This is a genomic window from Pseudomonas sp. NFX224 (genome assembly GCF_048565165.1).
In the GTDB taxonomy this organism is placed as follows: Bacteria; Pseudomonadota; Gammaproteobacteria; order Pseudomonadales; family Pseudomonadaceae; genus Aquipseudomonas.
The window spans coordinates 5,594,465-5,650,898 of sequence record NZ_CP183416.1; the positions used below are offsets into that span (position 1 = coordinate 5,594,465).

The 56,434-nt window shown below is 58.6% G+C and carries 52 protein-coding genes and 4 pseudogenes (2 of these 56 cut by a window edge); 30 read left to right on the forward strand and 26 right to left on the reverse strand.

Annotated features, from left to right (window positions below):
- The 3 genes from ACNYC6_RS25525 to ACNYC6_RS25535 form a co-directional block, all read left to right on the forward strand.
- Positions 1–1,092, forward strand: partial view of an APC family permease gene (locus tag ACNYC6_RS25525; protein WP_419709703.1) — the 3' portion only. 546 nt of this gene lie to the left of the window's left edge; 1,092 of the gene's 1,638 nt are visible here — the last part of the coding sequence; the start codon falls outside the window, past its left edge; the stop codon is at positions 1,090–1,092.
- Between the two features lie 15 nt (positions 1,093–1,107).
- Positions 1,108–2,280, forward strand: a complete 1,173-nt coding sequence (locus tag ACNYC6_RS25530; RefSeq protein WP_419709704.1) for a M20 aminoacylase family protein — start codon at positions 1,108–1,110, stop codon at positions 2,278–2,280.
- A 235-nt stretch (positions 2,281–2,515) separates the two neighbouring features.
- A complete protein-coding gene (locus ACNYC6_RS25535; protein WP_419709705.1) occupies positions 2,516–2,881 on the forward strand; it encodes a histone-like nucleoid-structuring protein, MvaT/MvaU family in 366 nt (121 codons plus the stop codon).
- An 81-nt stretch (positions 2,882–2,962) separates the two neighbouring features.
- On the opposite strand, the gene ACNYC6_RS25540 is transcribed toward ACNYC6_RS25535, so the two are convergent.
- The 4 genes from ACNYC6_RS25540 to ACNYC6_RS25555 all read right to left on the reverse strand — a co-directional run bounded on the left by ACNYC6_RS25540 (position 2,963) and on the right by ACNYC6_RS25555 (position 6,584).
- On the reverse strand, positions 2,963–3,889 hold the full coding sequence (locus ACNYC6_RS25540) for an AEC family transporter (RefSeq protein WP_419709706.1): 927 nt from the start codon (positions 3,887–3,889) through the stop codon (positions 2,963–2,965).
- Positions 3,890–4,073: 184 nt separating this feature from the next.
- Positions 4,074–4,949 (reverse strand): LysR substrate-binding domain-containing protein, encoded by an 876-nt coding sequence (locus tag ACNYC6_RS25545; protein ID WP_419709707.1) that lies wholly within the window; start codon positions 4,947–4,949, stop codon positions 4,074–4,076.
- A 333-nt stretch (positions 4,950–5,282) separates the two neighbouring features.
- Entirely contained in the window at positions 5,283–5,744 is a 462-nt protein-coding gene (locus ACNYC6_RS25550) for a PaaI family thioesterase (RefSeq protein ID WP_419709708.1), read from the reverse strand.
- A gap of 30 nt (positions 5,745–5,774) precedes the next feature.
- Positions 5,775–6,584, reverse strand: coding sequence for an AraC family transcriptional regulator (locus tag ACNYC6_RS25555; protein WP_419709709.1), 810 nt, complete (start codon positions 6,582–6,584; stop codon positions 5,775–5,777).
- 84 nt (positions 6,585–6,668) lie between these two features.
- Between ACNYC6_RS25555 and ACNYC6_RS25560 the strand changes: the two genes are divergently transcribed.
- From ACNYC6_RS25560 to ACNYC6_RS25575, 4 genes are all read left to right on the forward strand, one after another.
- Positions 6,669–7,343 (forward strand): YbfB/YjiJ family MFS transporter, encoded by a 675-nt coding sequence (locus ACNYC6_RS25560; protein ID WP_419709710.1) that lies wholly within the window; start codon positions 6,669–6,671, stop codon positions 7,341–7,343.
- A gap of 56 nt (positions 7,344–7,399) precedes the next feature.
- Positions 7,400–8,497, forward strand: a complete 1,098-nt coding sequence (locus ACNYC6_RS25565) for an IS630 family transposase (protein ID WP_419709546.1) — start codon at positions 7,400–7,402, stop codon at positions 8,495–8,497.
- 16 nt (positions 8,498–8,513) lie between these two features.
- On the forward strand, positions 8,514–9,125 hold the full coding sequence (locus tag ACNYC6_RS25570; protein WP_419709711.1) for a YbfB/YjiJ family MFS transporter: 612 nt from the start codon (positions 8,514–8,516) through the stop codon (positions 9,123–9,125).
- A gap of 815 nt (positions 9,126–9,940) precedes the next feature.
- On the forward strand, positions 9,941–10,981 hold the full coding sequence (locus ACNYC6_RS25575) for an alcohol dehydrogenase (protein WP_419709712.1): 1,041 nt from the start codon (positions 9,941–9,943) through the stop codon (positions 10,979–10,981).
- A 75-nt stretch (positions 10,982–11,056) separates the two neighbouring features.
- Here ACNYC6_RS25575 and ACNYC6_RS25580 read toward each other — a convergent pair whose 3' ends face one another.
- The gene (locus ACNYC6_RS25580) at positions 11,057–11,947 is read right to left on the reverse strand and encodes a LysR family transcriptional regulator (RefSeq protein ID WP_419709713.1); all 891 of its coding nucleotides are present in this window, start codon (positions 11,945–11,947) and stop codon (positions 11,057–11,059) included.
- A 121-nt stretch (positions 11,948–12,068) separates the two neighbouring features.
- On the opposite strand from ACNYC6_RS25580, the gene ACNYC6_RS25585 reads away from it, so the two are divergent.
- From ACNYC6_RS25585 to ACNYC6_RS25610, 6 genes are all read left to right on the forward strand, one after another.
- The gene (locus ACNYC6_RS25585; protein ID WP_419709714.1) at positions 12,069–13,298 is read left to right on the forward strand and encodes a MalY/PatB family protein; all 1,230 of its coding nucleotides are present in this window, start codon (positions 12,069–12,071) and stop codon (positions 13,296–13,298) included.
- A 115-nt stretch (positions 13,299–13,413) separates the two neighbouring features.
- Positions 13,414–14,436 carry an amino acid ABC transporter substrate-binding protein gene (locus ACNYC6_RS25590; protein WP_419709715.1) on the forward strand — a complete coding sequence of 341 codons (1,023 nt, stop codon included), beginning with the start codon at positions 13,414–13,416 and terminating at the stop codon, positions 14,434–14,436.
- Positions 14,437–14,539: 103 nt separating this feature from the next.
- A complete protein-coding gene (locus ACNYC6_RS25595; protein WP_419709716.1) occupies positions 14,540–15,784 on the forward strand; it encodes an amino acid ABC transporter permease in 1,245 nt (414 codons plus the stop codon).
- 1 nt (position 15,785) lies between these two features.
- Complete coding sequence (locus ACNYC6_RS25600; RefSeq protein ID WP_419709717.1) at positions 15,786–17,075, forward strand: amino acid ABC transporter permease; 1,290 nt, start codon at positions 15,786–15,788, stop codon at positions 17,073–17,075.
- Between the two features lie 79 nt (positions 17,076–17,154).
- Positions 17,155–17,865, forward strand: coding sequence for an amino acid ABC transporter ATP-binding protein (locus tag ACNYC6_RS25605; protein ID WP_419713010.1), 711 nt, complete (start codon positions 17,155–17,157; stop codon positions 17,863–17,865).
- A gap of 83 nt (positions 17,866–17,948) precedes the next feature.
- Positions 17,949–18,299 (forward strand): DsrE/DsrF/TusD sulfur relay family protein, encoded by a 351-nt coding sequence (locus ACNYC6_RS25610; protein WP_419709718.1) that lies wholly within the window; start codon positions 17,949–17,951, stop codon positions 18,297–18,299.
- Between the two features lie 41 nt (positions 18,300–18,340).
- Here the strand turns inward: ACNYC6_RS25610 and ACNYC6_RS25615 are convergent, their stop codons facing one another.
- Complete coding sequence (locus tag ACNYC6_RS25615) at positions 18,341–19,498, reverse strand: MFS transporter (protein WP_419713011.1); 1,158 nt, start codon at positions 19,496–19,498, stop codon at positions 18,341–18,343.
- Here ACNYC6_RS25615 and ACNYC6_RS25620 point away from each other — a divergent pair.
- Positions 19,474–19,539: a hypothetical protein gene (locus ACNYC6_RS25620; RefSeq protein WP_419713012.1), complete on the forward strand. Its 66-nt coding sequence runs from the start codon at positions 19,474–19,476 to the stop codon at positions 19,537–19,539. The genes ACNYC6_RS25615 and ACNYC6_RS25620 overlap by 25 nt on opposite strands.
- A 105-nt stretch (positions 19,540–19,644) precedes the next feature.
- Here the strand turns inward: ACNYC6_RS25620 and ACNYC6_RS25625 are convergent, their stop codons facing one another.
- Positions 19,645–20,436 carry an AraC family transcriptional regulator gene (locus tag ACNYC6_RS25625; RefSeq protein WP_419709719.1) on the reverse strand — a complete coding sequence of 264 codons (792 nt, stop codon included), beginning with the start codon at positions 20,434–20,436 and terminating at the stop codon, positions 19,645–19,647.
- A 277-nt stretch (positions 20,437–20,713) separates the two neighbouring features.
- Here ACNYC6_RS25625 and ACNYC6_RS25630 point away from each other — a divergent pair, with 277 nt between their 5' ends.
- From ACNYC6_RS25630 to gcvA (ACNYC6_RS25645), 4 genes are all read left to right on the forward strand, one after another.
- The gene (locus ACNYC6_RS25630) at positions 20,714–22,036 is read left to right on the forward strand and encodes a tetratricopeptide repeat protein (RefSeq protein WP_419709720.1); all 1,323 of its coding nucleotides are present in this window, start codon (positions 20,714–20,716) and stop codon (positions 22,034–22,036) included.
- A gap of 103 nt (positions 22,037–22,139) precedes the next feature.
- A complete protein-coding gene (locus ACNYC6_RS25635) occupies positions 22,140–23,384 on the forward strand; it encodes an MFS transporter (RefSeq protein ID WP_419709721.1) in 1,245 nt (414 codons plus the stop codon).
- 65 nt (positions 23,385–23,449) lie between these two features.
- On the forward strand, positions 23,450–24,877 hold the full coding sequence (locus ACNYC6_RS25640; protein WP_419709722.1) for a Na+/H+ antiporter NhaC family protein: 1,428 nt from the start codon (positions 23,450–23,452) through the stop codon (positions 24,875–24,877).
- A 126-nt stretch (positions 24,878–25,003) separates the two neighbouring features.
- Positions 25,004–25,930 (forward strand): transcriptional regulator GcvA, encoded by a 927-nt coding sequence (gcvA, locus tag ACNYC6_RS25645; protein ID WP_419709723.1) that lies wholly within the window; start codon positions 25,004–25,006, stop codon positions 25,928–25,930.
- A gap of 5 nt (positions 25,931–25,935) precedes the next feature.
- On the opposite strand, the gene ACNYC6_RS25650 is transcribed toward gcvA (ACNYC6_RS25645), so the two are convergent.
- From ACNYC6_RS25650 to ACNYC6_RS25665, 4 genes and pseudogenes are all read right to left on the reverse strand, one after another.
- Positions 25,936–27,072 carry a flavin monoamine oxidase family protein gene (locus ACNYC6_RS25650; protein WP_419709724.1) on the reverse strand — a complete coding sequence of 379 codons (1,137 nt, stop codon included), beginning with the start codon at positions 27,070–27,072 and terminating at the stop codon, positions 25,936–25,938.
- Positions 27,073–27,075: 3 nt separating this feature from the next.
- Entirely contained in the window at positions 27,076–27,744 is a 669-nt protein-coding gene (locus ACNYC6_RS25655; protein WP_419709725.1) for a cupin domain-containing protein, read from the reverse strand.
- 53 nt (positions 27,745–27,797) lie between these two features.
- Positions 27,798–28,138, reverse strand: a pseudogene (locus ACNYC6_RS25660) (carboxymuconolactone decarboxylase family protein).
- Positions 28,139–28,198: 60 nt separating this feature from the next.
- Positions 28,199–28,480 (reverse strand): hypothetical protein, encoded by a 282-nt coding sequence (locus tag ACNYC6_RS25665; RefSeq protein WP_419709726.1) that lies wholly within the window; start codon positions 28,478–28,480, stop codon positions 28,199–28,201.
- A 94-nt stretch (positions 28,481–28,574) separates the two neighbouring features.
- Here ACNYC6_RS25665 and ACNYC6_RS25670 point away from each other — a divergent pair, with 94 nt between their 5' ends.
- Positions 28,575–29,672: an IS630 family transposase gene (locus ACNYC6_RS25670; RefSeq protein ID WP_419709546.1), complete on the forward strand. Its 1,098-nt coding sequence runs from the start codon at positions 28,575–28,577 to the stop codon at positions 29,670–29,672.
- Positions 29,673–29,729: 57 nt separating this feature from the next.
- Here ACNYC6_RS25670 and ACNYC6_RS25675 read toward each other — a convergent pair whose 3' ends face one another.
- Positions 29,730–30,503 (reverse strand): SDR family NAD(P)-dependent oxidoreductase, encoded by a 774-nt coding sequence (locus ACNYC6_RS25675; RefSeq protein WP_419709727.1) that lies wholly within the window; start codon positions 30,501–30,503, stop codon positions 29,730–29,732.
- A 304-nt stretch (positions 30,504–30,807) separates the two neighbouring features.
- Here ACNYC6_RS25675 and gcvA (ACNYC6_RS25680) point away from each other — a divergent pair, with 304 nt between their 5' ends.
- Positions 30,808–31,719, forward strand: a complete 912-nt coding sequence (gcvA, locus tag ACNYC6_RS25680; protein WP_419709728.1) for a transcriptional regulator GcvA — start codon at positions 30,808–30,810, stop codon at positions 31,717–31,719.
- A gap of 141 nt (positions 31,720–31,860) precedes the next feature.
- On the opposite strand, the gene ACNYC6_RS25685 is transcribed toward gcvA (ACNYC6_RS25680), so the two are convergent.
- On the reverse strand, positions 31,861–33,264 hold the full coding sequence (locus tag ACNYC6_RS25685) for a tyrosine-type recombinase/integrase (RefSeq protein WP_419709729.1): 1,404 nt from the start codon (positions 33,262–33,264) through the stop codon (positions 31,861–31,863).
- A gap of 462 nt (positions 33,265–33,726) precedes the next feature.
- A pseudogene (locus tag ACNYC6_RS25690) lies at positions 33,727–33,906 on the reverse strand (integrase); the annotation flags it as partial.
- Between the two features lie 212 nt (positions 33,907–34,118).
- Here ACNYC6_RS25690 and ACNYC6_RS25695 point away from each other — a divergent pair.
- On the forward strand, positions 34,119–35,216 hold the full coding sequence (locus ACNYC6_RS25695; protein ID WP_090454561.1) for a carboxynorspermidine decarboxylase: 1,098 nt from the start codon (positions 34,119–34,121) through the stop codon (positions 35,214–35,216).
- Between the two features lie 29 nt (positions 35,217–35,245).
- The gene (locus ACNYC6_RS25700; protein ID WP_419709730.1) at positions 35,246–36,499 is read left to right on the forward strand and encodes a saccharopine dehydrogenase family protein; all 1,254 of its coding nucleotides are present in this window, start codon (positions 35,246–35,248) and stop codon (positions 36,497–36,499) included.
- A 255-nt stretch (positions 36,500–36,754) separates the two neighbouring features.
- Here the strand turns inward: ACNYC6_RS25700 and ACNYC6_RS25705 are convergent.
- The 6 genes and pseudogenes from ACNYC6_RS25705 to ACNYC6_RS25730 all read right to left on the reverse strand — a co-directional run.
- A pseudogene (locus ACNYC6_RS25705) lies at positions 36,755–36,987 on the reverse strand (hypothetical protein); the annotation flags it as partial.
- Positions 36,988–37,097: 110 nt separating this feature from the next.
- Entirely contained in the window at positions 37,098–37,304 is a 207-nt protein-coding gene (locus tag ACNYC6_RS25710) for a hypothetical protein (RefSeq protein ID WP_419709731.1), read from the reverse strand.
- Positions 37,305–37,473: 169 nt separating this feature from the next.
- A complete protein-coding gene (locus ACNYC6_RS25715) occupies positions 37,474–37,896 on the reverse strand; it encodes a hypothetical protein (RefSeq protein ID WP_419709732.1) in 423 nt (140 codons plus the stop codon).
- Between the two features lie 140 nt (positions 37,897–38,036).
- Positions 38,037–38,450 carry a VOC family protein gene (locus ACNYC6_RS25720; RefSeq protein WP_419709733.1) on the reverse strand — a complete coding sequence of 138 codons (414 nt, stop codon included), beginning with the start codon at positions 38,448–38,450 and terminating at the stop codon, positions 38,037–38,039.
- Positions 38,451–38,539: 89 nt separating this feature from the next.
- Entirely contained in the window at positions 38,540–39,199 is a 660-nt protein-coding gene (locus tag ACNYC6_RS25725; protein WP_419709734.1) for a TetR/AcrR family transcriptional regulator, read from the reverse strand.
- Complete coding sequence (locus ACNYC6_RS25730) at positions 39,186–40,037, reverse strand: 3-hydroxybutyryl-CoA dehydrogenase (RefSeq protein WP_419709735.1); 852 nt, start codon at positions 40,035–40,037, stop codon at positions 39,186–39,188. Before ACNYC6_RS25730 ends, ACNYC6_RS25725 begins: the two co-directional genes overlap by 14 nt.
- A 166-nt stretch (positions 40,038–40,203) precedes the next feature.
- On the opposite strand from ACNYC6_RS25730, the gene ACNYC6_RS25735 reads away from it, so the two are divergent.
- Positions 40,204–41,244 carry an AraC family transcriptional regulator gene (locus ACNYC6_RS25735; protein ID WP_419709736.1) on the forward strand — a complete coding sequence of 347 codons (1,041 nt, stop codon included), beginning with the start codon at positions 40,204–40,206 and terminating at the stop codon, positions 41,242–41,244.
- Entirely contained in the window at positions 41,241–43,055 is a 1,815-nt protein-coding gene (locus ACNYC6_RS25740) for an ABC transporter ATP-binding protein (RefSeq protein WP_419709737.1), read from the forward strand. Before ACNYC6_RS25735 ends, ACNYC6_RS25740 begins: the two co-directional genes overlap by 4 nt.
- A 3-nt stretch (positions 43,056–43,058) precedes the next feature.
- Here ACNYC6_RS25740 and ACNYC6_RS25745 read toward each other — a convergent pair whose 3' ends face one another.
- The 3 genes from ACNYC6_RS25745 to ACNYC6_RS25755 form a co-directional block, all read right to left on the reverse strand.
- Positions 43,059–44,012: an alpha/beta hydrolase gene (locus tag ACNYC6_RS25745; RefSeq protein WP_419709738.1), complete on the reverse strand. Its 954-nt coding sequence runs from the start codon at positions 44,010–44,012 to the stop codon at positions 43,059–43,061.
- An 81-nt stretch (positions 44,013–44,093) separates the two neighbouring features.
- Positions 44,094–45,092 (reverse strand): NAD(P)H-quinone oxidoreductase, encoded by a 999-nt coding sequence (locus tag ACNYC6_RS25750; RefSeq protein WP_419709739.1) that lies wholly within the window; start codon positions 45,090–45,092, stop codon positions 44,094–44,096.
- Between the two features lie 147 nt (positions 45,093–45,239).
- Positions 45,240–46,448 carry a YbfB/YjiJ family MFS transporter gene (locus ACNYC6_RS25755; protein WP_419709740.1) on the reverse strand — a complete coding sequence of 403 codons (1,209 nt, stop codon included), beginning with the start codon at positions 46,446–46,448 and terminating at the stop codon, positions 45,240–45,242.
- 113 nt (positions 46,449–46,561) lie between these two features.
- On the opposite strand from ACNYC6_RS25755, the gene ACNYC6_RS25760 reads away from it, so the two are divergent.
- Positions 46,562–47,437, forward strand: coding sequence for a LysR family transcriptional regulator (locus ACNYC6_RS25760; RefSeq protein ID WP_419709741.1), 876 nt, complete (start codon positions 46,562–46,564; stop codon positions 47,435–47,437).
- 92 nt (positions 47,438–47,529) lie between these two features.
- On the opposite strand, the gene ACNYC6_RS25765 is transcribed toward ACNYC6_RS25760, so the two are convergent.
- Positions 47,530–48,252: a pirin family protein gene (locus ACNYC6_RS25765; RefSeq protein WP_419709742.1), complete on the reverse strand. Its 723-nt coding sequence runs from the start codon at positions 48,250–48,252 to the stop codon at positions 47,530–47,532.
- Positions 48,253–48,442: 190 nt separating this feature from the next.
- Here ACNYC6_RS25765 and ACNYC6_RS25770 point away from each other — a divergent pair, with 190 nt between their 5' ends.
- Both ACNYC6_RS25770 and ACNYC6_RS25775 read left to right on the forward strand, forming a co-directional pair.
- Positions 48,443–49,393: a GlxA family transcriptional regulator gene (locus tag ACNYC6_RS25770; protein ID WP_419709743.1), complete on the forward strand. Its 951-nt coding sequence runs from the start codon at positions 48,443–48,445 to the stop codon at positions 49,391–49,393.
- A 160-nt stretch (positions 49,394–49,553) separates the two neighbouring features.
- Positions 49,554–51,026 carry an ATP-binding protein gene (locus tag ACNYC6_RS25775; protein WP_419709744.1) on the forward strand — a complete coding sequence of 491 codons (1,473 nt, stop codon included), beginning with the start codon at positions 49,554–49,556 and terminating at the stop codon, positions 51,024–51,026.
- Here ACNYC6_RS25775 and ACNYC6_RS25780 read toward each other — a convergent pair.
- Positions 51,003–53,801: an ATP-binding protein gene (locus tag ACNYC6_RS25780; protein ID WP_419709745.1), complete on the reverse strand. Its 2,799-nt coding sequence runs from the start codon at positions 53,799–53,801 to the stop codon at positions 51,003–51,005. The two genes, ACNYC6_RS25775 and ACNYC6_RS25780, sit on opposite strands and share 24 nt — an antisense overlap.
- Positions 53,802–54,089: 288 nt before the next feature.
- Here ACNYC6_RS25780 and ACNYC6_RS25785 point away from each other — a divergent pair, with 288 nt between their 5' ends.
- Both ACNYC6_RS25785 and ACNYC6_RS25790 read left to right on the forward strand, forming a co-directional pair.
- Positions 54,090–54,665, forward strand: a complete 576-nt coding sequence (locus ACNYC6_RS25785; protein WP_419709746.1) for a flavodoxin family protein — start codon at positions 54,090–54,092, stop codon at positions 54,663–54,665.
- A gap of 35 nt (positions 54,666–54,700) precedes the next feature.
- Positions 54,701–55,525 carry an alpha/beta fold hydrolase gene (locus ACNYC6_RS25790; protein WP_419709747.1) on the forward strand — a complete coding sequence of 275 codons (825 nt, stop codon included), beginning with the start codon at positions 54,701–54,703 and terminating at the stop codon, positions 55,523–55,525.
- 207 nt (positions 55,526–55,732) lie between these two features.
- On the opposite strand, the pseudogene ACNYC6_RS25795 reads toward ACNYC6_RS25790, so the two are convergent.
- Positions 55,733–56,140, reverse strand: a pseudogene (locus tag ACNYC6_RS25795) (helix-turn-helix domain-containing protein); the annotation flags it as partial.
- Between the two features lie 158 nt (positions 56,141–56,298).
- Here ACNYC6_RS25795 and ACNYC6_RS25800 point away from each other — a divergent pair.
- Positions 56,299–56,434: the 5' end (the start) of a LysR substrate-binding domain-containing protein gene (locus ACNYC6_RS25800; RefSeq protein WP_419709748.1), read on the forward strand. 791 nt of this gene lie beyond the right edge of the window; the window shows 136 of its 927 coding nt (coding positions 1–136); the start codon lies at positions 56,299–56,301; the stop codon falls past the right edge of the window.

Here is a 56,434-nt window from a genome sequence, read left to right on the forward strand (position 1 = left end):
ACCGCGAACTTTGGTGACGGATCAATATCGAGCTTTGCTCCCTATGGCTGGTCAGCCGTCTTTACGGCCGTGGCAGCTAGCGGCATCGTTTTCAGTTACAACGGTTTCCAGAGCCCTGTGAGCCTAGCGGGTGAAGCCCGCAATCCTGGGCGTAGCATCCCGTTTGCTTTGATCGGTTCGGTGGTGATCGCGTTGATCATCTACGTGGCGCTGCAGATTGCCTTCATCGGGGCGGTAAGCCCCGAGAGCATTGCATCGGGCTGGCACAACCTGAACTTTGATTCGCCATTGGCGCAACTTGCACTGGCACTGAACCTCAACTGGCTGGCAATGCTGCTCTATCTGGACGCGTTCGTGAGTCCATCGGGTACAGGATCGATCTATACCGCGACTACTGCTCGAATGATCTACGCGATGGAGAAGAACAACACGCTCCCCAAAATTTTCGGCAACCTCCATCCACTCTATGGTGTCCCGCGTCAAGCGATGTGGCTGAACTTGGCGGTGAGCTTCATCTTCCTGTTCTTCTTCCGGGGATGGGGCACGCTGGCTGCCGTGATCTCAGTCGCTGTGATCATTTCGTTCCTGACCGGCCCCATTAGCTTGATGTCATTGCGAGTCCATGCACCTGAGGTCAAACGTCCCCTGCGATTGAAAGGCATGGGCATCATTGCTCCATTCGCCTTCATCTGTGCGTCTTTGGTGCTGTACTGGGCTCGTTGGCCATTGACGGGTCAGGTCATCCTCCTAGTGATCGGTGCTCTGCCCATCTATTTCTACTACCAAGCCAAAAGCGGCTGGTTGGGGTTTGCTCGTGAGCTTCGAGCCGCGATCTGGTTGATCGGCTATCTGCCAGCGATGGCGTTGGTGTCCTACATCGGTAGTGAAGCATTTGGAGGGATTGGCATCCTGCCTGAGGGTGTGGATATGGCAGTTGTAGCGGCTGTTGCGTTGGCTTTCTACCGGCTGGGGGTCAGCAGTGGCTATCGCACCCCTTATTTAAGCGAAAGCGTCATCTGGCAGAACAACGAGCCTGCGGATGCAGCAGTTCCTGCTCAGCCGTCTGATCAAAGCCCTTCGTTGGCCAAGTAATAGGAGAGTTCAAGCATGAGAAATGGCCAAGATTTTGAGCAGCGCCTCAAGCAGTGGCGACATACATTTCATCGCCACCCTGAAACCGGATTCGAAGAGTTCACCACCTCGGACGAGGTCGCAAGAATCCTCACGGATTTAGGGTTGGAGGTGCACAGGGGAATAGGCGGAACAGGCGTGGTTGCAAGCCTGACAGTCGGAGAGGGTTCTGGGGTAATCGGGCTTCGCGCCGACATGGATGCCCTGAACATCACTGAACAGGCGCAAGGGCGCGACTATGCTTCCTGCAACCATGGAAAAATGCATGCCTGTGGCCATGACGGTCACATGGCCATGGTTCTGGGGGCGGCAGAACTTCTTTACCGTGAGCGAGACTTCAACGGTACCGTCAGGTTCGTCTTCCAGCCGGCGGAGGAGCACGGTCGCGGTGCGAAGGCAATGATGGCGGATGGTTTGTTCGATCGCTTTCCGGTTGACGCAATCTACGGCGCTCACAACATGCCGGGCATGCCAGCAGGTCACATTGCGACGCGCACCGGCGGGATCATGGCTAGCGAGGATAATTTCGTCATCCAGATCCAGGGACGAGGCACGCATGCTGCTCGACCTCACATGGGTATCGACCCAATGGTGATCGGTGCCGAGATAGTATTGTCTTTGCAGACCATCGTTTCGCGGAACGTCGATCCTAGTTTGTCTGCTGTGATTTCCTGCACCGAATTCATCACCGACGGCATCCGTAATGCGATTCCCACGCATGTCACGATAAAGGGAGACACCAGGAGCTACAGCCCTGACGTCCAGAGTCTGCTCGAGAAGCGCATGCGAGAAATCAGTGAAGGCATCTGTCATATGCATGGCGCTACGTGCGAGTTCGAGTACACCCACGAGTTCGCGCCTACCGTGAACTGGGCGAAGAACACGGAAATTGCTATTGCAGCTGCACGCAATGTTGTGGGCGAAAAAGCGGTCAACCCTGAGGTGTCTCCAATGATGATCTCGGAGGATTTCGGCGCGTTCATTCAGAAAGTGCCAGGGAACTTCGTGTTCATTGGCAATGGTGCGCAAGGATTGGACGGAGCGACACCACTGCATAATGCTGGCTACGACTTCAACGATGAGATATTGGCTACCGGTGCGAAGTATTTTGCCGAGGTGGTGAGAGTCAGCCTCCCAGCAGTAAGATAAAACTATCGGTACACCACCAGCGGTGAACGGCTATTTTTAGCCGTTTTCTGCACTATCGACAACGTTGTGGTTTAACTTGGGTGAATAAGCCAAAGACCTTTCTCGGTGCTTCAACCAATGCCAGCGAGAAAGGCCATGGGCGTGATAAATGAGAGGTGGGTGGTGGATGATGCACCAGTTGTCCCAACCGATTCCGATTGAGTTATGTTAGGTGGCTATCTAAAAGAGGTCTGTCATGTCCAAACTCGCCGAATACCGCCAACTCGAAAAGCATCTGGCCGAGCAGATCCAAGCTCTCGAAGCTCTCAAAGACGATGCTGGCCTTCAGAAAGAAATCGAATTTGAAGCGAAGCTGCGCGCATTGCTCGCCGAGTACGGTTACAGCCTGCCGAAAGTGATCAACTTGCTCGATCCACAAGCGGGCCGTCGCGCTCCGGTCGTTGATTCCAAAACTGGCAAACGTAAGCCTCGCCAAGTGAAGGTCTACAAAAATCCTCACACCGGTGAAGTCGTCGAAACAAAAGGCGGCAACCACAAAACTCTGAAGGAGTGGAAAACCGAACATGGCTCCGATGTGGTCGAGTCCTGGCAGATCAAGTAATTTTGGTTTGAGCACAAAGGGCCATTCAGGGCCCTTTGTGTTTTGAACGCTAGGCTGTAGTGAAGTGGAGATATGAATGCTTCAGATCCAGGGCGTTAAGACCACGATCGCAACTGGTAGCGCTACCGCAGCTAGCAATGTCTGACTGGCTATGATCCCGGCCATGAGAGGCGCATCACCGCCGAGCTGTCGCGCCATTATGTAGGACGATGAAGCCGTGGGAAGCGCCTGAAAAAGCAATGCTGCGATTGCCGCTTTGCCTTCCAAGCCAACAATACGACAGACGAACAGCGTGACGACCGGCATCAGCAAAAATTTGAACGCGGAGGAGTAAGCCACCGGTCGCACCCAACTACGTACTGAGCCCAGTTCCAGAGCTGCTCCCACACAAAGCAGTCCCAGCGGCAACGAAGCCTGCCCCAGTGCCTTGATCACCGGCTCGATGCCAGCGGGCATGCCCAGATTCGCCGCTTGAAGCAAGATCCCGCCCAAGCAGGCCAGTACCAATGGGTTGAGTGCGAGCTGTCTGGCGACCTTGGCCGCTGACATCCTGCCACCTGCGCCATAGCGGGCGAATACCAGCACACAGAGGATATTCACAGTTGGCACGATGGCCGCATTGGCCACCGCTGCCAGTGCGATGCCCTGGGCTCCGAACAGGCCGGCCACAGCGGAGACGCCGACGTAGTTGTTGAAGCGCACACCGCCCTGGAAAACCGAGGTGAAAGCCGGGTCATTGCCCTTGAGAATCTGGCGTGTGCTGACTAGCAGCGCCGCGACAGTGACGGTCGAAAAGACCAGAGCGGTGATCATGCCCTGTACGGGCACGTTTTCCAGTTTTGCAGTCGCCAGGCCATGCAGGAACAAGGCGGGCAGGAGAACGTAGTAGCCCAGACGTTCGGCCTGCGGCCAGAAGGCATCCGCCAGAAACTGACTGTGTCTGAGCCATGCGCCGAGGCTGATGAGGATGGCAATGGGCACCAGAGCCAGCAAAAGCTCCGCAATCATGAGTCTGCCTCCAAGGCGCGACTCAGCGGATTTTCCCGACTGCTCGGCAACAGGCTGTTCGTGGTTTTTGACGCGTACATGGCACCAACCCATCAATGTCTGGATGGGCTCTAAGATAAGATCTGGCAACCAAAAATAAAAACGATGAAAAATCCACGGATCAACAAGTATTTCTCATGGGTCGTCATTCCGACGTTTGCTGCTGAATGACGTTTGCCAATGCTGCCGCCAGCCGACCGCGCGGACGATCCTCGCGCTCCAGCAACACGACACGGCGAATTCTTTGCGGCGAGCCGAATGGCTGGATCTTCAAATGGCCGAGTTGTTCGAGGTTTCGACGCGAGAGTGGAACTACCGAGACGCCCAAGCCTTGGGTGACCATCTGAATGATCGCCTCCTGGCTGTCCAGTTCCATGGCGGTGTTCACCCGCAGGCGCAGTCGACGCAGCTCGCGCTCAATGGTGCGTCCGGCCCAGGCCCGGCGATCGAATCGAATGAAAGGCTGTTGCTCCAGCAACTGCCGGGTGTCCAGTCCGGCCAATGCCGAAGGAGCAATGATCCAGAAGCCTTCTTCGTACAAGGTTGTGCTGACGAGGCCATAGGGATGGGGTTTGACCGGCTCGGTGGTGATGGCGACGTCGAGTTCGCCGGCCTCTAGCCGTGTCGCCAACTCGGCGGACATCCCCGAGGCAACGGTCAAGCGCAGATGAGGATGCAGGACGCCCAGCGTCACCAGGGCCTGGGGCAGGATGCTGGCGAGGGCCGTATGAATCACGCCGATTTTCAGCCTGCCGCGCAGTTCACTGTCGCCGCCGATTTCCGCTGCAATGCTATCGTACAGCGTGATGATCTCACGCGCTCGCTCCACCGCCACATGGCCTGCGTCGGTCAATACCGGCAGCCGGCGTGAGCGATCAAACAGAGAGGCATTGAACTCTTCTTCGAGTGATTTGATATGCAGGCTGATCGCCGATTGGGTCAGGTGCACGCTCTGCGCGGCTTGCACGAAGGAGCCGTGTTGGGCGATTGCCAGCAGAGTGCGAAGTGCGCGTAGTGACATAGGAGGCAGGACTGCTCAGTGAGTCGTGCCGTCGATTCTGCCAGACGCGGCCAGAATCGACGACAGGCTCGTTGAGCACTTGTTCAGAACGTGTAAGCGATCCCGGCTTGTAGCGTTCTTGGGGCATGGCCGCTTGAGCAATCTGGATATCGATCGTCTCGGACATTCCCTTTGAGAGGACTACGAGCTCACTAATTGCGAGCCTTATCGTAAAAAGGCCAACAATGCTTTAACTGTTGGCAACCCCACCTTGTGCATAGGGTAGGCAAGAGGGCATAACTTTCTCAGCCTGGTGGGTACAGCGAAGTGTTTACCCAACCAGTGATGGTCAAATCAGGTCTCACTTGGCAGTTTGATCGCAATCATTTCTCCGCTTACACATACGTTCCCATCAGCGCTTAGGGATAGTTCGATGATCGCTTTTCGATTACTGATTGATTTGAGCTTCCCTTGGAGAAAGAGCTCCACCCCGAGCGGCGTTGGCTTATGGTAAACGACGGTCAACGTCCCTGTGACGAACCGATCCGGCGCTGAGCCATCATCGATCTCTCTTCCTATCGCTCGGTAGGAAAATGCCGCAGCACTAGCAGCGCCATGACAGTCTAGAAGGGATGCCAACAGCCCGCCGTAGACCTTGTTAGGGAACCCCCCGCTGTAGATCGGATCCACCGTGTATCGAGCCTCGACGATATCTCCTATAAGGTAACTCTGTAGCTTGTGACCATGCGGGTTTCTTGTCCCACATCCATAACAGTGAGAAAATTCAGCAGGGTAGAAATCTTGAATGGCAAGCATTAATAACTCTCCATGTGTATTCGTAATTGACTATGGGCGTTTCAGGTAGATACTGGGACACATGCCAAACTCAGACCTAAACATAAAGGTAAAAGCCGATGCAGATGAATAGCCGAGAGAAAGCGCAACCTGGGTTATGGTGTTGCCATCAGCGAGGAATTCCAGTGCTTTTAGTGATCTGATTTTTTGTGACCAAGTCCGCATAGAAAGTCCTGTTTCCCGTTCAAAGTGTCGCGACAATGTCCTTTTAGACATCTTGAAGTGCTGAGCCCATGAGTCAGCGCTCCTATCTAGTGATGGGTCGTTATATAGCGCTTCGCAAATTTCGAGCGTAACGCCTTTGCTGGGCCAAGGGAGAGCTGTTTGAATGGGCGTCATTCTGTCGAGTTGTTTTGTTATAAGCTCAGTAACTAATTCGGAGTAACTCCTTTCCGTTGCTTCGTCAAATGTCGCTACCTCCATTATCAGGGCTCTCAAGAGGTTTGAAACCATGAAGGCCTTAATCTCGGCTGGAGTGTTTGTAGTTTCGTCAACGTACAAGCTCGATAAGGTCGCACCTAATGCTGAACCAGTGGTATGAACACACCCTTTGGGGATCCATAGCGCCTGTCCAGGAGCGATCACGTAGCACTCACGACCAATCATTACACTCAACACACCCTCAGTAGCGTAGGTAAGTTGGTTCCAATCATGCGCATGCGGTTCGAATTTGCTCCGGGCGGGCAGGAGCTGCGAGCGCAACCGGACTGGCGCAGGCTTTCGATCAATATCATTTCCCATTCGAGGAAGATGATGCCATGTTTCTGAAAATTTAGGCACGTGGTGGCGTTTCATCGACATATAATGGCGAAACCTCTGGAGAGTGACACGATACAAACACCTTAAGATAAAAAGTGTCAGGTGTCATGCTGAAGCTAACGCTGCATGATGCATAAAATTTTCTTGAGGAAATCAAAGGTGCAGAGCGTTAACGATTCCTTGTCGTTGCAGAAATATCAAGTTGTAGTTTCAGGTATCTGCGCCCTAATTATTACAGTTGGTCTGGCACGATTTTCATACACTCCGCTTTTGCCGATTATGAATAAGGAGGCGGGTCTGTCACTGTTAGCGGGCGGCTGGTTGGCGACGTTCAATTATACTGGATACATTGTGGGAGCTTTGATAGCTGCAAATCTGAGCGACTTGGGTGTGAAATACTACCTATACAGGGTCTGCTTAGTTGCGAGCGTCTTTAGCACGGCTGCAATGGGGACGACCACAGATCTTGTCGTTTGGTCTGCTCTGCGTGTGGTTAGCGGTGTCACAAGTGTAGCAGGCATGCTCATTGCATCAGGCTTGATATTGAACTGGTTCATGAGAAAAGGAATGCAGCAAGAGTTAGGATTGCATTTCACGGGAATAGGCGCTGGAATTGTAGTGTCTGGTGTCGCAATTATTTCAATGACAAAGTTCTTCAGTTGGTCTGAGCAGTGGTTTTGGATGGCTACCTTAGCAATGGTGTTTTTCACTCCTGCATGGCTGTGGATGCCCAGGCCCTTAACCGCCAGGCCGAAGACAGGCGTGCTGCTAAAGTCAGCTAGTGTGCTGTTCGCGAAATAAATTTCTCCATGCTTGCACTACACTTCAGGTGCCATTCCTACCTTGGAGAGTTCCTGGTGAGCGCTCTGGACATTACGCTTAGCCCTGAAGAATTTGCCGAACTGAGCCGCCGCGTACGTTCCGCCACCATCAGTCAGCGCGATGGCCGTCGAGCCCGCGTCATCTTGCTGGCAGCGCAAGGATCAATGCGAGAAGAAATTGTACGATTGACAGGTTTCTCTCGCCCTACGGTCACCGACTGGTGCCAGCGTTTTCAGGCGCTCAGATTGGAAGGCCTGCTCGACAAGCCTGGCCGAGGACGCAAATCCCCTCTGCCTGCCGACACGATCCGCCGCGTGCTCGAACAGGTCACTCAACCTCGTATCGGCGAGCCCCGCTGGAGCTGCCGAAGCATGGCCCGTGCCGCCGGCATATCAGCGACCACCGTGCATAAACTGTGGGCGGCCAATGACTTAAAGCCTCATCTGACACGTACCTTCAAACTGTCGAACGACCCGCAGTTCGAGGAGAAATTCTGGGATGTCATCGGCCTGTACCTGGCCCCGCCAGACAAGGCGTTGGTGCTCTGCTGCGACGAGAAAAGTCAGGTGCAAGCCTTGGAACGCACACAGCCTGGGCTGCCTCTGGGGATCGGTCATATCCAAACAAAATCCCATGATTACACTCGCCACGGCACGGTCACGCTGTTCGCAGCGCTGGATTATCTCCAAGGCAAACTGATCAGTAGCATCGAGCGCCAGCACCGCCATCAGGAGTGGTTGGCTTTCCTCAAGAAAATCGACAAGGAAACCCCCAAGCACCTCCAGCTGCATCTGATCGTGGATAACTATGCGACACACAAGCACGCCAAGGTGAAGGCTTGGCTAGCGAAACATCCGCGCTTCCATGTGCATTTCACGCCGACCTCCAGCTCGTGGATGAACATGGTCGAGCGGTTTTTCAGGGACATTACCGTGTTCTTGCGCGACGGCAGCTTCGGCTCCGTACGTGAGTTGGAAAGCTCGATTACCACCTTCCTGGCATTACGGAACGCACGACCGACCCGGTACGTTTGGAACGCGAAAGGCGAGGAAATTTTGAGCAAGATCCGGCGGGCACGTGAAGCGATGGAGACGCAGATGGAAGGGCAAGTTATTTCGAAAACAGCACACTAGTGTGTCCCCGTTTTGGATGAAAATCCTCATTGCATTTTACTTCTGCACAGGGTTTGGCTACGCGATAGGAGCAACGTTTATCGTTGCTATTTTGGGGAGGTTTGAGTTTTTTTCTCAAATTGGAAGTGTAGTATGGATATTGGTTGGTATCGCGGCTATTCCGTCCAGTTTTCTGTGGGACAGAATCGCTAGGCGTACCAGTACGGTTACAGCGCTCATGGTCGCAAATGTACTCGAGACTATAGCAATTGTGATTCCCCGATTCACGGACGGAATTTTAGAGAATGTGGTGGGAGCTGTTTTGTTTGGAAGTTCATTTGTAGGGATTGTAAGTCTGACATTAGCGCTCGTGGGCCGAAAGTATCCGGCTAACCCAGCAAAGGCGATGGCTAAGCTCACGCTGAGCTACGGTGTTGCTCAGGTTATAGCTCCGGCCTTAGCTGGATATCTAGCAGCAAGGTATGGGGGGTATGGCGACTCTCTCCTTTTGACCGGTGGAGTGTTAACGCTTGGAACTATGCTACTTTTTTCATTACAGTCGAGTGTTGGGTTGACCGTAGTGGATGGGTCAAATCAAGAAGGTGGAACGACTTCAATCTTGATCTCATCCAACATAAAAGATATATAGACATCATTAGCGTAGGGTAGGCCGTTTATATGAATTTCTCATAGTGGCCGAACGTATTCATGTCCTCCGATACAACTATCAACTGATATTAAAATTTCCCTGAGATTCTATGGCGCGATAGGACTTCAGGGGCGCTCGTTCAAACACCTGAAGTCGCTCTTTATCAACCTTCCATTCTGGTCGCCCGTTTGCGGCTTACGGGGCTGGTTCACTGATGCAACGAATGTGCTGCTGGCCACACGCATACACAGCACAGACGAGCCTCCGCAAAAAGCGTGGTTAAAAAATTCTACGAAGTTAGCGTGATCTCATTTACAAGGTGATTGATGCACGTAGCCCAGCCGCGCCCTTTCTGGCCAGAACATCTGGAAGAGTGGAAAGGACAGCACGGCTCCGCAACGGTCGAGTTCTGGCTGACGAAGTGATCTTGGTTTGAGTACAATAAAGGGCTCTTCGAGGGCTCTTTCTAATTCATGAGTACCCTAAGCCTGCTCTCGTAACGTATCCGAAGGAAGGGCTGCGGGAAGGCTGTTTCCCATAGGGCCTTATTGGGGCAGAAGGACGGGATACGGCCCAACAATGATATCTGGCCTGTAGTAAAGAAAATCTCGAGCTGACGATGGAAGTCTCCCGTGGCTGGAAAGTTTTGCGAGTGACCGGCGCCACTTGCATGGGCGGGCGCTCCTTGCGCTAAATATTTTCTTTCTGTCTCGGGCAGTTTATCTCACTTGCCTAGGCCCTTTTGCTGCCAACAGAATCCGTTAGCGAATCGGAGCCTCGTTCCGGCGGTTTTTCCTGTTGTGGAGCAATTAGAGATGGCGGGTAATACCCACAAGGCGATACAAGTCACCCGTGCAGGTGTATTGGAGCTCGTAGAGCAAGAAACGCAGGTGCCGGGCGAAGGTGAGGTGCTGATCCAAGTGCAGGCCTGCGGTATCTGCGGCGCGGATGCCGGTGCCATCGAAGGGCTGGAGGCGGGACTGCAGTTCCCGAGGGTACCGGGCCATGAGGTGGTTGGGCGCATCATCGCGCTCGGCGTCGGCACATCGAAAATCTGGCGGGTGGGCCAACGTGTCGGGGTAGGGCGTTTGGGCGGACATTGCAATGTCTGCGAGCAATGCCGACAAGGGAATTTCAATTTGTGCAGCGACCAGCCCGTGGTGGGCAGCACCCAGGATGGAGGTTATGCACAGATGATGATTACCCGCGCCACCGGGCTGGTCGCAATTCCGGATGCGCTAGGCTTAGTTGAGGCCGCGCCGCTACTGTGCGCGGGCATCGCCACTTTCAATGCGCTGCGCAAGTCCGGAGCGCAGGCTGGAGACCTGGTGGCGATCCAGGGTATCGGCGGGCTTGGGCACCTGGCCTTGCAATACGCCAGGCGGATGGGCTTCAAGGTTGTCGCTATCGGACGAGGGGACGATATCGCCGAGGATGCGTTGCAACTCGGGGCTCACCACTACATCGATACCCAAGTCGAAGATGCGGTGGTTCGGCTCAAGAAAATGGGAGGCGCTCAGGTGATCCTGACCACCATCACTGACAGCGCCGCCGTCTCGCCGCTCATGTCGGGTCTTGCGCCACAAGGGCGCCTGGTGGTGGTTGGTGTCGGTCGAGAACCGTTGAGTATCATGCCCGGAACTTTAGTGGGCGGGGAGCGCAGCGTGCAGGGATCCATCACCGGTACGCCTTACGAATCGGAGAAGACACTGGATTTCAGTGTGATGGCCGACGTGCGCGCACTTATCGAGACAATGCCGCTGGAGCAAGCCTGGGAGGCCTATCAGCGGGTCAGGTCGGGATCCGTCAGATTTCGCATGGTTCTGACCATGGACGATGATTCAGTTGCGCATTAATGCGCAGTCAAGGAAAAAAGCCAGTGCATTCTCAATGCAAAGCGACCTGCGCCCAGAGAGGGCGCGGGTTGTGTATCAAGCTGGCTGGTGATTGCGTGCGATGTCGAGGAAGCCGGCGATGTAGTCGATGCGCTCTTCATTCTTGCGCACACCCAGGTGGATGCTCTTGTGCAAACCATGGGCGCCGATGCGCAGCGCACGCAAGGGCAGGTGCTCGCCTTCCTCGTGCATCAGCCATTCTGGTAGCACGCTAAGACCCCGTCCGGCGGCGGTCAGTTGCAACATCAGCTCGGTTGTTTCCGCCGTGATGCGCTGACGCGGCCGGCAATTGGCGGGCACCAGAAAGCGGCCGTAAATATCCAGACGCTCCAGGCTCACGGGCACGGTGATCAGCGTTTCCTCGATCAGGTCATGGGGATCGGCCCAGGGTTTGCCCGCCAGCGGGTGAGTCTCGTGCAGTACCAGCACCAGCTCGTAGTCGAACACCGGAGTGAACAACAGCTCCGGCCGGTCGATCGGATCCGGAGTGATCAGCAAGTCGATCTCATGGCCCAGCAGCGCGCCCACGCCATCGAAGCGAAAGGCTGTGCGCACCTCGAAATCCACATCGGGCCAGCGCCGCAGGTAAGGGCCGGTGACGCCCATCAGCCACTTCTGGCAGGGGTGACACTCCATGCCGACGCGTAGTGCGCCACGGCGACCATCGGCAAAGTCGGAGAGTATCTGCTGGGCATGTTCGAGCTGCGGCAGCAGGCGCTCGGCCAGTCCCAGCAGGTAGTTACCAGCCTGGGTGAAACGCAGGCTGCGGCCGTCCTTCATCCACACCTTGATGTTATGTCGCTCCTCGAACTTGGCGATGGCGTGCGACAGCGCGGACTGGCTGACATTAAGCCGCTCGGCAGCAGCGGTGACGCTACCGGTGCGCGCGACCTCACGCAGGATCGTGAGAGGCTGAGAGTCAATCATTCATGTCTCCTGCTCATGGTTCAATGAAGTAATACCATTTCCGCTCATGATCCGATGTTGCTACAAATACCGCAAGGCGCTTGAGCCGCAACCACTGTTGATAGGCTGGATACCAAGAACAATGACTACCCAAGCAAACACTTCCTCAATCGGCAGCGATCCGACCTGCCTGTTCGATGAAGTCATCGACCGTCGGCACAGTAACTCGATGAAATGGGATTATGGCCACAACTTCCTAACCCCCGAGGAGTCTGCCGCTGACCCGCTGCCGATGTGGGTGGCGGACATGGATTTCCGTTCACCACAAGCGGTCATCGATGCGCTGAGCGAGGCGGTGAAGTTCGGCGTCTTCGGCTATGCCGGCGGCGCCCGCAAGAGCTACGTAGACGCCGTGATCGGCTGGCAGGGCCGGCGGTTTGGCTGGGACGTTTCGCGGGACTGGCTGATGCAGGCCTCTGGCATCATCACCACTATGAAGACCGCTATCCAGGCCTTCACTTCGCCAGGCGATTCAATATTGATCCAGCCGCCGGTATACGTACATTTCCACGAGGATGCCCAGAACAACGGCCGCCGTCTTGCGCTGGCACCCTTGGACTACGACGGTGAGCGCTACCATTTCAACGAGCGCAAGTTCGAAGCGGCAATCCGTCCCGATACACGGCTGTTCATCCTAAGCCACCCGCACAACCCGACCGGCAACATCTGGTCGGAGGCCGAGCTGCGCGCGATGGGCGAAATTTGCGCGCGACACAACGTACTGGTGCTGTCCGATGAAATCCACCAGGACTTCATCCTCGACTCACGCAAGAAGCACATTCCATTCGCTTCCCTGGGTGAGAAGTTCGCGCAGAACAGCATTACCTGCACGGCGCCGAGCAAGACCTTCAACATGCCCGGACTGCAGACGGCCAACATCTTCATCCCCAACAAGCGCATCCGCGAGGAACTGGCTCGACAGTACGAGCGCAACCTGTATCGCTACGTCAATGCCCTGGGCATGGTCGCCGCAGAAGCGGCGTACACCCACGGCGAGCCGTGGCTGGAGGAGATGCTCGGCTACGTGCGTGGTAACCAGCAGCACTTTGCCCAGGCAATTCATTGCGCCGTGCCGCAGATCAAGGTGATCCCGACCGACTCGCTTTACCTGGCCTGGATGGACTGTCGCGGCTTGGGAATGGATGCGCAGGCGCTGGATCGGTTCATGCTGACGAAGGCTCGCGTCTGGCTCGACAAGGGTCAGAAGTTCGGCCTGGAAGGCCATGGATTCATGCGTGCCAACCTCGGTTGCAGTCGTGTGACGGTGGACGAAGCTATCCAGCGCATCGCCCGGGCCGTGCACCAGCGCTGAGCCGTACGACCCTTTTTACTTAACAACCAAGTGCTCGCGCTACGCACGTGAGCCTTCGAGCTGCACCTGTGCCTTGAACTGCCGCCTTAACAATTATCACAACAACAAGGTGAACATGATGAGAAAAACCGCCCTCTTTACGATGGCATGCCTCGCTGCATCGCTGGTTTCTGGCATCACGTATGCCGGTACGCTGACAGATGTGAAAGCCCGCGGGAAACTTAACTGCGGTGTATCGACCGGCAATACCGGCTTGTCGGCTCCCGACGCCAAAGGGGGCTGGCAGGGCCTCGACGTTGCCATGTGTCGCGCGGTTGCGGCCGCCGCTCTGGGCGATGCCAATGCCGTCAACTTTGTCCCAACTACGGGTCAGACACGCTTTACCGCGCTAGCTTCGGGCGAGGTCGACCTACTGGTACGCAACAGTTCTTGGACGTTCACCCGTGACGTCGACCTCAAACTGACTTTCGCCGGTATCAACTACTACGACGGCCAGGGTTTCCTGGTGCGCAAGAGCCTAGGCGTCAACTCGATCAAGAACCTCGATGGCGCCTCCATTTGCGTGCAGACCGGTTCGACCCACGAGCTGAATCTCGCTGAATACGCGCGCAGTCATGGCATCAAGTACGAACCGGTACCGATCGACTCCACCGCCGAAGGCGAACAGAAGTACCTGGCCGGTGCTTGCGACGTGTTCACCAACGACGTGTCCGGACTGGCGGCTTCCAAGGCCAGTTTTGCTGCGCCGAATGAGCACATGGTACTTAAGGAGCTGATTTCCAAGGAGCCGCTCGGCCCGATGGTGCGCCAGGGTGACGATCAGTGGGCCGATTTGGTGCGCTGGACGCTCAACGCCTTGGTGGCCGCTGAAGAGCTGGGGGTAACCTCGGCAAACGTGGCGAAAATGTCTAGTGAGTCGAGCAATCCGGAGATCAACCGCCTGCTCGGCAGCGAAGGCAACTACGGTCAGCAACTTGGGCTGGACGCCAGATGGGCCAGTCGGGCCATTGCTGCCGTTGGCAACTATGGCGAAATCTTCGACAACTCTCTAGGCAAAAACACGCCCATCGGCCTTGATCGAGGCCTCAACGCCCAATGGAACCAAGGCGGCCTGCTGTACGCCGAGCCGTTTCGCTGATCCGGCGCGCCTGAGGGCGCGTCGTTCAACCATTGTTGCGAAGGGCTGACCGAATGCGCTGTCGTCGCCACGGTTAGTCCACCCTATGCGGGAGAGATGTACGATGTCCATCCTTACTCTGACCAGCAAGAAGGAGGCCCAGCCGGCCTTCTCGCTGGACATGCTGCTGCATGACAAGCGTTACCGTGGTTACACCATCCAGATCATTGCTCTGATGTGCCTGATGCTGGCTGCCGCCTGGCTGCTGGACAACACCGTGCGCAACCTGGCTGCCCTGGGCAAGGACTTTTCCTTCAGTTTCCTATGGACTGCCGCAGGTTACGACATTAACCAGCACCCCATCGCCTATGACAGCCAGATGACCCATGGCCGGGCGGCACTGGTTGGATTGCTAAACACCGTCATCCTCGCGGTCTTGGCTTGTGTGACGGCGACAGTGATCGGCGTGGTGGCCGGGGTGCTGCGCCTGTCAAACAACTGGATCGTCGCACGCCTGATGGGTGGGTATATCGAGCTGTTCCGCAATGTTCCTGCACTGCTGTGCATCCTTGTGATCGGTGCCGTGATGGCGCAGTCCATGCCCATACCGAGCGGTTACCGGGGGGCGGGGGAAATGGCCATCGCGGTAACGAACCGTGGCATCTATGTGCCGCAACCTTTGTTCGCAAATGACCTAGGTGTCCTGGATCTCGGTATTGTGCAACCCAGCATCAGTGTGTTGGCCGTCATTACTCTGATGTTCCTCAGCCTTTGGCTTGATCGCCGGCTGCGTCATCAAGCCGACACCGTGCAAAGCCGCACGGGCAAACGTCCAATGCTCTGGTGGAAACGCCTAGCGGTACTGGTACTGCCCACCCTGGCGTTGCTCTATGTGTTGGGTTTTCACCTCGGCTACCCGGAGCTGCGTGGTTTCAACTTCCAGGGCGGCCTGCAACTAGGTAACGCGTTGATCTCCATGTGGATCGGCCTCAGCGTGTACACCGGGGCGTTCATTGCCGAAATCGTGCGAAGTGGCATCCAGTCAATCGCCCGCGGGCAGACCGAAGCTGCTCATGCACTCGGGCTGCACTCGGGGCGCACCATGCGCTTGGTGATACTGCCGCAAGCCTTACGCGTGATCGTGCCGCCACTGACTTCACAATATCTGGACATCACCAAGCACACATCGCTGGGCCTGGCGGTGGGCTACATGGATCTACGCTCGACACTGGGCGGCATCACCATCAACCAAACCGGCCGCGAGTTAGAAGGCATCCTGTTGATGATGGCGATCTATCTGGGCATGAGCCTGCTGATCTCCGGCCTGATGAATCTCTATAACAACCGCGTAAAACTGCAGGTGCGCTGACATGAGCCAACTATCCATTGCCTGGTGTCGCGACACATTACTGCCGCAGGAAGAGCCTCCTGAGGGGCAGGGCGGCATCGTTCACTGGCTGCGATCCAGGCTGTTCAACAGTCTCTGGAGCAGCCTGCTAACCCTCATCGTGCTGATGCTGTTTACAGCTCTGGCTAACGCCGTGTTTCCCTGGCTAGCCAATTCGGTGTGGCAGGCGGACTCGCTGGGCGAGTGCCGGAGTATTCTCGATGGGCAACCAGGTGCATGCTGGGGTGTGATCCGTGAACGATGGCCGCAGCTAGTGTTCGGTTTCTATCCGCAGGCTGCCTATTGGCGCCCGCTGATGGCATTCGGGCTGCTCTTCGTTGCGCTCGGGCCGATCCTGTTTCAACGTGTTCCGAGCAAACTGGCGAGGTTCAGCGTGGTCTATCCTGGCCTGGCGTTTTGGCTGATCTGGGGTGGCTCGTTGTGGCTGGGGGTATTGGCCTATGTCGGGCTCGCACTCGCACTTCTGGCATTCACGCTGTCGCGTCGCCTGGGTATGGGCCTGGCACTGGTCATCGCCATGATGGTAGCCGGTGCCTGGTGGTTGCGCGGCCTGGGGCCTGTTGCCGAAATGCTCGAACAGGTGGTTGCGATGAGGCTGGTTCCGGTGTCTTCGCGTGACTTGGGCGGCTTCCTGTTGTCCTTCGTGGTGGGTGTGAGCGGGATCGCCATGTCCCTGCCGCTTGGCATACTGCTGGCACTGGGGCGACGCTCCTCGCTGCCGTTGATCCGCCTGATGAGCGTGACATTCATCGAGTTCGTTCGAGGCGTGCCGCTGATCACCCTGCTGTTCACCGGCTCTCTTCTGCTCAACTACTTCCTCCCACCAGGCACGTCGTTCGACCTGATCCTGCGCGTCATCATCATGGTGACGATCTTCTCCACCGCCTATATGGCCGAAGTGATCAGGGGCGGCCTTGCGGCGTTGCCACAGGGACAGACTGAGGCTGCCCAGGCCCTGGGGCTGGACTACTGGAAAGCGCAGCGCCTGGTGATCATGCCGCAGGCGCTGAAGATCTGTATCCCGATGATCGTCAGCACCTTCATCGGCCTGTTCAAGGACACGACCTTGGTGGTGTTCATCGGCCTGCTCGATCCGATTGCGTTGTCCACCGCCATCCGGGCGAGCACCGAGTGGCAGGGGATCTACTGGGAACTGTTCCTGTTCATCGGCAGTGTGTTCTTCGTTTTCTGCTATGGCATGTCCCGTTACTCGATACACCTTGAGCGCAGGCTCAAGACTGATCACCACTGAGGAGCCTTCTACCATGCAAAACCAACAATCGAGCGCTAGCCAGTCGCCCGCTGGGGAAGTAGCCATCCAGATCACCGGGATGAACAAGTGGTATGCCAGCTACCACGCGTTGCGCGACATCAACCTCACCGTTACCCGCGGTGAGCGTATCGTTATCTGCGGCCCATCGGGGTCGGGAAAGTCCACTATGATCCGCTGTATCAATCGTCTGGAAGAGTTCCAGCAGGGACGCATCGTGGTCGATGGCACCGAACTGACCAGCGATCTGCGCAAGATCGATGAAGTGCGGCAGGAAGTGGGCATGGTATTCCAGCACTTCAACCTCTTCCCACATCTCACGATCCTTGAGAACTGCACGTTGGCACCGATCTGGGTGCGCCAGGTGCCGCGCAAGCAAGCGGAGGATCTGGCAATGCACTACCTGAGCAAGGTCAGGATTCCGGAACATGCGCACAAGTTTCCCGGGCAGCTCTCCGGTGGGCAGCAGCAACGGGTGGCGATTGCCAGGGCGCTGTGCATGAACCCACGGGTGATGCTGTTCGACGAGCCGACCTCGGCGCTCGACCCGGAGATGATCAAGGAAGTACTCGACACCATGATTCAGTTGGCCGAGGAAGGCATGACCATGCTCTGTGTTACGCACGAAATGGGCTTTGCCCAGGCTGTGGCCAACCGGGTGATTTTTATGGATCAGGGGCAGATCGTCGAGCAAAACGAGCCGCATGCGTTTTTCAGTAACCCGCAGTCCGAGCGGACGCGAGCGTTCCTGAGCCAGATCCTGCGGCACTGAGCCAACGCAGTCACAAGCGGTAACCTTTGGAGGAGGTGGGCCTGGCCCTCTCCTCGTTTTTTTCCGGCGCAAGAGGAGTCGCCATGAGTGCATTTCTGTTTATCATCAACGATGCCAGTTACGGTTCGGAACGTGCTTTCAACGCGCTGCGCCTGGCCGGCTCACTTGCAGCCCGCAAGCAGGTCGACGTGCGTGTATACCTGCAGTCCGATGCGGTGAGTCGCGCTCGGGCCGGGCAGAAAGTCCCCATCGGGCACTACAACCTGGAATTGGTGCTGGCTAAGATCCTGCGCAAGGGCGAAGTGGCGTTGTGTAGCGACGGCATGGACGCGCGCGGCATGACCGAGGTCGAGCTGGTGGCAGGTGTACGCCGAGCCGCGCCGGGAGAGTTGGATGACTGGACGATCCAGGCCGATAAAGTACTGATCTTTTAAAACGCGGGAGGGTCGCACTGGGTTCAGGACAACCGCTTGAGTCAGGCGCGCGATTGGCTGGTTGCCACAGGTTGGCGGCGCTGCAGCCAGAGCAGGCCGAACATGGCCAGTAGCACTGGGGGCAGGATCAGCCCGGAAACGATCGGCCAGCCATAAGTATTGAGCAGGCTTCCAGAAAGGAAAGAGCCCACCACCATGGTACCGAATATGACGAAGTCGTTGATTGCCTGGACTCTGGGGCCATCTTCGGGTGCATGGCAAGACAGCACCAAGGCGGAGGCTCCGAGGAAGCCGAAGTTCCAGCCGATGCCCAGCAGCACCAGGGCCAGCCAGAAGTGGTTGATGCTCATGCCCGTCATTCCCACCAGCGCAGCCATACCAATCAGCAGCAGACCGCACTGAATGATCAATGGCGCGCCAAACCGGCTGATCAGCCGACCTGTAAAGAAGCTGGGCGCGTACATGGCGATCACATGCATCTCAATGCCGGTGTTCGAATGCACCCTGACAATGCCGCAGAGATCCATCGCCAGCGGGGCAGAGGTCATCATGAAATTCATCATCATGTAGCTCACCACACCGCAGATCATGGCAACAATGAAGCGCGGCTGGCGAACCACATCGGCGATACGGCCAGACGGGGGAGCACCGGTCTTCACCGTTTGCGGCTGAAAACGCACACCTAACAATACGCACCCGCTCAGCACCGCCACCACGGCAGCGGCTACATAAGTTAGGGCGTAGGTGTGCGGCGTCAGATCCATGGTCGTACTGACCAACTGTGGGCCCAACACGCCGGCGGCGACACCACCCGCCAACACCGTCGACAACGCCCTTGGCCGTGCGTCGGGTTCGACGCATTCAGCAGCCGCGAAGCGGAAGGTCAGTACTACCGCGGCGTAGGCTCTACCGAACAGCATGGCCACACAAAAAAGAGTGAACGAGCTGACATACAGCGCATAGGCGGCAAGTAGGCCAACGATGACACCGCAGACATTGCCAATGATGAACGCAGTCTTGCGGCCGAAGCGCCGGCCGATGTGACCTATGGGCAGGGTGGCCAACGCCATGCCGATGACGAACACCGAGATCGGCAGGGTCGCAAGTGACGGACGGGGAGCTAGCATGTTGCCGATGATCGCCCCGGTAGCATACACCACCACCGAGTTGGCACCTGACAGCGCTTGGGCAAGCGTCAAGCGCAAGACGTTCGGATCAATTCTGGAAGCAAATATCATAAGGGTTCCAAATACTTTTCATGTGGGCGCACGGCATGCATTGTTCGCTGCCCTCGAGCTTGTCGGCAAAGCAGGATTACTTTGCCGGCGAGCAAGAAAAGCTTGCTTCAGGCGCTCGCACTTTCACCGCGCATATAGGCCTGAGGGCTGCTGCCCAGTTCCTGACGGAAGGCATAAATGAAGGCCGAGGTGGAGCCATAACCGAGCTCGAGCGCAGTACGTGTGACATCCAGGCCTCCCCCCAACAGCTCAATGGCGCGAAACAACCGCAGGCGCCGACGCCAGGTGCGCAGGCTCATGCCGGTTTCGCTCTGGAACCGGCGAGCGAGGGTACGTTCTGACATGCCAAGCTTGCTCGCCCAAGCGTCCATCTCAGTAGGGTCGGCGGGGTCGACGTATAAGGCCTCACACAGATGCACCAGCGCCTGGCTGCGGGGCCAGGGTAGGGCGGTAGAGATCGGCGTCGCACGTTGCAACTGGTCGAGGATGAGTTGGGTGATGCGCCCGGCATAACCCTCTTCTTCCGCCGCGTCCTCGATGCGTGCAGCTTCGATGATCAACGCTTTGAGCAACGGCGACACGCCGAACAAGGTCGGCCGGTCGCCTGCAAGGCCCGAGGGAATGCGACCGCTGATCCACAGACTACGAAACTCGGCACCGAACATCGAGCCGACTTTGTGGCTAAGCCCGGTGGGCAGCCACGCCGCTTGCTCGGGTGAAATGACCACGGAGCCAGTTTGGGTAGTGACGGTCAGCACACCCGAAATGGAATAGACCATCTGGTGCCAGTCATGGGCATGTTCGGGAAAGAAATGGCGGGCAGGGATGGATTGCACGCGTACTTTCAGCGGATTGGGTGGGGCGAGGCCGTGGGGGGCCTGGATGATGTCCCAGTTCATATCGGGGCTCGGGCAGACGGTAGGTGAAAGTTACATGATGACAAAACATCGAACGCGGCAACCCGAGGCAAATTCATACGGCCTGTAGCGTTGTTCATGTTCATGGTGAAGCTGTCTGATGTTCTACATCATGTGACTGATAGTCGAAAGCCTGCCATTGGGAATTGCGCTCTAATGTCATCACGAGGTGGCCCACCCGATCGCGCACAAGGCATTTTAGTAAAGCGGCCACCTCATACTTATTCTGCTTCGACCAACAATAGGAGTTGTCCACCCGATGGCCTGTCTTGACCGTTACAGCCTACCCCTGTCGACCTCTTCAGACGCCGCTGCCGAGCACTACCGGGGCGGTGTCGACCTCTTGCTTTCGCTGTGGCCAGGCGCCGCGGAAGCGCTTGAAGACGCCATCGCTGCCGACCCGGACTTTGCTCTGGCACATGCAGCCCGGGCACGCTTCCATGCGGTGCGGGCGGAGGTGACGCAGGCCAAGGCAAAAATTGCCACCGCTGTGGAACTGGTTGAGCGCAACGGTACCGAACGCGAGCGTAGCCACGTCAATGTGCTGTCGCTGGCAATCAACGGCCAGGCACCAAAGGCGCTGGCAGCGGCATTGCAGCATGCCGACCGCTGGCCGTTGGACATCATCATCCTTGGCCTGCCACTTGGAGCCTTTGGCCTTCTGGCGTTTTCCGGTATGGCCGACCATGATCAGGCACGGGTGGAGCTGTGCGAGCGACATGCTCACCACTTCCCGGAAAACGACTGGTGGTTCCTCAACTACCGTGGCTGGGCGCATGGCGAAAACGGCGATGTGGTGCTTGGCCGCACCCTTACCCAACGTTCGCTTGAGTTGCGTCGCAACAACGTCAACGCGGTGCATGCCATGGCCCATGTGCTGTATGAGGCCGGCGCCAACGATGAAGCGGCCGAGGTCATCAAGGACTGGCTGCCCGGCTACGACCGCAGCGGTACCTTGCATGGCCACATCGCCTGGCATGGTGCGCTGGTGGCGCTGGAGCGGGGCGATCTGGAAACTGCACTGGGGATCTACGCTGAGGAGGTCGCGCCGTCAGTGTCGAGCGGAGTGCCAATCAACGTGATCAGTGACAGCGCATCGTTTTTGTGGCGCATGCAGGCCTACGGTCACGCCGTGCCAGCGGGACTGTGGGGTGAAGCCGCAGGTTATGCGTCGCAGTACTTCCAACAGCCGGGTTTTCCGTTCGCTGATTTCCATATGGCCATGCTCGCCGCAGCCACAGGTGACCAGGTGGCGCTGGAGCAGCGGGCTAACGCCTTGAGCACGATGGTGCGGGAAGGCAATTTGCGTGCGGGGGAGGTGGTGCCGGCGCTTTGTCACGCGCTGCGGGCCTTCGCCGATGGCCAATACGTGGCGTGCGCGCGGATTCTGGAGCCGGTCGCCCATGATGTCGTTCGCATTGGCGGCAGCGGAGCGCAGCGGGAAATCGTCCAGGACACCTTGCTGGTTTCACTGATGCGTGCCGGCGAGGCGGAAAAGGCACGGGCGCTGCTGGACAAGCGTCTGCACCGGCGTCCATCGCCGCGCGATAGCCTTTGGCTGGCCGGGCTCGCCGCCGGCTGATACGCCGCTCGACCCATTGGTGTCGGATCAGACTGGCTGCCCCGGCGACGGGGTAGTCAGCTCGCCTGCACCCCTTGCACTGCCTCTGAGAGGGATGCCCGAAATGAGTTTTACCGTAGCTGTCAGCCCTACAGGGCTGCGCGGCCTGCTTTTGCGTACGATGAGCCCAGTGGCGGTCATCGCCATTGCACAGTTGTTCGGGACATCGCTCTGGTTCAGCGCCAATGGCGCAGCCGAGTCGCTGATGACCGCATGGCAGGCAACAGCTACTGATATCGGCTGGCTGACCAATGCTGTGCAACTGGGTTTCATCATCGGAACCCTGAGTCTTTCGCTCAGCGGCGCAGCGGATCGCTTCCGCGCCAGTACCTTGTTCGTTTTCAGCGCCATTGCCGGAGCACTGTTCAACCTGTGCTTTGCATGGCTGGCCGACGGCCTTCTGACCGGCGCGGCCCTGCGCTTCTGTGTGGGTGTGACTCTGGCCGGTATTTACCCCATGGGCATGAAGTTGATCGTTGGCTGGGCGCCCGAACGCACAGGGCTGGCTCTGGCGCAGCTGGTGGCGATGCTCACCTTGGGCACTGCCTTGCCCCATGCCTTGCGCCTGATCGGTGCGGACTGGCCTTGGCAGGCGATCATTACAGCATCCTCGCTGCTGGCATTAGTTGGGGCCGTGTTGATCGGCTTGCTGGGCGAAGGGCCGCATGCACGTAGTGGCGCCAGTGCGACGACACCGTCGGTGAAAGGAGCCGGCGCAATCCTCAGTGCGTTTCGCATCAGCCGGTTCCGTGCTGCGACGCTAGGTTACTTCGGTCATATGTGGGAATTGTATGCCTTCTGGACTTTGGTGCCGTTGATTGTCAGCCGCACACCACTTGCCCAGACCTATCCCGGGCCAGGTGTCGCTGGGTTGTCGTTTTGCGTGATGGCGCTCGGTTCTTTGGGTTCGTTGTTGGGTGGTTTGCTCTCGCAACGGTTGGGCAGCGCGCCGGTAGCGCTGGGGGCACTGAGCCTGTCAGGCCTCTCTGGCCTGGCATTCGTGCTGTTCGCGCCGCAGCTGCCGGCCTGGGGATTGCTGGGCCTGCTGGGCGTCTGGGGCGCTTCGGTGGTAGCCGACTCTCCGCAATTCTCTGCACTGGCGGCCCAGGCTTGCCCGCGTGAAACAGTCGGCAGTGCGCTGGCCATCCAAAACAGCATAGGTTTCGCCATCACAGTGGTATCCATCGCCGCGACCACCTGGCTCTTCCAGCATATAGGTATCGATGCCCTGTGGCTGTTGGTGCCGGGGCCGGTACTCGGCCTTCTCGGTTTCACCCTGGCATGTCGGGGCGCCGACACGTCTGCCTGAGGATCAGGCCTTTTGATTGCTGCAACTGTACTTTGCCAATAAGAACAAAACTCGAGGTCTTAGCGATGCACGAAGTGGGGGTATGGGGGCTGCTGTCCCCGGCGATAACAATTTGCCTGGCGATCTTTACCCGTCAGGTAATCCTGTCCTTGATGGTCGGTTGTGTGGCGGGCTTTCTGGTGTTGTCCGACTTTCATATCGGCCATGGCCTGCAGAATGCCGTGCAGGGTATGGTCGATGTGTTCAAGTCCGATGGTGTGGTACGCACGCTTATCTTCACAGTGATGATCAGCGGAGTCATCCACCTGGCCAGACTCACGGGCGGCATGCAGGGGTTGGTCAATCTGATCTCAGATCGCCTGCGTATCGTCAAGGGCCCGGTCAGTACCCAACTGCTGGCCGGAGCTCTGGCGGCGCTGGTGTTTATCGACAGTTACCTGGCCGTGCTCACTTCCGGTGCCTCCACTATTGAACTGGTACGGCGCCATGGCATTGCCCGCGAGCAGGTAGCATACGTGCTGAAGAACGTCGGTATCAGCGCATGGTCATCGGTCATCTTCAATGGTTGGGGTGCAATGATGCTGGGGATCATTGCCGTACAGGTGGAGCACGGAAGCATCCACGGCAACCCATTCAATATCCTGGCCCATTCCATTGCCTACAATCTGTTTGCGTGGGCCAGTATCGCGATGGTACTGCTGAGCATCTTCACCAGCTTTGCCTTCCCCGCCATGCGCCGCGCCAAACAACGAGCTGCCGCCGGCGGGGAACTACGCGAGGGTGTCGCTCCGATTGCCGCTCTGGTTCAACAGGATCAGATCACTGGTGCAAGTGTCAGTAACCTTCTGATACCGATGCTGTCGATCTTCCTGTTCGTCCCGATAGGACTCTACATCACCGGCAGTGGCGAATTGGGCAACGGCTCTGCCTCTACAGCGATTCTGTGGGGTGTGATCTTTGGCCAGTGCGTCGGTTTCGTGCAGTACGTGATGATCAAGCGGTTGATGAGCATTGAGGCCTATTTCAACCACTTGGTCGCAGGCTATCAGGCCATGCTACCGCTGGTGGTGGTGCTGACCTTGGCGTTCCTCATTGGCGACCTGTCCAGTCAGTTGCAGATCGGTCAGTTCCTCGCACGGCACTTCAACGTACTCATGCCGGTTAGCCTGGTAGCGGCATTCGTGTTTCTGGTAGCTGCGCTGATCTCACTGTCCACCGGTACCTCCTGGGGCACCTTCTCGATCATGATTCCGATTGGCATCCAGTTAGCGATGTCATCGGGCGCCGACCCCTATCTGGTCATCGGCGCAGCCATTTCCGGGGCGATCTTCGGTGACACCACGTCGCCAATCAGCGATACCGGGATCGTCACAGCGACCGCAACGGGCAATAACCTGATGGATCATATCCGCACCCAGTTGCCTTATTGCCTGACGGCGGCGGTGATTGCGCTGGCAGGTTTCGTCGCCTTTGGCCTGGCCAAGAGCCTGTGAACAGAGTACGCACAAGGGGCATATGACGTGATCAGACAATTGGGACTCAGCCACAAGCTTTTGCTGGCCGTATCGCTGTTGGTAAAGCTGGGGAAGTTCCAGCTCTAACGAGGAAGGAGGATTTGTATGGCGACGCCTGCCTATCTGAATGCGCTGCGGGCCTTTGATGCTGCTGCTCGACATGGCAGCTTCTCTGCCGCGGCAGTGGAAATGAACGTCACGCCTGCTGCGGTAGGACAGCAGGTTCGCAATCTGGAAGCCTGGTTGGGGATCTCTTTGTTTGTTCGGGCGGTGCGTGGGGCGGGGCAGCTTGAATTGACTCCAGGTGCCCAGAATGCCCTGCCGGACATCCGGGCTGCCTTCGAGCGCCTTGCAATTGGCGTGGCAAGACTCAAGGAAAGCAAGGTTCACTTTGGGCTCAACGTCACGGTCAGCCCAGCGTTTGCAGCAAAATGGTTGTTACCTCGGCTTGAACGTTTCCAGCAAGCGCATCCCACTTTGGATGTGCAGTTGGACACCGATTCGCGCGCTTTGGACTTCACCATAGAACGAGTAGACATCGGTGTGCGTTATGGCAGGGGACACTGGGCTGGATTGACGGCTCTGAAGCTTTTAAGTGAAACATTGTTCCCTGTCTGCGCGCCGGACTTTCCGCTGCTGCGTGAAGGCCGTCTGACAGCGGACTCACTCTCCGACAGCACGTTGATTCATGATCTGTCGATGAACAGAGACCCAGGGTTTCCGAGCTGGAGGTGCTGGCTCGACGCGGCGGGCATGCAACAAGTTGACGCTCAACATGGACTGCGCATCAACAACTCTGCCGCCGTGCTTCAGGTGGCGATCGAGCGTCAAGGAGTGGCTTTGGCGCGGAGTGTGATGGCGCAGGAGGATCTCAGGGCAGGAAGGCTGATCCGCCCGATCCTTCAAGGCAGCAAGGACTGGGCACTGGATCAGGCCTACTACATTGTTTACAGGCCAGAGTGCGGGGAGCTGCCTCAGGTGCAGGCGTTCCGTAACTGGCTACTTTCCGAGGCAGGCTACAACGATTCGTAGTTTTCTCACGGCTGCACTACTTCGTTCTGATCAAAGGTCAATCTGAGGAGGCCACGACTTACCGCATCAATGGCCCCGGCGACGTACCCTGGAAACTGTGGTGACCACTCACTCCCGACGCCAATCATACAGTCTCTCCAAGGCCCAAAGTCTGCAATTGGACTGGGGGCTTCACCTTGTTGGCTCGTGATCGCCAAGTCGGCGCTGGTGGAGGTAAATCGTTCTGCTGCCCAGTCCTTGAGGAACTCCGTTTTCGGCGTGCCGGCCTGAGGGCCAAACATCCGGATCAATTGAGCACGGCACAGTGATCGCAGATCGCTCTCGGGCAATGCCTTGCGCAATGTTGCCGGGACGCCAAGGAACCCGAACAGACCGGCGCTGCCTTGGGGAATCGAGGCGTCGTGTATTTCCACCAAAGGCCCGACACTACTGCGCCCTTTACCCGACAACCCCTGCTCGCGCCAGAAAGGGGTATCGAAGATTGCGAAATACTTGGCATGGGGAGCCATCCAGGTGGCGGTAGCTTCCCAGCTTCGCGAGAGCGTAGACGGCAAGGGCGGCGAGAAATCGATGGTGGCCTGCACTAACCGCGGCGGCATCGCCAGTAGAAGCTGGTCAACGTTCCATGTAGTGATTTGGCCTTCGGCATCGGCACTTTCGACCTCGATACCGTGCCCTATGCGCTGCACCTTGCGCACTGTCTGCGCTGTACAAACCCGCGTTTTGTCCAGATGGCTATAAAGCGCATCGATGAGTGCACCCATGCCCCCCACCAATCGCATTGAAGAAGGCGAGTTCACATAGCCGCGGGTTCGGGTCGGAGGTAAATCACGCGAGCGTTCCATAATCATGTCGCCTATCTCATACTGCTCGTACCGACGCAGCCCCAGTTCTTGAACAACTTGATCCAGCTGTCGCTGGTAGCCGGGCCAGAACCAAGAGGGGCCAAGGTCGAAACGGCCTGAAGTGCCTGGCTGTCCTGCGGTCAATTCGGAGGAAGGGGAGACGGATACGATTCGTCCGCCCGGTGCCTCTCGAGCTTCGAGGAGGACATAGTCCATCACACCTTTCCTTTGCAGTACGTAGGCGGCATAGAGGCCACTCAGTCCGGCCCCGATGATCGCGATCCGAGCTTTTCGCATACGCTAAGCCTCCTCGGGGAAAACCAGTAGACATCCGGTCTTGAGATAAACCGTGGCGCCGTGGCTACCAGCGACCATGTCGGGATAGGTACCTTCAGGCAAGCGCATCCAGCTACCGCATTCGAATGACTGATCAGCGGTTTCTATCTGGCCGAAAACTACCAACCATTCAGCATTGCTGACGCTCTTGGTGAAAATAGGTTCTCCCGGCTGCAAGTGTTGCAGGGTCACTTTCTCGGTGCCGCTAGCGAACAAATGACAGATTTGCCGACGCCCGTGTTCCTGCCAATTTGAAGGGTCTCGAGTATCGATACGTACCCGGTCTTTTTCGCCTGGCTGCATTTGCCGGAGTTTGACGAAGATTATCGCGCCCTCTTGGCTCGAGGGCTGATGAACTGATCCTGGCGGGTTTCGCAGATAAAACCCGGCCGGGTAGTGCTCATCGCCTTCCGAGAACGCCCCGGAAAGAACAAGTATTTCCTCGCCTCCGGGATGGGAGTGCTGCGGAAAACAGGATTCAGGGGCATAACGCACAATGCTGGTTGCTCGGGCTTTCTCACCCCCGATCCGATCCAGCATTACGCGCTCGACGCCACTTTGCGGTGAGGCCACCCATTGATAATCGTCAGACGCAACGATGGCACGTTGGGAAAAATCTGAATTCACAAGCATGTGCGTATTCCAGAGGTCTGCGAAAGGGGGTCGAGACTAGCCCCTCTTGATACTTAAGCGTCGGGAAGTTGAGCGTGGGCATCAAGAACTCGGGCCGAGTAAACCAGTGCCGCTCCAGCGTTCAGGGCGATGGCAACACCGAGTGCTTCGGTGATCTCCTCTTTGGTGGCTCCAAACTCAACGCCTTTTTTGGTGTGTACGGAGATACAGCCATCGCAGCGGGTAGTAACAGCGACCGCCAGTGCAATCAGTTCATGGATCTTCGGTTCAAGATGTCCAGTTTTGCCGCGGCGCCGTCAATAGTGCTCAAACCACTGACAATGTCCGGGCTTTGCTTGGCTATGTCACCAAAGTGATCCAGCAATTCTTTGCGATAGGCATTCCAGTCTTTCATCATGGGTATCTACCTTCAGTCAAAAGGCCGAGCGCTTCAATCGCGCTCGGCGGGGTTTGATTAAGCTGCTTGGTAGATGCGCACGTCAGGAGCAGCGTCGAGCAAAGGTTGCAGGCCGCCCACCACATCGGATGTGAACAGCTCGCTTTGCAGATAGGCGCTTGCGTTCTGGGCGTTGTCGAAACCGTGCAATACCTGAACGTCTTCAACACGTACCAGCAGTGCTTTCGATATGGCACTCGCGATGGTGTTCAGGAATGTAGCCTTGTATTTGTCATAGATGCCGGCTGCAGCGGCACGATTGGCCGAGGCAATCTTGAGCGTGATTTGCAGATAGATCATTTGAGTTTCTCCTGGCTAGTGTGCTGTTCGCGAAATAAATTTCTCCATGCTTGCACTACACTTCAGGTGCCATTCCTACCTTGGAGAGTTCCTGGTGAGCGCTCTGGACATTACGCTTAGCCCTGAAGAATTTGCCGAACTGAGCCGCCGCGTACGTTCCGCCACCATCAGTCAGCGCGATGGCCGTCGAGCCCGCGTCATCTTGCTGGCAGCGCAAGGATCAATGCGAGAAGAAATTGTACGATTGACAGGTTTCTCTCGCCCTACGGTCACCGACTGGTGCCAGCGTTTTCAGGCGCTCAGATTGGAAGGCCTGCTCGACAAGCCTGGCCGAGGACGCAAATCCCCTCTGCCTGCCGACACGATCCGCCGCGTGCTCGAACAGGTCACTCAACCTCGTATCGGCGAGCCCCGCTGGAGCTGCCGAAGCATGGCCCGTGCCGCCGGCATATCAGCGACCACCGTGCATAAACTGTGGGCGGCCAATGACTTAAAGCCTCATCTGACACGTACCTTCAAACTGTCGAACGACCCGCAGTTCGAGGAGAAATTCTGGGATGTCATCGGCCTGTACCTGGCCCCGCCAGACAAGGCGTTGGTGCTCTGCTGCGACGAGAAAAGTCAGGTGCAAGCCTTGGAACGCACACAGCCTGGGCTGCCTCTGGGGATCGGTCATATCCAAACAAAATCCCATGATTACACTCGCCACGGCACGGTCACGCTGTTCGCAGCGCTGGATTATCTCCAAGGCAAACTGATCAGTAGCATCGAGCGCCAGCACCGCCATCAGGAGTGGTTGGCTTTCCTCAAGAAAATCGACAAGGAAACCCCCAAGCACCTCCAGCTGCATCTGATCGTGGATAACTATGCGACACACAAGCACGCCAAGGTGAAGGCTTGGCTAGCGAAACATCCGCGCTTCCATGTGCATTTCACGCCGACCTCCAGCTCGTGGATGAACATGGTCGAGCGGTTTTTCAGGGACATTACCGTGTTCTTGCGCGACGGCAGCTTCGGCTCCGTACGTGAGTTGGAAAGCTCGATTACCACCTTCCTGGCATTACGGAACGCACGACCGACCCGGTACGTTTGGAACGCGAAAGGCGAGGAAATTTTGAGCAAGATCCGGCGGGCACGTGAAGCGATGGAGACGCAGATGGAAGGGCAAGTTATTTCGAAAACAGCACACTAGTGAAGTGAATCGCCCAACTTGGTTGGGATACAGCAGCAATGACCTGCTCGTCGTGTATCAGTTGCGGCCAGCCATTACGCCACCGTCTACGTCCCAGATCGCACCGGTTACCCAACAGGCCTTGTCGGACAGCAGAAAGGCAACGACTTCAGCGACATCTTGAGGTGTACCGATGCGACCGATCGGGTGGAAGCTGTTGAAGCCTTGCAGGGCACCATGCACTTCGGCTTTCGGAATGAAACCCTCGTAGATCGGAGTCTGTACGACAGCGGGCGAAACGGCGTTGACGCGGATATTTTTTGGCGCCAGTTCCATCGCCAGGTGTTGCGTCAGCGAGTGCAGGCCGGCCTTGGCCATGGAGTAGGCCGATGATGGTGTGGCCGCGATGGCTTGTTTGGCCCACATCGAGCCGATGTTGACGATAGAGCCTGGGCGGTCTTTGGCAACCATGTTTGCCGCTACCTTCTGGGTAATGAAGAAGAAGGCCTTGTTCAGCTTCATGTACTGGTCGTAATCAGTACCTTGGTGTTCCAGAAACGGCTTGGGGAAAAACACGCCTGCGGCGTTGATCAGGAGATCGATGTCTGCGTGTTGTTCATCGATGATCCTGATCAGCGTGGCCAGGCCGTCTTCGCTGGTCAGGTCGGCGCTCAGCGCGGCAACCGTACCCAGGACAGAGAGTTCTTTGCGAGCCTCTTCGGTTTTCTCAGGACGGCTGCCGACAATGACCGCACTGCCGCCTTCGGCGAGTACCATACGTGCGGCTTCCAAGCCCATCCCGCTAGTGCCACCTACGACCAGCAGCTTTTTACCTTTGAATTGATTGCTCATATCGGATCTCTTTGTACCTTATGATTAGCAGGTGATCATTGAAGGAATAGTGAGGCAGAGCGCTTTGCTTTTTGCCGGTGGGTACCCGGTCTGATGCGAGAGAACGCCTGTATCCTCTGATGTCAGGGATGGTGCAAAATCGAGTTGATCCGAATTGAAAGGTAAATTCTTTCATTCAGATCAAGCTCTTTTTGATAGCTCTCCACACGATGCTGTTTCTACCTTGGAACCGATTATTCGCTGCGTCAGGATGTAGCGACAAACCATATAAAATGTCACTCCGAGAAAGAAAAAATTTATCGATATGAAGATGCCTGTTCATCTAAATGCCCTACGCGCCTTCGAAGCCAGTGCGCGCCACCAGAGCTTTTCCGCCGCCGCTGCGGAGCTAAATGTCACTCCTGCCGCGGTGGGCCAACTCGTGCGCTCTCTGGAGGACTGGGTGGGCACTCCGCTGTTTCACCGATCCTCCAGTGGCCGGGTACGTCTGGTTGCGACAGAGATAGCCGAAAACGCGCTGCCTGATATCCGCGCCGGCTTCGACAGGCTTACGTTAGGCCTGGAAAGGCTCAAAGAGGTCGAGGGCGGCGGCGTACTCACTGTGACCGTCAGCCCCGCGTTTGCTGCCAAATGGTTATTGCCCCGCATCGAGAGTTTTCATGCCGCTTGGCCGGACATGGATGTGCGCCTGGACACAAACCTGCGGGCGGTAGATTTCGTCGCCCAGAGGATCGACATCGGCGTACGCTATGGGCCGGGAAACTGGCCGGGGCTGCAAGCCGAAAAATTGATGGGTGAAGAGGTGTACCCAGTCTGCTCGCCCAATCTGCTGAACGATTCTGCACGGCTGCAGACACTGAATGACCTTGCCGGGGAAACCCTAATCCATGACCTGTCTATGGATAACCATAGGGATTTCCCTACGTGGGCCGTGTGGGTTCAGAAAGCGGGCTTTACAAATATCGCTACTTCGCGGGGCATGAAGATCAACAACTCGGCGGCCGTCCTGCAAGCGGCGATCGATGGTCAGGGCGTGGCCTTGGCACGTAGTGTGATGGCGCATGACGATGTGGCCGCTGGGCGACTGGTCAGGTTGTTTCCTCAGATAAGGTTTGAATCTGCTTTGGCGTACTATGTCGTTTACCGCCCAAGCTGCGCGAATCTGCCCAGGCTCAAAGCATTTCGTGATTGGTTGTTCGAGATCGTTGCGCTGTAAGAGTTTCTCCCGTGGCCTTGACTGAGCCGAAAAACCACACAATGTGGTGAGTAGGTTCTCCAATGGTGGTCGTGCCTGCGTTCGGCCCAGCTGAAAATCCAACTTTTTCAACAGCGTCGGCCAAAAGCGGCCCTCTGATGTCTACAAAAGTGGAGACGACTCAGACATTGTTAAGATCATTTCTATTCTTTCTCCTAGAAGATACCAGGCCTCGGTTTTCTCCTTCGCGTAGTCGTGATGCAGATAGTGTCGGCGTACCTTGGATCCGCCCAACAAATGATTCTGGCAGCGGTCGATGATCTCTAGCGTTACACCTAGCTCTTGCATCATGGTGGTGCCGGTGCGGCGCAAGTCATGAGGTGTCCATTCACCTTTAGCCCCCTTACTCAGTACCAATGAGTCGTCGTGGTGGCGGCCTGCTAGCGGTTTGCTGCGGTTTTTGAATTGGCACTGACGGTCGCCGATTAGCTTGCTGACCGTTTTAGTGTCGACGTGGCTTTCCTCGCTCTTACTGGGAAAACAGAAAGCTGTATGTCCTGTTTCTGTTTTCAGGCGTTTGAACTGTACCAGGGCAAAGGCTGATAAAAACACATGGTGGTCCTGGCGTTTGCCTTTATGTCCTTTGGTGGCTTCAGCCGGGATAAACCAAGTGCTGTTTTCCAAATCGACATGTCTCCATTCAGCTTTGAGCAATTCACCGATGCGACAAAGGGTGCTCAGACAGATCCATACTGCGCTTTGCACGCGAGGGTTGACTGGTCGAACGCCGGAGTATTTCTGGCCGGCGGGTAGCGCATCGTAATCACACTCCAGTCGGGCAAAAATGTTCCGCAACTCACGGATTTCGTCAGGGGAAAGCAGACGGTCACGCTGCTCCTGATAGTTGTGATCGAGCAACGTCTTGACGTCCACCAGGTCACCCGGATTGCCGTCTGCCATTAGGGTCCGCCAGGGCTTGCGCTTTTCTGCCCAACGCAGCATCTGGCCGATATCCTTACTGCGGATAACCACGGCGCGATTGAGGCCGCGGCTTTTAACTGAGCGCAGTACCATCAGCAAGTCTTTCTCGGTCAAGTTGCGCAAAGGCTTCTTGCCAATAAACGGGAGCACGTCCTTGGTGAAGCTGCGGCGCAGCTCGGCGTTACCATCCTGACGAGACACGCCATCGCGTAGCCATTCTTCGAACAAATCAGTAACCGTCTTGTTTTCCGCCGCTTGGCGTTCTGCTTCTGCAATAGTGGCGGCGATCGCTGACTGGGCTTCAATTTTGGCTGCTTTGCGAGCGGCTGTTGGATCGATCCCTTTTGTAACGGTGGTCTTTAGTTCGTCGCGCTCAGCGCGAATCTGCGCCAATGGTTTCTTTGGCCAGCTACCTAGGCGATGGTCGCGCTTGACTCCGTTCAACTTAAACTCGTAACGGAACAGTATGGTCACGCCACGAACACCGGCTCGTACTTTGGCAACCAGACCGCCATCCTCACGGAGGGTCTTGCCGTCATCGGCAGCGGTAAGTGCCTCCAACTGTTTGGCAGTAAGCTTCGCCATTCTCTACCCCTAGCCTATAAAGGCCGTGCTGGAATTTTGCCCCACTTTTGCCCCACCGAATCGTTTGGCTGTCGGTAGCCGTTGATGGATGTCTTGAGACATTAAACTAGCCTGTAAGTCCCGTAATTACTAGGGTGTAGGCTGTCCATTGGCGTCCAAGGTGATCTAAGGGAATCCGTGAAATAAGCGCATGGGGTGCTAGGGGTCGAGTGTTCGAATCACTCCGTCCCGACCATTATTCCTGATTAAAATCAGACACTTAAGCCGATCAGTCAGATCGGCTTTTTTGTGTCTGCGCAAAACCCTCGTAAAACTGGCGCAAAACTATCCGGTAATTTCGCTGATATTCAGGTCCGGGATTGCCTCCGACCAGACGATTTCGGCATGGTCTTTTTGATAGTTTTGGTCATGCTCTCGCTGGCGTGCCTGGCGATCTTCTGCCCGCGCCGGATTGTCCGGTCAAAGGCCTTTGGCTGCTGCGTGGTTGAAGATGTCGATCAGCAGCGCGCGGCATTGGTTTGCCGTGCGCGGGGCGAGGGCGTCCAGCATCTCCGCAATCATGCGGATTGTGATCTGGTCGACCGCTTTCCCTTCGAACTGATTCCGGAAATGACGTAAGTGCACGGCGTACAGGCGTTTTGTTTCCATGCCCATGGCCTTGGCTGCTTCGATAACGGTGTGTCCGGCGTCGGTCAGTTCCTTGAGGCGCGGGGCGATTCATAAGTCACGTCCTGGACTCTCTAATCACGTGGCTACATAGACTCAGTGATCTTTACTGTCTAGCTCTTTCGATATGTAGTCAGCGAAGGCACAATGCCCATCCTTTTTTGGCTGGCCTTGCAGGAGGCCTTGAAATGATCAAGACGCCGTACTACCTCATCGACAAACAGAAGCTGCTGGTCAACATGCAGAAGATCGCCTATGTGCGCGAGCAGTCGGGGGCCAAGGCCCTTCTGGCGCTCAAGTGCTTCGCGACCTGGTCGGTGTTCGACCTGATGCAGCAATACATGGACGGCACCACCTCGTCGTCCCTGTACGAGCTCAAGCTCGGTCGTCAGAAGTTCGAAGGCGAGACCCACGCCTACAGCGTGGCCTGGGCCGATGACGAGATCGAAGAGATGCTCGACAACAGCGACAAGATCATCTTTAACTCCATCAGCCAGCTGCAACGCTTTGCCGAGCGCTCGCAAGGCAAGGTCCGCGGCCTGCGGGTCAACCCGCAAGTAAGCAGCTCCGATTACCTGCTGGCCGACCCGGCGCGCCCGTTCAGCCGCCTGGGCGAGTGGGACCCGGTGAAGATCGAAGGTGTGATCGATCAGATCTCTGGCTTCATGTTCCACAACAACTGTGAGAACGGCGATTTCGGCCTGTTCGACCAAATGCTGTGCACCATCGAAGAACGCTTCGGCGAGCTGCTGCACAAGGTCAACTGGGTGAGCCTGGGCGGCGGCATCCACTTCACCGGCGAAGGCTACGCGCTGGACGCGTTCTGCGCGCGGCTCAAGGCGTTCTCGCAGAAGTATGGCGTGCAGGTTTACCTGGAGCCGGGCGAAGCGGCGATCACCAACAGTGCCTCGCTGGAAGTGACCGTGCTCGACACTCTGTACAATGGCAAGCACCTGGCGGTGGTGGACAGCTCCATCGAAGCCCACTTGCTGGACCTGCTGATCTACCGCCTCAACGCCAAATTGGCGCCGAGCGACGGCGAGCATACCTACATGGTGTGCGGTAAGTCTTGCCTGGCCGGAGACATCTTCGGCGAGTATCAGTTTGATAAACCGCTGGCCATCGGCGACCGCCTGTCGTTCGTCGATACCGCGGGCTACACCATGGTCAAGAAGAACTGGTTCAACGGACTGAAAATGCCATCCATCGCAGTGAAACAACTCGACGGTACTGTCGAGGTGGTTCGTCAATTCGATTTTGAAGACTATCTGTCCAGCCTTTCCTGAAAAGGACAGATAAAGGAGAAGTAAAGCAATTGAAAAAGAACGTTCTTATCATTGGTGCAGGAGGTGTCGCCAAGGTGGTGGCCCACAAGTGCGCGCAGCACAACGACGAACTTGGTCGTATTGCTATCGCGTCGCGCAACATCTCCAAATGCCAGGCCATCATCGACAGCGTCAAGGCCAAGGGCAGCCTCAAGCAGCCCGCCGACATCCAGGCCTTCTCGCTGAACGCCCTGGACATCGAGGCCACCAAGGCGCTTATCCGTGAAACCGGATCGCAGATCGTCATCAACGTCGGTTCCGCGTTCCTCAACATGTCGGTGCTGCGCGCCTGCATTGATACCGGCGTGGCTTACCTGGACACCGCCATCCACGAAGAGCCGGGCAAGGTCTGCGAGACGCCGCCGTGGTACGGCAACTACGAGTGGAACCACCTGCAGGAATGCCAGGAGAAGAACATCACCGCCATTCTCGGTGTGGGCTTCGACCCGGGTGTGGTCAACGCCTATGCGGCGCTAGCGCAACAACAGTATTTCGACCGCATTGATTCGATCGACATTCTCGACGTCAATGCCGGTTCCCATGGCAAGTATTTCGCCACCAATTTCGATCCGGAAATCAATTTCCGCGAGTTCACCGGACAGGTCTGGAGCTGGCAGAACAGTCAGTGGACCAGCAACACCATGTTCGAGGTCAAACGTACCGATCACCTGCCGGTCGTAGGCTCGCAGAACCTGTACCTGACCGGCCACGATGAAGTGCACTCGCTGTCGAAAAACCTCGACGTGCCCAACGTACGTTTCTGGATGAGCTTCGGCGAGCACTACATCAATGTGTTCACGGTGCTGCGCAACCTGGGTCTGCTCTCCGAGCAACCGGTCAAGACCGCCGAAGGCCTGGAAGTGGTGCCGCTCAAAGTGGTCAAGGCCGTGCTGCCTGACCCGAGCTCGCTGGCGCCCGGCTACACCGGCAAGACCTGCATCGGCGACCTGATCAAGGGTATCAAGGATGGACAACCGCGCGAGGTGTTCATCTACAACGTGGCTGATCACGAAGACGCCTTTGCCGAAACCGACAGCCAGGGCATCTCCTATACCGCTGGCGTGCCACCTGTGGCCGCAGCGCTGCTGGTTGCCCGTGGCGAGTGGGACGTGCAGCGCATGGCCAACGTCGAGGAACTGCCGGCTGAGCCGTTCCTCAAGGCATTGGACGTGATGGGCCTTCCAACCCGCATCAAGGACGAAATGGGAGACCGCCCCTGGAACGGCAGCTCCGCAGGCTTGTAACAAACAGCTGAGCTTCATTGCCTGTTGCAAAAACGCCGCTCAATGAGCGGCGTTTTTGTTTGTACGTGGGCCGGAACAAAAGCATAGGGGTGATTCTCTGCGAGCGATCCAAGTACTTCAGATGTGCTAAAAATCAGGTGGAAAAAACTTCCGGGCGTTGTTGCGCTGGCGCAGTGTGTCTGAGCGGTTGTTGCCAAGCTAGCTGCACCTGAATTTCGGCTACAGCATCCAAGACTCTCTGTACCCTGCGTTCATCTTCCGGATGCAGGACGGCGTGCGACCCGACGACGTGTAGACCCAGATACTGCAGCCTTGGCGACGTAACTCTCGGGTCAGAGAGCGTGTTCCGATACGCAAGGCTCACCCAGCCAACGGTGGACACAGGCCGGCAGCCGATTTTTCTCAACTGCACAGTGGTGGAGTTGGCAGGTCAGCGTGTCATCGAAATAGAACGAAATCCGTATGCGCGGACGCCTGAACACGGGCATCGGGATGGCCTTCAGGATGACTTGCCATACACGCCGGCAGGGATAATGACCGCTACCGGGTTCTGGCAGCGGACGGTCCATCCCAGGTGGATCCCTGCGATCTCACCACTTCAGATCATAAAGCCCACGGCCTGCCCAAGATTGCTTTCCTGCGCGCCAGCAATGAGGTGCAGCGGAACCTGTTGTTGCGGTTCCAGGGACGGTATTTCAAAACTACCCACTATCTGAAGCTGTCGCTCACTCAGCCCGGTTGCCTCGACTTCTTTTGCCTTGGCCATTCTCGCGTGGTTCGCTGCGATTTCATTGAGAGTTGACACGTTACATCTCCGGTGACTGACCAAGCGTACTGCTGGAGTCCTTAAGCGTTAGTTTGAAGTGCTGCCGTGTCAGAATTATGTCGTTCTGTGGCCGCTAGTCCGGCGTGTGCAAGCCGTAAGCCAGTCATAGCGGTGCATTGCGCCTCACGGATCAGTTTGCGACGAAAGGTTAATTCTTGTACTTGATGACAATCCCCTTGAGCTTGCGGCCGTTGATAGTCTGCACGTCCCGAGCCCACAGCGGCCCGTTGAGGTAGGCGCCCACCGGCCCGATATGGTCATAGACCACCACCACGGCATCGCCGCCGAGCTTGGCCGCTTCATCCCGCAGTTTCGCTTCCACCTCCGTGATGGGCGGGGCGGGGTCGACGCTGGCGTCAATCAGCACTTCGCCCAATCGAACATGCGGTCGCAGGGGTTCGGAGCGCAGCACGGTTACTTCACTGGGCAGGGTTGGCGCCGGATGTTCGACGCCGACGTAAGCAGTGGTCTGGGCATCGATACTCGTGCAGCCATTGAGTGCGAGCAGGGTGGCGGTCAGCCCGCCCGCCAATAGCGATAGTTTGACACGGGCAGACCAGGACACTGGCATGTTGGGATTCCTCCGGACAATCCGCTGGTATACGGCGGCTGGCATGTTGACGGTAGCAGACAGCCCGGGAGTTGCCAGAAAGCCCAACCCTTTAAGGTTGGGCTGTTTCAAGCGCTTAACGTCGTCGAACAGGCAGGCTTTCACTGATCCTTTTCGCAGTTGACCATCCACGACACGCCGAAACGGTCGACCAGCATGCCGAAGCGTGCCGCCCAGAACGTGGTGTCCAGCGGCATCTCGACGTTGCCACCGTCCGACAGCGCTTTAAACACCCGCTCGGCTTCAGCGATGCTGTCGACATTCAGCGAAATCGAGCAGCCGCTCATGCCCGGGGTCGGGCGGTCGGGCGTGGTGTCCGAAGCCATCAGCATCTGATCGCCAACTTTCAGGCAGGTGTGGATGATCAGGTCGTGATGTTCCTTTGGCACATGCTCGGCGGCGGGTGTTTCACCGAACGTCATCATCGCTTCCAGCTTGCCATGCAGGCATTGTTGGTAAAACGTGAAGGCGGCGCGGCAGTCGCCGTTGAAGATGAGATACGGATTGATTTTCATGGTTTGCTCCCGGTCATTGAAAGGGCACACCGGATTGGACGCCGCGTTCGAGGGCGAATTCCGATGACATTGACTGGGCAAGCAAAGCGCTAAATCGCGATGTGAGCCTGGATTTTTTTAGATGTTTTTTCGATAGACCGGGCGAGGCTCATTGCTTCGTTTGCGCGCCTTGGTGCCAGCAGGCGTTCGATGGCACCGCTCACCAGATTTTCCAGCAATTCATCATGCTCTTGTTCGTCCAAAGCATGGGGTGTCAGCCAGCTGGGCGCGTTGTTGAGCAGGGCGGCTATCGCATGGCCGGCCGCCAGTTGCCCCGACTCACTGAAGCGCGAGCTTGCGCCGAGCATTACCAGCAACTGGCCTTCATACTGCTCGCGCAATTGCCGGACCCGCGCCTGCTGCTCTTCATTCAGGCAACCGCTGTCGCGCTCCACCAGGCGAAAATGCCACGGCATGTCGCGGTGCAGGTTCAAGTGAGCGCGAATCAGGTTGTTGAGCCGATCGCGCTTGGCCGAAGCCTTTTTTTCGATACGCCCCAGAGCCGCCAGCAGCTCTTCGTAGAACTCTTCGATCAGGTCGAGCAGCAAGTGCTGTTTGCTGGGGTAGTGGTGATACAGCGAGCCCGGGGAAAGCCCCAGGCACGTGGCGAGTTCTCGCATGCCGACCTGACCGAAACCCTTGCTGGCAAACAACTCCAGCACCTTGTCCCGGTACTCGGCGAAACGTGAACAGCGCTCAGGCATAGGCATGGAAGCCGCGCCCCGATTTGCGACCCAGGTAACCGGCGGCAACCATTTCCTTGAGCAGTGGTGCCGGGCGATATTTGCTGTCGTTGAAGCCGTCGTAGAAGGCTTGCATGATCGCCAGCAGGGTGTCGAGGCCGATCAGGTCCGCCAACGCCAGCGGGCCGATAGGCTGGTTGCAGCCCAGGCGCATGCCGGCGTCGATGTCTTCGGCGCTGGCCAGGCCTTCCTGAAACACCAGGATCGCTTCATTGATCATCGGCACCAGAATCCGGTTGACCACGAACCCTGGACGGTTGCCGGCGGTGATCGCGGTTTTGCCCAGCGTGGTCGCCATGTCCAGCGCCAATGCGTGGGTGGCATCGCTGGTTTGCAGGCCGCGAATGACTTCGATCAACCCCATCACCGGCACCGGGTTGAAGAAGTGCAGGCCGATGAAACGCTCGGGCTGGCTGACGCTGGCGGCGAGTTGGGTGATCGACAGCGACGACGTGTTGGACGCGATCACGCAGTCGGCGCTGACCTGCGCGGCGATCTGCTGCAGCACCCGCAGCTTCAGCTCGAGGTTTTCAGTTGCCGCCTCGATCACCAGTTGCGCGTTGTGCAAGCTGCTGTAATCGGTGCTGGTGCGAATCTTGTCGAGGGCGGCATTTTTCTGATCGGGTGTCAGGGTCTCCTTGGCGATCTGCCGATCAAGGTTTTTGCCGACGGTGGCGACGGCTTTTTGCAACGCGCTCTCGGAGATGTCGAGCAAGGTCACGTTGAAGCCGGCCAGGGCGCAGACCTGCGCAATTCCGTTACCCATGGTCCCGGCGCCGATCACGCCAATGTTTTGCAGATTCATCTTGCCGTCCTTTCGCTCAAACCCTGCGATACCTTGGCCGAGTTGGCGGCCGAAGGCGTACTATTGCCGCGAGTCTAGAGCCGGCGGGGCGGTTGTCCTATGCCGAAACTGTTCAACGGCACTGGCGTTTTTTGCCATTTCAAATGACCGGGAGAGTAGCGTTCACATGCGGGAAAAGGACTCGGTGGCCGCCTACTTCGTGCAGGCAATGATCCACGGGATGGGCGACGATCCGCAGCGTGTGCGGGCCGTGCTGGACCAGGCCGGCATCGATCCGGCGTTGGTGCAACAGCCCACGGCGCGGGTGCCGGCCAACGCCTTCGCGGCGTTGTGGCTGATCCAGATCCGTGAACTGAAGGACGAATTTTTCGGGCTCGACTCCCATGGCATGCCGCCGGGCGCATTCGCGCTGATTTGTCGTGCGTTGATCCAGGAACCCGATCTGCACAAGGCCATGCGCCAGTGCCTGGCTAACTTCGCCCTGTTCCTGCGCGACTTTCGCGGCACGCTGACCGTGCGCGGCAAACGGGCGGTCATCAGCCTGGACAGTCAGGCGGCGAACGATGACGCCAGCCGTTTCGGCGAAGAAACGTTTCTGGTGTTGATGATCAGTCTGTTGTGCTGGCTCGGTGGCCGGCGTATTCCCATCGACCGCGCAGACTTTCGCCACCAGCGGCTGTCCCTCAGCGACGACCGCTTGCTCTGGGGGCCGAACCTGACCTTGGGCGCCGAGCGCACCGAAATCGAATTCGCCAGTCACTACCTGCGCCTGCCGGTGGTCCAGGACCTGGCCTCGCTCAAAGTTTTCCTGCGTACCGCGCCGCAATGGCTGGTGATCCGCTTCCGCAACCAGCATGGTCTGGCGTCGCAGGTGCATCAGCGCCTGCGCAACAGCCATTACAGCCACTGGCCAACCTTGCAGGCCTTTGCCCTCGAACAGCACCTGAGCCCCAGCACCTTCCGCCGCAAACTGGAGCGCGAAGGTTGTTCCTATCAGGAGATCAAGGACGAAGTGCGCCGCGCGGTGGCCTTCGAGCAATTGCGAGAAAGTCGCGCGAGCATCAGCGACATCGCCGAGCAGTTAGGCTTTCAGGAGCCGAGCGCGTTTCATCGCGCCTTCAAAAAGTGGACGGGGGAGAGTCCCGGGCGGTATCGGGCGCGGTTTCAGGGGGAGCGAGTTGAGCCTTTGGCGGAGTCTGAGGCGTGAGCCTGGTTTTTGAGCGCTTCACCACGCTGCTCGATCAGGCAAGACGAGCCTTGCTGCTGGTCTGGGGTACATCCCGCGGATTGTTCCTCGGCCTGGTGTTGGCAACCCTGATCGCCGGGGTGCTGCCGGCGCTGGCGGCGTGGCTGGGTCAGCGGATTGTCGACGCGGTGGTCTTCGCCATGCAATTGCATGCGCAGCAGGGCAGTGCGCCATTGTGGCCGGTGGTGCGTTACGTGTTGTTTGAGGCGGGCGTGTTGGCGTTGCTGTCCGCCACCCAGCGTGCGCTGTCGGTCCAGCAGTCACTGTTGCGTGTGCAATTGGGGCAGAAGGTCAACACGATGATTCTGGAAAAGGCCCAGACGCTATCGCTGGTGCAGTTCGAGAATTCCGAGTTCTACGACAAGCTGGTGCGGGTACGGCGTGAAGCCTCGACCCGGCCATTGGCGCTGGTGATGAAGTCGCTGGGGTTGATCCAGAACCTGATCATGCTGATCAGCTTCGGTGTATTGCTGGTGCATTTTTCGCCGTGGGCGCTGGTGTTGCTGGTGGTCGGCGCGCTGCCGGTATTTTTTGCCGAGGCGCACTTTTCCGGGGATGCCTTTCGCCTGTTCACCCGACGTGCACCGGAGAGCCGGCAGCAGACTTACATCGAGACGCTGCTCTCCCATGAGGGCTACATCAAAGAGGTCAAGCTGTTCGGGTTCGCGCCGCTGTTGTTGCAGCGCTATCGCGACACGTTTGCCCGACTGTATGCCGAGGACCGGCGGCTGACCTTGCGCCGCGATGGCTGGGGTTTTGGCCTGGGACTGTTGGGCACCTCGGCGTTTTATCTCGCGTATGCGTGGGTGGTGGTCGATACCGTCCACGGCAACATCACCCTTGGCCAGATGACCATGTACCTGGTGCTGTTCAAGCAAGGGCAGTCGGCGGTGAGCAGCAGCCTCAGCGCCATCAGCGGCCTGTATGAGGACGGTCTTTATTTGTCCAACCTCTATGAATACCTGGCCGAGCCTGTGGTGGCCGACACCGGCCATCTCACCGTCGGTGCGGTTCCCGGCGATGGCCTGCGTTTCGAGAACGTCGGTTTCCGTTATCCGGGCGCCAGCCGCGCCGCGCTGGAAGGTATCGATCTGCACCTTGTGCCGGGGCACAGTGTGGCGCTGGTGGGGGAGAACGGTTCGGGCAAGACCACGCTGATCAAGCTGCTGACGCGGTTATACCGCCCCGATCAGGGGCGCATTTTGCTCGACGGCAGCGATCTGCAGGCGTGGGACGAAGACGCATTGCGGCGGCGAATCGGCGTGATTTTCCAGGATTACATTCGCTACCAGTTTTCCGTCGGCGAAAACATCGGTGTCGGCGACACGCTGGCGTTCAACGATGAGCAGCGCTGGCAGCAAGCCGCCGCTGAAGGCATGGCCGCACCTTTCATCGAGCGTCTGGATCGCGGTTATGCCACGCAATTGGGACGCTGGTTTGCCGGAGGACAGGAACTGTCCGGCGGGCAGTGGCAGAAGATCGCACTGTCCCGTGCCTACATGCGTCGCAACGCCGATATCCTGATTCTCGACGAACCGACCTCGGCGCTTGATCCTGCGGCGGAAGCGGCGGTGTTCGAGCATTTCAGTCAACACACACGGGACCGGATGACGCTGCTGATCTCCCACCGTTTTTCCAGCGTGCGCAACGCCGATCACATCATTGTGCTGGATCAGGGTGCGATCCTTGAGCGCGGTGATCATGACACGCTGGTCGCGGCCGGTGGACGTTATGCGCAGTTGTTCGACTTGCAGGCGCGGGGTTATCGCTAAGCGTCAGGATTCCCGGGAGCCCTGTGAGATCGTCGGCCCGGCGATCTGCGGTTTTGCCCGCATCAGGCCGTCCAGTGCCTGGCGATATTGAGTGCCGCCCAGGCTCATGCTGTTGTTGTGCGTCCCGCCGGGGATCAGCAACAGACGTTTGGGCTGGTTGGCGGCATTGAACAACTGCTGGCTGAACCGCGAAGGCATGAACGGATCGGCCAGGCCATGGACCACCAGCAACGGCATGTCGATGTCGACGATCTTATCGATGGAATCGAATTTCTGGGACAACAACCAGCGTACCGGCAGCCAGTTCACCGGCAGGTTGTTGCCGGCCACTTCCGCCACGGCATCGCCCAGCGAGGTGAAGGTGGACTCGATCACCAGGCCGCGTACGGGCACCGGGACGTGCTCTTTTTTCGCTTGCGCGGCCAGGTCTGCTGCCAGATCGATAGCCACCGCGCCACCCAGTGAGTGTCCATAGATCAAGCGTTTGTCGGCATCCGGTTGCATCACCGTGAAACGCTCCCAAGCGGCCCGGGCGTCTTCGTAGACGCTGGCTTCCGACGGCAGATCGCCCTTGCTCTGGCCGAAGCCGCGATAGTCAATCGCCAACACTGAATAGCCCATGGCGCGTAACTGCTCGATGCGGAAGGCCTGGCCGGTGAGGTTCCAGCGCACACCGTGCAGATAGAGAATCGACGGCGCATCTTTACGCGCCGCCGGCCACCACCAGGCATGCAGGTTCTGTCCGGCCTTGAAACCGGCAGGCTTGATGTCGAACGCCTGAACATCCTGCGGTAAACCGCGATACCAGCCCGCCGTGCCCGGTTCGATGCGGAACAGCAGCTCGCGCTCTTTGTACTTGAGCGCGCCGCAACTCACAGGCAGGCCGACGACCAGCGCGGCCATGCACAGCAGCGACAGCCAGCGTCGACGCAGGCGAGTGAGAAGGGCAGAGGGCATCGGGTGATCCATGGGCACAGACATGAAGTTCGCGTTTTAGCAGATGTGTGCTTGGCCAGGGAAAAATTTCGACCTGTGGGATCAGTCCACTCGTAACACAATTTTGCCGATGTGATCGCCGGCCTCCATTCGCGCATGGGCCAGCGATGCATCGGTCAGCGGGTAAGTCTCGTCGATCATCGGCAGGCAGCGACCGGCCGCCAACACCGGCCACACGTACTCGCGCAGCTGTTGTGCGATCGCGGCTTTTTCTTCGCGGGTGCGCGAGCGCAGCAGCGAGCCGGTAACGATGGCGCGTTTGGCCATGATCGCCAGTAAATCGACCTCCTTGGCCACCGCGCCACCGAGGAACCCCAGCATCACCAGCCGGCCTTCCATTCCCAATGCCGCGATATTCTGATTCAGGTACGAACCGCCCATGATGTCGAGCACGACATCGACGCCGCGCCCCGCGGTTTTTTCCGCAATGACTTGGGCGAAGTCCTGCTCGCGGTAGCTGATCGCTTCGGCCCCCAGTTGGCCAATCACTGCACATTTGTCTGCGCTGCCCGCGGTTGCGAAGGCCTCGATTCCAAACTCGCGGCAGAGCATCAGTGCGGTGGTGCCGATGCCGCTGGTGCCACCGTGGATCAACGCACGCAGACCTTTGCGGGCGCCGCCCATTTCGAAAAGGTTGGCCCATACGGTGAAGAACGTTTCCGGGATCGCCGCAGCCTGTAGCCAGTCCATGCCTGCGGGAATCGGCAATGTCTGGCTGGCCGGAACCACGCAATACTGCGCGTACCCGCCGCCGTTAGTCAGCGCACAGACTTTGTCGCCGACGACGAACTCGCTGACACCGGCGCCGACGGCCACCACTTCACCGGCCACTTCCAGCCCCGGGATCGGGTTCATGCCGGGTTTCATCGGGTACTTGCCGGCGCGTTGCAGCACATCCGGGCGATTGACCCCGGCGGCGTGCACGTGGATCAGCACTTCACCGGCACCCGCCGTGGGCACGGGGACCTGACGCGGTTGCAGGACTTCGGGGGCACCGGGTTGGGTGATTTCGATCCGGGTCATGGTTTTAGGCAAACTCATTTCATATACCTCTTTGCAAAGTGTTCGATAAATGGGACCGCGCCTTGGCGCGCAGAATCAAAAGATCGCAGCCTCGTTTCACTCGACAGCTCCTACATGGAATGCGTATCCCCGTAGGAGCTGCCGAAGGCTGCGATCTTTTGATCTTCAAGGGCGGCTCATCGCAATGAGTGGATTACGACGGACCGGCAAACGCACCGCCAATTCCAGCAACAGCGCCAGAACAATCGCCCCCGCCGCAATCACAAACATCAATCCATGATGCCCGCCGCTGGCGTTGAACAGCGCCGAGTAGGCGAACCCGGCGATGGCCTGGAAAGTGGCGAACGATACGGTGGCGCGGCCCCAGGCGATTTGTTGTTGATGATGCTCGGGGATCAGTTCATGAACCCGGGCCAGCCCCAGCGGCACGATGCCTGGCGGGAACGAGCCGAGGATCACCGCCAGCAATGCCAGCGCCACGAAAGCGCTGCAAATCGACAGCAGACCGAGGGTAATTGCTTGCACCACCAGCACCAGGCGAATGCTCACCTGTGCGCCCAGTCGATCGGCCAGAAAGCCGTAGCTGACCGGCCCGAGAATGGCGCCGAGCCCGTACATGACCCAGATCAGGCCGCCGACATGTTGCCCGGCACCGAGCCCACGGGCCACGTAATCCACCAGGAACACCATGGCCGGCACCAGACCGGCCGCCATGAGCGCGTATTGGGCAAACAGCAGGTAGACCTTCGGGTTGATCGACGTCGGCGTGGCATCGGTGAGCGTCGTCGTATGGCGCGCTGCTGGGGGCCAGCCGAACCAGCTGACCGCCGTCAGGATCAGTGCCAGCACGCCAAGGCCAAGCCAGGTTTGCTGCAAGCCCAGGCTCAACAGTGGCGGCACGATCGTCCCCGACCCGGCGATACCCATCCCGATCCCAAGAAAAATTGCACCACTGGCCAGTCCTTTGCGCGACGCCGGGACGTGTGGCAGTACCGTTGCCGCCACCAGCACCATAATCGCGCCACCGGCAATGCCGGACAGCAGGCGCCAGCCGAAAAACCAACTCACCGACAGCGGAAAGGCACAAGCGAAAAACGCCAGGGTCGCTGCCAGCATCATCAGGCGCAATGCGGTTTTGTTTGACGTGCGCCGCGCCAATGGATGACCGATCAGCGCGCCGATCAAGTAACCCACCAGGTTGGCGGCGCCGAGGTACACCACGTCGCTGGCGGAAAACCAGTGGGCCTGGATCAGCGAGGGAATCAACGGCGTGTAGGCAAAACGCGCCAGGCCAATACTGACCAGGCTGGCGCACAGGCCGGCAAAGATTGGCAGCCAGATCCCTTTGCGTGGAGTGGTCGAGGGGCTGAGCATGAGCGCTCTCCTGTAGGAATTTCTCTGGCCCTCAGATTATCCAGATCTCGCGTTGCAATAACGCAGCGATTTCGCGCTATCTTGATGCGTAAATGCATCACTAGGAGAACCCAATGAATTGGGATGACGCACGGGTGTTTCTCGCGGTGTGTCGCGAGTCAACGCTCAGGGGCGCGGCACGGGTGCTGGGGGTGGATCAGGCGACAGTCGGCCGGCGCATCACTGCGCTGGAAAAGTCGTTGAACGCGACGCTGTTTTTGCGTACTTCCGAGGGGTACGCACTGACGGCAGTCGGTGAAGCAGCATTGAAATCCGTGGAGAAAATGGAGCATTCGGCGCTGGAGCTGGAGCGGCGTATTCAGGGGCTGGATGATCGGTTGACGGGCACCGTGCGGGTCACCACCACCGATTCCCTGGCCATCGACTTCCTGATCCCGGCCATCGCCCGTCTGCATCAGCAACACCCGGACGTGCGGGTGCAACTGGACGCCTCGACGCAAATCCTCAGCCTGGCCAAGCGCGAGGCCGACATCGCGGTGCGCAATACCCGGCCGGAAAACCCGGACCTGATCGCCCGGCGGATCGCTCGTTGGCCGTTGGGTCTGTTTGCTTCGCAAGCCTACGTCGATGCGCATGGCATCCCGGAACCCGGATCGGGGTTCGAGGGGCATGATCTGGTGGTGTATCAGCCGTACTTGCAAAGTGGCAAGGACATGACGCTGGTCGGCGAGTCGCTGGGGCGCGGGCGGATTGTTTCGAGCCTGAGTTCCAGTTTGCTGGTGCGACGGTCGATTGCTGCGGGGATCGGGATCGGGGAGATTCCGCTGTACGTGGGTGAGAGGGACGGGCTGGTCAGGCTGTGGCCGGAACGTACGCGACCGATGCCGTATGACGTGTGGCTGGTGACCCATGCGGACCTGCGGCATACCGCGAGGGTGCGGGCGGTGATAGACGAGATTGTGGCGGGGTTTTCCGGTACCGGTGAATAAAGATCGCAGCCTCGCTTCACTCGACAGCTCCTACAGGAATGAGTGAGAACCTGTAGGAGCTGTCGAGTGAAGCGAGGCTGCGATCTTTTCAGTTACGGCATTTCCGGCAGCTCTTGCGGGCGCAGGTCAAACACCAACACTTCAGCGTCCACACCGTTGCTCAACGTCAGCAACTGTTCCTTGCGAACCCGCACACCATCGCCTTCCTGCAACGGCTGGCCGTTGAGTTCGACACTGCCCCTCGCCACATGCACGTAGGCGTAGCGGTTGGCGGCCAGTTCCAGGGTGGCGCTTTCCTTGCCGTCGATCAGGGCGGCATACACCCGCGCATCCTGACGAACCTTCAGCGAACCCTTGGCGCCGTCGGGCGAGATGATCAGTTGCAGGCGACCGCGTTTCTTCTGCGTGCTGAAGTGCTCTTGCTGATAGCGCGGTTTGGCGCCACTGACTTCCGGCACGATCCAGATTTGCAGGAAGTGCACGGGCCGTTTGTCCGAGTGATTGTATTCACTGTGCGCCACGCCGCTGCCGGCACTCATCAACTGCACGTCGCCGGGGCGGATCACCGAACCGGTGCCCAGGGTGTCCTTGTGTTCCAGCGCACCTTCGAGCACATAGGAAAAAATCTCCATGTCGCGGTGCGGGTGCTGGCCGAAACCTTTGCCGGCGGCGACGCGGTCATCGTTGATCACCAGCAGGTCGGAAAAACCCTGCTCTTTCGGGTTGCGGTAGTTGGCGAAGGAAAAGGTGTGGAACGACTTCAACCAGCCATGGTTGGCCATGCCACGATCAGAAGCTTTGCGAAGGGTCAGCATGATGGATTCTCCTGCGGGGACGTTGATTCGTCCGAGTGGGGAGAAGGTTAATGGTTACTGGTTGGTGCAAAAAGAAGATGAAAATTGAAATACTGTCTCGCTTAGGTTGACAGTTGTTTGTGAAATGAATCACCGATGTTTAAGGCATACTTCGCCATAATTCATGACCCGAACCAGTGATGTCCAACCCATGAAAACCGTGGCAATGGTGCTGTTCCCTAACTTCCTCCTGCTCGACATGGCCGGGCCGATGGAGGTGTTTTCCATCGCCAACCGTTACCTGAAACCCGACGATCACTATGTGCTGTCGACCATCGGCACCGAGCCCGGTGCGTTGCGGGCGTCCAACGGGGTGAGCGTGCACGCCGATGTGCACATCGATCAGGCCTGCGACGGCTATGACCTGTTGCTGGTGCCCGGTGGACCGGGTGCCTACAACGAAACACATCCGCCGCTGCTCGACTGGCTCAGGCACAACGTCGGCCGGTCCGCCGGTTATGGTTCGATCTGCACCGGGGCCTTCGTGTTGGGGCATGCGGGATTGCTCGACGGCTATCGCGTGACCACGCACTGGCATTACACCGAGCGGCTGATCAAGGCGTTCCCGACGGCCACCGTCGAGACCGACCAGATCTTCATTCAGGACCGCAACCTGATTACCTCCGGCGGCGTCACGGCCGGGATCGACCTGGCGTTGTCGGTGGTGGCTCGGGACCATGGCAAGAAAGTCGCCCAGGACGTGGCCAAGGTGTTGCTGGTGGTGATGAAACGCCAGGGCGGACAGGCGCAGTTCAGTCCGTTGATGGCGGCGGTGGCGCCTCACGAAACGGCGATCACCCGGGTGCAGAACCATGTACTCGAACACCTCGACGAAACCTTCGGCATAGAGCGCATGGCCGGTCTGGCCGCCATGAGCCCGCGTCACTTCGCCAGGGTTTTCGCCCGTGAAGTGGGCATGACGCCCATGGAGTTTCTGCAAAGTGCGCGAATCGATAGCGCCCGCAACCTGCTGGAAACCACGGAGTTGCCGCTCAAGACCGTGGCCTTCAAGAGCGGCTTCGGCAGCGTGCGGCACATGCGTTTTCTGTTCAGTGAAAAGCTCGGCCTGACCCCGACCCAGTACCGCGAGCAGTTCAGCTAGCGCCCTTGGCCGTTGTGCGCACCGTTATGGCCGGGACGCTCCCCCCGTGGCAGTTGTACCGTCACTGAGGCCTGCCAAGATAGCCGAGAACTCATTGCAAGGAAGGTACGGAGCCTGGATGGACTCGCGTGCCGAGCAGGCTCCCGGCGGGTGAACGTGCATGAATAGCATTAGAGATTTACACAGCGACACGGTGCTGCGCTTCGGCCCCTACGCGTTCCACCTGAATCAGCGACTGGTTCTGGAGGGCGATCAACCGCTGCGGTTGGGCGGACGGGCGCTGGATATCTTGCAGGTGCTGGTCGAGCACGCGGGCTCGGTGGTCGGCAAAGAGGAACTGATCGCACAGGTCTGGCCGCGCTCGGTGGTCGAGGAGATCAACCTGCGGGTGCACATTGCCGCCCTGCGGCGGGCCTTTCGCGACGGGCAGAACGGCCATTGCTACATCGTCAACATTCCCCAGCGCGGCTACAGCTTTGTCGCGCCGGTGCAGCAGGCATCGGAGTTCACGCCGATCTCGCTCGAAAACCTGCACAAGCCCCAACACAACCTGCCAGCGCGGCTGACCCCGGTCACCGGACGCGATGCGCTGGTCGGCAGTCTCGTGCGGCAATTGCCGATGCGGCGTTTCATGACCCTGGTCGGGCCGTGCGGCATCGGCAAGACCACCGTCGCGCTGCGGGTCGGCGAACTGTTGTTGCAGCATTATCGAGACGGCGTGTGGCGGGTGGACCTGGCCATGATCGATGACCCGGCGCAGTTGGTCGATCACCTCACGCGAACCCTGGACTTGAACATCGGCACCACCCTGGAGGCGCTCGGGCAATGGCATGCGTTATTGATCCTCGATAACTGCGAACACTTGCTGGAACGCTGCCGGACCCTGATCGAAGCGCTGCTGACTTCGGCGCCACGCCTGTCGATTCTGGTTACCAGCCGTGAGCCGCTGCTGGCGACCGGCGAAACACGCCTGCCGTTGCCGCCGCTGGTGGTGCCGCCGTTGTCGGCGATACGCAGCATCGACGAGTTCATGGGTTACTCGGCGGTGCAGCTGTTCGTCAGCCGTGCCCAGGCTCGTCAACAAGGGTTTGCCCTGCGCGAACAGGACCTCAAGGCTGTGCGCGAAATCTGTCGACGCCTCGATGGCTTGCCCCTGGCGATCGAACTGGCGGCGGCGCAGATCGATGCGCTGGCGCTGGTGGGGTTGCAAGCGCAACTGGACAACTGTTTTCAACTGCTGACCCAGGGGCGGCGCACAGCCGTCCCGCGACACCAGACCCTCAAGGCCGCGCTCGACTGGAGCTACGAACGACTGAGCCCGGTCGAGCAAACCGTGTTACAGCGCCTGGCGGTGTTCAAGTCGGCGTTCACCCTGGACGCGGCGATGGGCGTGGTCAGTTGCGCCACATTGCTGCCGGCGAGCCTGACCGGCGTGATGGACAGTCTTGTGCTCAAGTCGCTGTTGTCACTGGAACAGGGCAACGGCGTGAGTCGCTTCCGCTTCCTCAACACCACTCGCAGTTATGCCCTGGAAAAACTCGAACACAGTGGCGCGTTGCGCACGGTTGAAATGCGCTATGCCGGTTACATTACTCATACGCAGCGACCGTCAGACCGGCACGTAGTTCTGTAACTCGTCGAGCAAGCGTCGTACGGCCTTCAAGTCGGGCGTGGCATGGCCTTCGGTGAAGCGCTGGTGGATCGGCGCCAGTAGCGTAAGGGCCTGGCGGTAGTGGCCCTGACGCTGCCAAAGCCGCGCCAGCGAAGTGGCGCTGCGCAGTTCGAAGGCCAGTGCACCCTGGGATTTCGCCACGTTGATCGCCTTGATCAGCACGGTTTCGGCAACGCAGTTTTTTACCGGGCAATCGGCGGCCAGCAACGCATCGGCACGAGCCCGCAGAATCTCTGCGGTGCTCCAGCCAGCGGCACCGCCGTCGGCGCGTTGCAGCAAATCATCATCGACGAACGCGGTGTCCAGCGTGACCATGATTTCCTTGATCAGGCCGACGCCCGGATAGCGCGGCGCAGCGGCACGATCGATGACCTGCGCGTAGTGTTGCGCCCAGTTGTAGAACAGCTGCACCGAATGTTTCTGCGCCTGTTCCAGCAGCAGCTGCAGCAACTCGCGGGCGGTGCGGGTGTTGCCGTTGTAGTGGGCGATCAGGCAGCCCGAGAGCGCCAGGGTGTAGCAGATCGAGGTGCCGTGGTTGATCTGCAGGGCAATGTCCAATGCCTGTCGGGCCGTGCGCCACGCCTGCTCAGGTTGGCCTCGAAGCCAGAGGATGCGTGCGAGGATGGTCAGGGCGGCGACGCTCTGGTCGTATTGCACGCCAAAACCGTGGGTGAAACGGTTGAGATGGCCGCTGTGGGCCATGCGCTGGATCACTTCTTCGGCATGTTGCCTGGCGCGTTGCTGATCCCCGGCAAAATGCAACGCCAGCACTCGCAGGCGATGGGTACTCAGCGACAGCACGGGGTCGCCCTGCAGGCTCAAACGGTCGAATTGCTGGCTCTGTTCCAGGGCCATTTGATAATGGCCGCAGCAGAGATTGACCGCCATGTGCCCGGAGACGGCGCGTAATTCGCCGACCAGGTCATTGCACTCTTTGGCCAGGGTTCTGGCGGTGACGAACGCGCCGACGGTTTCAGCGCTGCCGCCCTGGGCGTGGTAGCAGGCACTGCCCAGGGCCAGTTTCAGGGACATTTTCAAGCGCGGGCAAGGCTCGGCGGCCGCATCGAGCAGGGCCAGGGCCTTGCGCACAAAACCACCGTGTTCGCGAAGCAATGACAGTTCTTGCCAGAGCGGTGTGGAGGCCGCCGCCAACCGGATCGCCAGCGCCTGCGGCTCCCGCGCATTCAAGCCCCAATCGAGGGCCGCGCGAATGTCTTCCAGGCCTCGGGCGTAACGCTCGATCCACAGTGCTGTCGGAATCAACTCCCAATCGTGTTGCGCCTGCTGCATCAGGGCCAGGCAACGCCGCGCGTGGCGTTCGCGAGTGCCGGGCAGTTCCGTGGTCTGTTCGAGTTTTTCCAGGGCGTAGCGGCGGGTGGTGTCGAGCAGGCGGTAGAACACCTCTTCATCACCGACGTCCACGCTCAACAGGGATTTGGCCACCAGTTGCGTGATCGAACCAAATACCTCGCCGGGCTCAATGTGTTCGCCGACGATCACCGCCGCCGCCGACGCCAGGGTAAAGCCACCGCGGAACACGCCCAGTCGGCGCAAGCAGGTCCGTTCGCAGGCGTTGAGTAACTCGAAGCTCCAGTCCAGCGTGGCGTGCAGCGTTTGATGGCGGGCGAGGGTCGTCTGGCTGCTGTGGGTGAGCAGGCGAAAACTGTCGTGCAATTGCGCGAGCAAACCGTCGAGGCCAAGGCTGGCGACTTGCGCGGCGGCCAGTTCCAGCGCCAGTGGAATCCCGTCGAGGCGCCGGCAGATGTCGATGACCAGAGGTAATTGGGCATCGTGCAGTTCGAAGCTGTCATGACTGGCCATGGCTCGCTCGACGAACAACTGCAACGCGGAAAAACTCAGGGCCTGAGCGCGGTCAAGCACGGCAATCGGAGGAGGGCAGTCCAGCGATTCCAGGCGCTGGACGAACTCGCCCTCGGCTCGCAGGCTCTCGCGGCTGGTCGCCAGAATGTGCACGTGCGGCGCGCCACGCAGCAGGTTTTCACACAGCAGCGCCACGCTGTCGATCAGGTGTTCGCAATTGTCGATGACCAGCAGCATCTGTCGCTCGCACAGGAACAGGGCGAGCCCGTTCAGTGGTTCGCTGTCGTGCAGGGACAGGCCCAGCAGCGTGGTCAAGTGGCTGGCGATCATCAACGGGTCGGTGATCGGCGCCAGGTCCAGCAGGCGAATGCCGTCGCGGTAGCGGCCGATCAGTTGTTCGGCGACGCGCAGGGCCACAGTGGTCTTGCCGATACCGCCGGGGCCGACCAGAGTGATGAAGCGCTGGCGCGGCAGTTGCGTCACCAGATTGTCGACCAGCGCCTGGCGGCCGATCAGGCGGGTATGACGCAGGGGCAGGTTGTGACCGTTCGATTCAACCGGGTCGCCTGCCGGGTGCTGTTCAACGTGCTCCAGCGAATACGGCGCGACAAAGCTGTACCCGCGCTGGGCCACCGTGACGATGTAGCGCTGGCCGGTCTGGCCGTCGCCGAGGGCCTTGCGCAGGGCCGCCATGTGCACCCGCAGGTTGATTTCTTCGACTACGCTGTCAGGCCAGACTTCAGCGATCAGTTGCTGCTTGCTGACCACGTTCCCGGCGTGTTCCAGCAGGATCAACAGGATGTCCATGGCCCGTCGACCCAGGCGCAGGGGCTGGTCGGCCTCCATTACCAGGCGTTGTCCGGGGTAGATCCTGTAGGGGCCGAAGTGCACAGCCTGTTCGAGGGCAAGGGTCAACGGGTCGCTCCTGGTTGCATCCGTCTGGATCGCGGTTTTCGAGCATATTCCTCAGGTTGTTTGCCGAGCGCAATGCAGCGGCCGGCTGACTGCCGGGTGTCCGCTGCGACTGCCGGTTTCCCAGCATAGTCGGTGGGTTGCGTATTTGTTGGACGCGGCGTCGGAAAAGGGGTGGGAAGGGCTTTAAACGTGCTGAGGAAAATTAACAACGTTTAACTCGTCGTGCGTCCGCTCAGCGCCCAACACTCTGCTTCTACAGAAGGTTTAACCCATCGCAAGGACACCGGGATGAGCAACGTGGTGGTGATCTATCACAGTGGCTACGGGCACACCCGGGTCTTGGCCGAAGCCGTGGCCCAGGGTGTGCAACGACATCCCGGCAGCGCCTGCCGGCTGATTGCGGTCGAGGACGTGGACGAACACTGGGACTGCCTGCACCAGGCTGACGCGATCATTTTCGGGGCGCCGACGTACATGGGCAGTGCTTCGGCCGCCTTCAAGGCATTCATGGAAGCCACGGCGTCCTTCTACCTGGCCCAACCGTGGCGCGACAAACTGGCTGCCGGCTTTACCAATTCGGGCTGCCTGTGCGGCGACAAACTCAACACCTTGCTGCAGATGGCGGTGTTCGCCGCTCAGCATTCGATGATCTGGGTCGGGCTCGACGTGCTGCCGGCACGCTCCGCCACCGGACGGTTCGACGGGCAAATGAATAGGCTCGGCAGCTCGCTGGGCGCCATGGCTCAGTCCAACGTCGAGCAGTCCCCCGATTTCGCCCCGCCCTTTGAGGACCGTTGCACCGCCGCGCATTTGGGCGAACGGGTCGCGCGACTGGCCGAACGAATGCGCCCCACAGCCGATTGATTCACCCCCAACCCCCACGTTAAGGAGCACGTCCCATGAGCACGTTCACCACCCGCGATGGCACCGAGATTTACTACAAGGACTGGGGCACCGGTCAGCCGATTGTCTTCAGTCACGGCTGGCCGTTGAATGCCGACAGTTGGGAATCGCAGATGGTCTTCCTCGCCGACCAGGGTTACCGGGTCATCGCCCATGACCGTCGCGGCCATGGGCGCTCCAGCCAGCCGTGGTCGGGCAACGACATGGACCATTACGCCGACGATCTGGCGCAGTTGATCGAACGACTCGATCTGCAAGACGCCGTGCTGTTCGGTTTCTCCACCGGTGGCGGCGAAGTGGCGCGTTACATCGGTCGTCATGGCACCCGCCGAGTGGCCAAGGCCGGGTTGATTTCCGCAGTGCCGCCGCTGATGCTCAAGACCGCAGCCAACCCCGGCGGCCTGCCTGTCGACGTATTCGACGGCATTCGCCAGGCATCGCTGGTGGACCGCTCGCAACTGTACATCGACCTCGCCAGCGGTCCGTTCTTCGGCTTCAACAAACCGGGCGCCAAACCATCCCAGGGCATGATCGACTGGTTCTGGATGCAAGGCATGATGGCCGGTCACAAGAATGCCTATGACTGCATCAAGGCGTTCTCGGAAACTGACTTCACTGAAGACTTGAAAAAGTTCGACATCCCCACGCTGGTGGTGCATGGCGACGCCGATCAGGTAGTGCCATACGAAGCGGCGGGCATCGCGTCGGCAGCACTGGTGAAAGGTTCTACGCTGAAGGTCTACCCCGGTGCGCCCCATGGCTTGACTGATACCCACAAGGATCAGCTCAACGCCGATTTGCTGGCGTTTCTCAAGGGTTGATGGGCCCCGGCCCACGCGCTCCGGCGCTGTTGCAAGACATCTGGTTGCTGGAAAAACTCGCTATGGGCGCGGGGTGGCCGAGGCGTTGGAGCGGCTGGTTCCGTTGGGCTGAAGCAGCACTCGACCCCTTGTAGGAGCGAGCCTGCTCGCGATGACTGACTGGCAGACGACATCCAGGTTGAATGTGTTGGCCCCATCGCGAGCAGGCTCGCTTGGGCTGTCCCGCATGACCCGGCACCGCCAGGCAAACGGATTGATGCCTTCGCTGCGGGTAAACATGTGGCAGAAGTGCGCCTGATCGCAAAAGCCGCATTCCAGGCTGATTTGCGTGAGGCTCTGGTCCGTGTGCCGGATCAACAGCTTGGCGCGGGCGATGCGTTGCTGGCGAATCCACTCTTGAGGCGAGAGGCCGGTGCTGGATTTGAAGGCGCGGGAGAAATGGCTGCGGGAGAGGGCGCAAGCCTGGGCCAGTTCGGTCACCTCCAGGCTGTCGCCGAGGCGTTCGAGGATCAGTTGTTTCACCAACCGTTCGCGCTGGGGGCTGAGGCCGCCGGCGCATTTTTTTGGCGCTTCAGTGACTGTCGCGCGAGCGGCGTTTTGCTGGAAGTGAGCCATGGCGAATGTCCGTGTCGGTAGGCTTCATTCTTGAATCCGAAGGCTCTGGCGTGCGAGTTAAACGTTGTTAATTCCATGGTGGGTGCAGGCAGTCTTGAGTAAAGTCAGACACCATCGTCAGCCTCGCGCCTGGCTCAATACACAAGGAACCCGTGCCTATGAACCGAAACGATCTGCGCCGCGTCGACATGAATTTGCTGGTGATTTTCGAGGCGCTGATGTTCGAGAAAAACCTGACCCGCGTCGCGGAAAAACTGTTCATGGGTCAGCCGGCGGTGAGTGCCGCCCTTGGCC

Bases quoted from the DNA above. Each gene is read 5' to 3' on its own strand.
- ACNYC6_RS25600 (WP_419709717.1), top strand. From the start codon at position 15,786: ATGAGCCAACTATCCATTGCCTGGTGTCGCGACACATTACTGCCGCAG.
- ACNYC6_RS25610 (WP_419709718.1), top strand. From the start codon at position 17,949: ATGAGTGCATTTCTGTTTATCATCAACGATGCCAGTTACGGTTCGGAA.
- ACNYC6_RS25725 (WP_419709734.1), bottom strand. From the start codon at position 39,199: ATGCCTATGCCTGAGCGCTGTTCACGTTTCGCCGAGTACCGGGACAAG.
- ACNYC6_RS25730 (WP_419709735.1), bottom strand. From the start codon at position 40,037: ATGAATCTGCAAAACATTGGCGTGATCGGCGCCGGGACCATGGGTAAC.
- ACNYC6_RS25695 (WP_090454561.1), top strand. From the start codon at position 34,119: ATGATCAAGACGCCGTACTACCTCATCGACAAACAGAAGCTGCTGGTC.
- ACNYC6_RS25545 (WP_419709707.1), bottom strand. From the start codon at position 4,949: ATGTCACTACGCGCACTTCGCACTCTGCTGGCAATCGCCCAACACGGC.
- ACNYC6_RS25640 (WP_419709722.1), top strand. From the start codon at position 23,450: ATGCACGAAGTGGGGGTATGGGGGCTGCTGTCCCCGGCGATAACAATT.
- ACNYC6_RS25735 (WP_419709736.1), top strand. From the start codon at position 40,204: ATGCGGGAAAAGGACTCGGTGGCCGCCTACTTCGTGCAGGCAATGATC.
- ACNYC6_RS25770 (WP_419709743.1), top strand. From the start codon at position 48,443: ATGAAAACCGTGGCAATGGTGCTGTTCCCTAACTTCCTCCTGCTCGAC.
- ACNYC6_RS25555 (WP_419709709.1), bottom strand. From the start codon at position 6,584: ATGTCGATGAAACGCCACCACGTGCCTAAATTTTCAGAAACATGGCAT.
- ACNYC6_RS25665 (WP_419709726.1), bottom strand. From the start codon at position 28,480: ATGATCTATCTGCAAATCACGCTCAAGATTGCCTCGGCCAATCGTGCC.
- ACNYC6_RS25605 (WP_419713010.1), top strand. From the start codon at position 17,155: ATGAACAAGTGGTATGCCAGCTACCACGCGTTGCGCGACATCAACCTC.
- ACNYC6_RS25550 (WP_419709708.1), bottom strand. From the start codon at position 5,744: ATGCTTGCCATTCAAGATTTCTACCCTGCTGAATTTTCTCACTGTTAT.
- ACNYC6_RS25635 (WP_419709721.1), top strand. From the start codon at position 22,140: ATGAGTTTTACCGTAGCTGTCAGCCCTACAGGGCTGCGCGGCCTGCTT.
- ACNYC6_RS25685 (WP_419709729.1), bottom strand. From the start codon at position 33,264: ATGGCGAAGCTTACTGCCAAACAGTTGGAGGCACTTACCGCTGCCGAT.
- ACNYC6_RS25675 (WP_419709727.1), bottom strand. From the start codon at position 30,503: ATGAGCAATCAATTCAAAGGTAAAAAGCTGCTGGTCGTAGGTGGCACT.
- ACNYC6_RS25790 (WP_419709747.1), top strand. From the start codon at position 54,701: ATGAGCACGTTCACCACCCGCGATGGCACCGAGATTTACTACAAGGAC.
- ACNYC6_RS25715 (WP_419709732.1), bottom strand. From the start codon at position 37,896: ATGCCAGTGTCCTGGTCTGCCCGTGTCAAACTATCGCTATTGGCGGGC.
- ACNYC6_RS25580 (WP_419709713.1), bottom strand. From the start codon at position 11,947: ATGATTGACTCTCAGCCTCTCACGATCCTGCGTGAGGTCGCGCGCACC.
- ACNYC6_RS25530 (WP_419709704.1), top strand. From the start codon at position 1,108: ATGAGAAATGGCCAAGATTTTGAGCAGCGCCTCAAGCAGTGGCGACAT.
- ACNYC6_RS25595 (WP_419709716.1), top strand. From the start codon at position 14,540: ATGTCCATCCTTACTCTGACCAGCAAGAAGGAGGCCCAGCCGGCCTTC.
- ACNYC6_RS25630 (WP_419709720.1), top strand. From the start codon at position 20,714: ATGGCCTGTCTTGACCGTTACAGCCTACCCCTGTCGACCTCTTCAGAC.
- ACNYC6_RS25585 (WP_419709714.1), top strand. From the start codon at position 12,069: ATGACTACCCAAGCAAACACTTCCTCAATCGGCAGCGATCCGACCTGC.
- gcvA (WP_419709723.1), top strand. From the start codon at position 25,004: ATGGCGACGCCTGCCTATCTGAATGCGCTGCGGGCCTTTGATGCTGCT.
- ACNYC6_RS25755 (WP_419709740.1), bottom strand. From the start codon at position 46,448: ATGCTCAGCCCCTCGACCACTCCACGCAAAGGGATCTGGCTGCCAATC.
- ACNYC6_RS25765 (WP_419709742.1), bottom strand. From the start codon at position 48,252: ATGCTGACCCTTCGCAAAGCTTCTGATCGTGGCATGGCCAACCATGGC.
- ACNYC6_RS25760 (WP_419709741.1), top strand. From the start codon at position 46,562: ATGAATTGGGATGACGCACGGGTGTTTCTCGCGGTGTGTCGCGAGTCA.
- ACNYC6_RS25775 (WP_419709744.1), top strand. From the start codon at position 49,554: ATGAATAGCATTAGAGATTTACACAGCGACACGGTGCTGCGCTTCGGC.
- ACNYC6_RS25575 (WP_419709712.1), top strand. From the start codon at position 9,941: ATGGCGGGTAATACCCACAAGGCGATACAAGTCACCCGTGCAGGTGTA.
- ACNYC6_RS25540 (WP_419709706.1), bottom strand. From the start codon at position 3,889: ATGATTGCGGAGCTTTTGCTGGCTCTGGTGCCCATTGCCATCCTCATC.
- ACNYC6_RS25655 (WP_419709725.1), bottom strand. From the start codon at position 27,744: ATGCTTGTGAATTCAGATTTTTCCCAACGTGCCATCGTTGCGTCTGAC.
- gcvA (WP_419709728.1), top strand. From the start codon at position 30,808: ATGAAGATGCCTGTTCATCTAAATGCCCTACGCGCCTTCGAAGCCAGT.
- ACNYC6_RS25720 (WP_419709733.1), bottom strand. From the start codon at position 38,450: ATGAAAATCAATCCGTATCTCATCTTCAACGGCGACTGCCGCGCCGCC.
- ACNYC6_RS25570 (WP_419709711.1), top strand. From the start codon at position 8,514: ATGAAAATCCTCATTGCATTTTACTTCTGCACAGGGTTTGGCTACGCG.
- ACNYC6_RS25590 (WP_419709715.1), top strand. From the start codon at position 13,414: ATGATGAGAAAAACCGCCCTCTTTACGATGGCATGCCTCGCTGCATCG.
- ACNYC6_RS25750 (WP_419709739.1), bottom strand. From the start codon at position 45,092: ATGAGTTTGCCTAAAACCATGACCCGGATCGAAATCACCCAACCCGGT.
- ACNYC6_RS25785 (WP_419709746.1), top strand. From the start codon at position 54,090: ATGAGCAACGTGGTGGTGATCTATCACAGTGGCTACGGGCACACCCGG.
- ACNYC6_RS25625 (WP_419709719.1), bottom strand. From the start codon at position 20,436: ATGAACTGGGACATCATCCAGGCCCCCCACGGCCTCGCCCCACCCAAT.
- ACNYC6_RS25535 (WP_419709705.1), top strand. From the start codon at position 2,516: ATGTCCAAACTCGCCGAATACCGCCAACTCGAAAAGCATCTGGCCGAG.
- ACNYC6_RS25745 (WP_419709738.1), bottom strand. From the start codon at position 44,012: ATGCCCTCTGCCCTTCTCACTCGCCTGCGTCGACGCTGGCTGTCGCTG.
- ACNYC6_RS25650 (WP_419709724.1), bottom strand. From the start codon at position 27,072: ATGCGAAAAGCTCGGATCGCGATCATCGGGGCCGGACTGAGTGGCCTC.
- ACNYC6_RS25560 (WP_419709710.1), top strand. From the start codon at position 6,669: ATGATGCATAAAATTTTCTTGAGGAAATCAAAGGTGCAGAGCGTTAAC.